This is a genomic window from Calothrix sp. FACHB-168 (genome assembly GCF_963889195.1).
GTDB lineage: Bacteria > Cyanobacteriota > Cyanobacteriia > Cyanobacteriales > Nostocaceae > Aulosira > Aulosira anomala_A.
Genome location: NZ_CAWPNJ010000029.1, coordinates 1 through 57,671, shown reverse-complemented (window position 1 = coordinate 57,671; position 57,671 = coordinate 1). Strand labels below are relative to the sequence as shown.

General features: G+C 41.2%; 41 protein-coding genes (1 of these 41 running past the window's edge). 21 read left to right on the top strand and 20 right to left on the bottom strand.

Annotated elements, in window-relative coordinates; all coding sequences use genetic code 11:
- The 5 genes from AACW45_RS18005 to AACW45_RS17985 form a co-directional block, all read right to left on the bottom strand.
- Positions 1-1,969, bottom strand: the 5' portion of a protein-coding gene (locus tag AACW45_RS18005) for a heavy metal translocating P-type ATPase (RefSeq protein ID WP_190633938.1). The gene continues 296 nt to the left of window position 1, outside the view; 1,969 of the gene's 2,265 nt are visible here — the first part of the coding sequence; its start codon is at positions 1,967-1,969; its stop codon lies off the left edge, out of view.
- A gap of 554 nt (positions 1,970-2,523) precedes the next feature.
- Positions 2,524-3,213, bottom strand: a complete 690-nt coding sequence (locus AACW45_RS18000) for a hypothetical protein (protein WP_242045716.1) — start codon at positions 3,211-3,213, stop codon at positions 2,524-2,526.
- 75 nt (positions 3,214-3,288) lie between these two features.
- Complete coding sequence (locus AACW45_RS17995) at positions 3,289-4,356, bottom strand: glycosyl hydrolase (RefSeq protein ID WP_190633936.1); 1,068 nt, start codon at positions 4,354-4,356, stop codon at positions 3,289-3,291.
- A 354-nt stretch (positions 4,357-4,710) separates the two neighbouring features.
- Positions 4,711-7,449: a CHAT domain-containing protein gene (locus AACW45_RS17990; RefSeq protein ID WP_190633933.1), complete on the bottom strand. Its 2,739-nt coding sequence runs from the start codon at positions 7,447-7,449 to the stop codon at positions 4,711-4,713.
- A gap of 353 nt (positions 7,450-7,802) precedes the next feature.
- On the bottom strand, positions 7,803-8,309 hold the full coding sequence (locus tag AACW45_RS17985; protein WP_190633931.1) for a tetratricopeptide repeat protein: 507 nt from the start codon (positions 8,307-8,309) through the stop codon (positions 7,803-7,805).
- 807 nt (positions 8,310-9,116) lie between these two features.
- On the opposite strand from AACW45_RS17985, the gene AACW45_RS17980 reads away from it, so the two are divergent.
- From AACW45_RS17980 to AACW45_RS17970, 3 genes are all read left to right on the top strand, one after another.
- The gene (locus AACW45_RS17980; RefSeq protein WP_190633930.1) at positions 9,117-10,163 is read left to right on the top strand and encodes a 1-acyl-sn-glycerol-3-phosphate acyltransferase; all 1,047 of its coding nucleotides are present in this window, start codon (positions 9,117-9,119) and stop codon (positions 10,161-10,163) included.
- Between the two features lie 331 nt (positions 10,164-10,494).
- Complete coding sequence (locus AACW45_RS17975; RefSeq protein ID WP_190633927.1) at positions 10,495-15,876, top strand: response regulator; 5,382 nt, start codon at positions 10,495-10,497, stop codon at positions 15,874-15,876.
- Positions 15,848-16,222 (top strand): response regulator, encoded by a 375-nt coding sequence (locus AACW45_RS17970; protein WP_190633926.1) that lies wholly within the window; start codon positions 15,848-15,850, stop codon positions 16,220-16,222. Before AACW45_RS17975 ends, AACW45_RS17970 begins: the two co-directional genes overlap by 29 nt.
- 51 nt (positions 16,223-16,273) lie before the next feature.
- On the opposite strand, the gene AACW45_RS17965 is transcribed toward AACW45_RS17970, so the two are convergent.
- The gene (locus AACW45_RS17965; RefSeq protein ID WP_190633924.1) at positions 16,274-16,927 is read right to left on the bottom strand and encodes a response regulator transcription factor; all 654 of its coding nucleotides are present in this window, start codon (positions 16,925-16,927) and stop codon (positions 16,274-16,276) included.
- 96 nt (positions 16,928-17,023) lie between these two features.
- A complete protein-coding gene (locus AACW45_RS17960; RefSeq protein WP_190633922.1) occupies positions 17,024-18,106 on the bottom strand; it encodes a sensor histidine kinase in 1,083 nt (360 codons plus the stop codon).
- Positions 18,107-18,447: 341 nt separating this feature from the next.
- Between AACW45_RS17960 and kdpA the strand changes: the two genes are divergently transcribed.
- Positions 18,448-20,211 carry a potassium-transporting ATPase subunit KdpA gene (gene kdpA / locus AACW45_RS17955; protein ID WP_190633920.1) on the top strand — a complete coding sequence of 588 codons (1,764 nt, stop codon included), beginning with the start codon at positions 18,448-18,450 and terminating at the stop codon, positions 20,209-20,211.
- On the opposite strand, the gene AACW45_RS17950 is transcribed toward kdpA, so the two are convergent.
- Entirely contained in the window at positions 20,140-20,583 is a 444-nt protein-coding gene (locus AACW45_RS17950; RefSeq protein WP_190633917.1) for a hypothetical protein, read from the bottom strand. The two genes, kdpA and AACW45_RS17950, sit on opposite strands and share 72 nt — an antisense overlap.
- A gap of 87 nt (positions 20,584-20,670) precedes the next feature.
- Between AACW45_RS17950 and kdpB the strand changes: the two genes are divergently transcribed.
- The 5 genes from kdpB to AACW45_RS17925 all read left to right on the top strand — a co-directional run bounded on the left by kdpB (position 20,671) and on the right by AACW45_RS17925 (position 29,566).
- Entirely contained in the window at positions 20,671-22,818 is a 2,148-nt protein-coding gene (gene kdpB, locus AACW45_RS17945) for a potassium-transporting ATPase subunit KdpB (RefSeq protein ID WP_190633915.1), read from the top strand.
- Positions 22,819-23,092: 274 nt separating this feature from the next.
- Positions 23,093-23,347, top strand: a complete 255-nt coding sequence (locus AACW45_RS17940; protein ID WP_190633913.1) for a potassium-transporting ATPase subunit F — start codon at positions 23,093-23,095, stop codon at positions 23,345-23,347.
- Entirely contained in the window at positions 23,347-23,964 is a 618-nt protein-coding gene (gene kdpC / locus AACW45_RS17935) for a K(+)-transporting ATPase subunit C (protein WP_190633910.1), read from the top strand. The genes AACW45_RS17940 and kdpC overlap by 1 nt, the downstream gene beginning before the upstream one ends.
- A gap of 18 nt (positions 23,965-23,982) precedes the next feature.
- Entirely contained in the window at positions 23,983-25,104 is a 1,122-nt protein-coding gene (locus AACW45_RS17930; RefSeq protein ID WP_190633908.1) for a sensor protein KdpD, read from the top strand.
- 484 nt (positions 25,105-25,588) lie between these two features.
- Positions 25,589-29,566: a DUF2157 domain-containing protein gene (locus AACW45_RS17925; protein ID WP_190633906.1), complete on the top strand. Its 3,978-nt coding sequence runs from the start codon at positions 25,589-25,591 to the stop codon at positions 29,564-29,566.
- 545 nt (positions 29,567-30,111) lie between these two features.
- Here AACW45_RS17925 and AACW45_RS17920 read toward each other — a convergent pair.
- Complete coding sequence (locus AACW45_RS17920) at positions 30,112-30,702, bottom strand: DUF1802 family protein (protein ID WP_190633903.1); 591 nt, start codon at positions 30,700-30,702, stop codon at positions 30,112-30,114.
- A gap of 489 nt (positions 30,703-31,191) precedes the next feature.
- Between AACW45_RS17920 and AACW45_RS17915 the strand changes: the two genes are divergently transcribed.
- Together AACW45_RS17915 and AACW45_RS17910 are read left to right on the top strand one after the other, a co-directional pair.
- The gene (locus AACW45_RS17915) at positions 31,192-32,151 is read left to right on the top strand and encodes an aldo/keto reductase (protein ID WP_190633901.1); all 960 of its coding nucleotides are present in this window, start codon (positions 31,192-31,194) and stop codon (positions 32,149-32,151) included.
- Positions 32,152-32,691: 540 nt separating this feature from the next.
- Complete coding sequence (locus tag AACW45_RS17910) at positions 32,692-33,411, top strand: hypothetical protein (protein WP_242045715.1); 720 nt, start codon at positions 32,692-32,694, stop codon at positions 33,409-33,411.
- Between the two features lie 84 nt (positions 33,412-33,495).
- Here the strand turns inward: AACW45_RS17910 and AACW45_RS17905 are convergent, their stop codons facing one another.
- Complete coding sequence (locus AACW45_RS17905) at positions 33,496-34,425, bottom strand: alpha/beta fold hydrolase (RefSeq protein WP_190634018.1); 930 nt, start codon at positions 34,423-34,425, stop codon at positions 33,496-33,498.
- Positions 34,426-35,109: 684 nt separating this feature from the next.
- Between AACW45_RS17905 and ppk1 the strand changes: the two genes are divergently transcribed.
- Positions 35,110-37,263: a polyphosphate kinase 1 gene (ppk1, locus tag AACW45_RS17900; RefSeq protein ID WP_190633898.1), complete on the top strand. Its 2,154-nt coding sequence runs from the start codon at positions 35,110-35,112 to the stop codon at positions 37,261-37,263.
- Between the two features lie 166 nt (positions 37,264-37,429).
- A complete protein-coding gene (locus AACW45_RS17895; protein ID WP_190633896.1) occupies positions 37,430-38,302 on the top strand; it encodes a shikimate dehydrogenase in 873 nt (290 codons plus the stop codon).
- 174 nt (positions 38,303-38,476) lie between these two features.
- Here the strand turns inward: AACW45_RS17895 and infC are convergent, their stop codons facing one another.
- On the bottom strand, positions 38,477-38,944 hold the full coding sequence (gene infC / locus AACW45_RS17890) for a translation initiation factor IF-3 (RefSeq protein ID WP_313933787.1): 468 nt from the start codon (positions 38,942-38,944) through the stop codon (positions 38,477-38,479).
- Between the two features lie 306 nt (positions 38,945-39,250).
- Here infC and AACW45_RS17885 point away from each other — a divergent pair, with 306 nt between their 5' ends.
- Positions 39,251-39,553, top strand: a complete 303-nt coding sequence (locus tag AACW45_RS17885) for an RNA recognition motif domain-containing protein (RefSeq protein ID WP_190550908.1) — start codon at positions 39,251-39,253, stop codon at positions 39,551-39,553.
- 97 nt (positions 39,554-39,650) lie between these two features.
- Here AACW45_RS17885 and AACW45_RS17880 read toward each other — a convergent pair whose 3' ends face one another.
- The 3 genes from AACW45_RS17880 to AACW45_RS17870 all read right to left on the bottom strand — a co-directional run bounded on the left by AACW45_RS17880 (position 39,651) and on the right by AACW45_RS17870 (position 44,246).
- On the bottom strand, positions 39,651-41,186 hold the full coding sequence (locus AACW45_RS17880; RefSeq protein ID WP_190633894.1) for an iron uptake porin: 1,536 nt from the start codon (positions 41,184-41,186) through the stop codon (positions 39,651-39,653).
- Between the two features lie 190 nt (positions 41,187-41,376).
- Entirely contained in the window at positions 41,377-42,414 is a 1,038-nt protein-coding gene (locus tag AACW45_RS17875; protein ID WP_190633891.1) for a phosphotransferase, read from the bottom strand.
- A gap of 2 nt (positions 42,415-42,416) precedes the next feature.
- Positions 42,417-44,246: an ABC transporter transmembrane domain-containing protein gene (locus AACW45_RS17870; RefSeq protein WP_190633889.1), complete on the bottom strand. Its 1,830-nt coding sequence runs from the start codon at positions 44,244-44,246 to the stop codon at positions 42,417-42,419.
- Between AACW45_RS17870 and AACW45_RS17865 the strand changes: the two genes are divergently transcribed.
- Positions 44,240-44,404, top strand: coding sequence for a hypothetical protein (locus tag AACW45_RS17865; RefSeq protein ID WP_242045714.1), 165 nt, complete (start codon positions 44,240-44,242; stop codon positions 44,402-44,404). The two genes, AACW45_RS17870 and AACW45_RS17865, sit on opposite strands and share 7 nt — an antisense overlap.
- Here AACW45_RS17865 and AACW45_RS17860 read toward each other — a convergent pair.
- The 3 genes from AACW45_RS17860 to AACW45_RS17850 form a co-directional block, all read right to left on the bottom strand.
- Positions 44,379-45,560, bottom strand: a complete 1,182-nt coding sequence (locus tag AACW45_RS17860) for a glycosyltransferase family 4 protein (protein WP_190633887.1) — start codon at positions 45,558-45,560, stop codon at positions 44,379-44,381. The two genes, AACW45_RS17865 and AACW45_RS17860, sit on opposite strands and share 26 nt — an antisense overlap.
- Before the next feature lie 3 nt (positions 45,561-45,563).
- The gene (locus tag AACW45_RS17855; RefSeq protein WP_190634014.1) at positions 45,564-46,811 is read right to left on the bottom strand and encodes a glycosyltransferase; all 1,248 of its coding nucleotides are present in this window, start codon (positions 46,809-46,811) and stop codon (positions 45,564-45,566) included.
- Between the two features lie 125 nt (positions 46,812-46,936).
- Positions 46,937-48,142: a glycosyltransferase family protein gene (locus AACW45_RS17850; RefSeq protein ID WP_190633885.1), complete on the bottom strand. Its 1,206-nt coding sequence runs from the start codon at positions 48,140-48,142 to the stop codon at positions 46,937-46,939.
- Positions 48,143-49,366: 1,224 nt separating this feature from the next.
- Here AACW45_RS17850 and AACW45_RS17845 point away from each other — a divergent pair.
- Positions 49,367-49,876: a putative signal transducing protein gene (locus tag AACW45_RS17845; protein WP_190633882.1), complete on the top strand. Its 510-nt coding sequence runs from the start codon at positions 49,367-49,369 to the stop codon at positions 49,874-49,876.
- Between the two features lie 46 nt (positions 49,877-49,922).
- On the opposite strand, the gene crtH is transcribed toward AACW45_RS17845, so the two are convergent.
- Positions 49,923-51,425: a carotenoid isomerase gene (crtH, locus tag AACW45_RS17840; protein ID WP_190633880.1), complete on the bottom strand. Its 1,503-nt coding sequence runs from the start codon at positions 51,423-51,425 to the stop codon at positions 49,923-49,925.
- A 555-nt stretch (positions 51,426-51,980) separates the two neighbouring features.
- On the opposite strand from crtH, the gene upp reads away from it, so the two are divergent.
- The 3 genes from upp (at position 51,981) to AACW45_RS17825 (ending at position 53,482) form a co-directional block, all read left to right on the top strand.
- Complete coding sequence (upp, locus tag AACW45_RS17835) at positions 51,981-52,631, top strand: uracil phosphoribosyltransferase (RefSeq protein ID WP_190633878.1); 651 nt, start codon at positions 51,981-51,983, stop codon at positions 52,629-52,631.
- 86 nt (positions 52,632-52,717) lie between these two features.
- Positions 52,718-53,071 (top strand): hypothetical protein, encoded by a 354-nt coding sequence (locus tag AACW45_RS17830; protein ID WP_190633876.1) that lies wholly within the window; start codon positions 52,718-52,720, stop codon positions 53,069-53,071.
- A 132-nt stretch (positions 53,072-53,203) separates the two neighbouring features.
- Entirely contained in the window at positions 53,204-53,482 is a 279-nt protein-coding gene (locus AACW45_RS17825; protein WP_190546175.1) for a YggT family protein, read from the top strand.
- A gap of 258 nt (positions 53,483-53,740) precedes the next feature.
- Here the strand turns inward: AACW45_RS17825 and AACW45_RS17820 are convergent, their stop codons facing one another.
- Both AACW45_RS17820 and AACW45_RS17815 read right to left on the bottom strand, forming a co-directional pair.
- The gene (locus AACW45_RS17820) at positions 53,741-54,229 is read right to left on the bottom strand and encodes a biotin carboxylase (RefSeq protein WP_190633873.1); all 489 of its coding nucleotides are present in this window, start codon (positions 54,227-54,229) and stop codon (positions 53,741-53,743) included.
- 69 nt (positions 54,230-54,298) lie between these two features.
- Positions 54,299-55,534 carry an RNA-guided endonuclease InsQ/TnpB family protein gene (locus AACW45_RS17815; RefSeq protein WP_190633871.1) on the bottom strand — a complete coding sequence of 412 codons (1,236 nt, stop codon included), beginning with the start codon at positions 55,532-55,534 and terminating at the stop codon, positions 54,299-54,301.
- A gap of 362 nt (positions 55,535-55,896) precedes the next feature.
- Between AACW45_RS17815 and AACW45_RS17810 the strand changes: the two genes are divergently transcribed.
- Positions 55,897-56,508: a hypothetical protein gene (locus AACW45_RS17810; RefSeq protein WP_190633870.1), complete on the top strand. Its 612-nt coding sequence runs from the start codon at positions 55,897-55,899 to the stop codon at positions 56,506-56,508.
- Between the two features lie 20 nt (positions 56,509-56,528).
- Complete coding sequence (locus AACW45_RS17805) at positions 56,529-57,503, top strand: alpha/beta hydrolase (protein ID WP_190633868.1); 975 nt, start codon at positions 56,529-56,531, stop codon at positions 57,501-57,503.
- The last annotated feature ends 168 nt before the right edge of the window (positions 57,504-57,671 follow it).

The following is a 57,671-nucleotide window of genomic DNA, read 5'->3' as shown; positions in this document are numbered from 1 at the left end:
CTGTACCAATGGCTATACCCACATCGGCTTGGGCTAAAGCTGGTGCATCGTTAATTCCATCACCAACCATTGCTACAATTTTACCATCTGCTTGGATTGCTTGGACTGTAGCCGCTTTTTGATCGGGACGCACTTCGGCTAATACCCTTTTAATCCCGACTTCCCGCGCGATACTTTCGGCGGTGCGGCGGTTGTCACCAGTTAACATAACAACTTCTAAACCGAGTTTTTGTAATGCTTTTATCGCTTGGGTGGAAGTGGGTTTAATTGCATCTGCAATTCCCATTAATCCTTGAATTTCGCCGTCAATTGCTAACCATACGGCGGTTTTACCCAAATATTCTAAGCGTTCTTTATCTGGTTGCAAAGCTTGGGTGTGAATCTGCAATTCTTCCATCCAGCGTTGGGTACCAATTTGCACTAGTTGGTGAGAAACAATACCTTGTACACCACTCCCAGAAATTGCTTCAAAATCTCTCGCCTCTGTTAATGTTACTTCTTGAGATTGAGCATATCTGACAACTGCTTCGGCTAAAGGATGTTCAGAATTGCGTTCTAAGGATGCAGCTAATTGAATTAACTGAATTTCGTTGCCGTTAGCTGTACCATTAACTGTGAGAAAATCTGTAACTGTTGGTTTACCTTGGGTAATAGTGCCGGTTTTATCTAAAACAATGGTTTTAATTTGATGTGCTAATTCTAAGCTTTCTGCACCTTTAATTAAAATCCCGTTTTCTGCACCTTTACCCGTTCCCACCATTACCGAGGTGGGTGTAGCTAAACCTAAAGCACAAGGACAAGCGATAATTAACACCCCAACTGTAGTCATCAACGCCAGGGTGATATTACCCATGATGTTGTACCAAATTATAAAGGTAAAAAGCGCGATCGCAATTACTGCCGGCACAAACCATCCGGTAACTTGGTCTGCTAATCTTTGAATAGGTGCTTTTGAACCTTGGGCTTGCTGTACTAACTGCACAATCTGCGCCAAGACAGTATCTTTCCCTACCCTGGTAGCGCGAAATTGAAAACTTCCGGTTTTGTTGATAGTTGCACCAATAACTTCATCCCCCGGTTGCTTTTTCACTGCTATGCTTTCCCCGGTTACCATCGCTTCATCAACTGTGGATGTCCCCGCTACTACTTCGCCATCCACAGGAATTTTCTCACCAGGGCGCACCAATATTACATCACCAATTGCGACTTGCTCAATGGGTACATCGATTTCTTCACCGTTGCGAATCAACCGCGCAGTTTTCGCCTGTAAGCCGATTAGCTGGCGAATTGCTGCGGAAGTTTGTCCTTTGGCGCGATTTTCAAACAATCGCCCTAATAAAATTAAGGTAATCACAATCGCTGCCGTTTCATAATATACATCTGGCATTAATCCCTGAGATATGAAAAAGCCGGGAAGCAATGTGGCGAATAGAGAATAGAAATATGCGGCACTTGTACCCAAAACAATTAAAGTATCCATCGTTGCCGCATGACGCTTTAACGCTTTCCAGGTGTTAATGTAAAACGAGTAACCACACCAAAACTGTACGGGAGTTGTCAGGATTAATTGCAACCAAGGGTTATGCAACCATGTAGGGATAAAAGGCAGATTTAAGCCTGTCATCATCGGGAGGGAACCAATTAGCAATACAGTGCTAATAACGCCGCCTAGCGTCACCTTGCGCTGTAATTCGCGGGATTCTTGCTGACGATGTCGTTTTTCTTCATCATCTTCCCCCGCCAGCAAGTTTTGTGGTTGTAGGGGATAAGCTGCATAACCGGCGGCATCCACCGCATCTTGAATAGCTTGTAAATCCGTCTTTTTGGGATTGTAATCTACAGTTGCTTGTTCTGCTCCAAAATTGACAATACATTCATTCACACCAGGGACAGAACGAATAGCATCTTCTATACTTTTAGCACAGGCTGCGCAACCCATCCCCCGTAGCTTTAATGTGGCATTTTCCATATGCAAGCTCCAATTATGAAATTGTGTTCAAGATTAATTTCATCTTGAATCCTCCAGTGAACTGGAGTGTCAAGGGGGGTAAAGAAGAAAATTGGAACTAATACTAATTTGCAAAAATCATGCGACAGATTGTAGGGGCACTGGCACTGCCATGCCCTCTAGAATATTTTGATGTGTCGCCAAGATTATTTGAATTGGTATAAGCAGAAATTCCTATGTTTAGTCTAGAGTAACTGAACTCAGGAAAAATTTCCGTTAAAGTTCCTGGAGTTGGTAATAACAATTTGCAAAAATAATGGGACAGATGCTATGGCTACGGCAATGCCATGTCCTTTAGAATATATTGATGTAGCGCAAACAGTATTTAAATTTGGATAAAAAGCGCGATCGCTAAAATTTTGTGAAGAAACTTACAGCATATTTCAGGTAAATGAGGTATGCGCTTCGGGGCATGGCAGTGCCAGTGCCCCTACAATCAACGATAATTTGTACCTCACAAACTGGCAATCTGCTGTATATAAAAAAATATTTTATTTTAATTTCATTTATAAATGTCAATCTGAAAATTTAGGATTATTTCTTGATTTTTGAAATATAAGGGCAATGATATTTACCCGAAAGAGTTTATCTAATTCTTCCATATTGGCATCGCTGGAAGTTGCGGGTGATATTTCGCCTGCTGTTTTTTTAGACAAGATGAAAACCAAGATGCAAAATACAATTAAGGCGGTAATACTTGCCAAAAGATTCACAGGTAACACCCGCGCCACAATTGTTGTGTTTGATTGTTTTGTCAAATCCGCCAGCTTGATGATTTCTACTGCGCCTGAGTTGAATAACTCGCCACCCATTGAGGAACCTAGCAATAACAGCGAACCGCCGATAACTGGGGCGATTCCTGCTGCTTGTAGCAAAGGTAATAATACGGTTCCCACAATTGCGGCGGTGCTTGACTGACTAATGAGTGCCATATTCACAATGTAAGCCGCAATAATTCCCCCAGGAATTAACAACCATTTTCCCTGACGCAAAGGTGCTAGTAATAAGTGCGTCAAGTGGCGATCGCATTCTGTTAATTTTAAAACATAGGCAAACCCCATCGCTGTACAGATGGGAACTACCGTCTTTTCATTTGTCATTTGTTGACTAATTGTGACGAAAAGTTGCGGTAATTTACCTGCGATTAAAAACAAACCTGCTGCACATAATCCTAAACTTAACCGCACATCAATGCGCTTAAACATAAAGATTATGGCGATCGCAATAATTGCCAATGTTGCAATAATTTATGAGTAGGGGCATGGCAATGTTCATTGGTGTCAACTTAACGTGAAACCCCAACGATGCCACTGGCTAAAATCTGTTCCGGCACTCACAGCTAAACCAATTTGGTGTTGTGAAGATAGTTCATCGTGACCACCTTCATTTGCGCCAATGTAGTACATACGGAAACTGCCATCATCCATTGCTACTACACAAGGTGTGCCTACTGCCCGTGCATCCCAACGACCAGAACCCTTTTGAGCATGGGAAAAGATCGAACCTCCAACTTGCTGCCCTTGATGTTTTTGCCAATGAATCCCATCGTCAGAGACAGCTAGACCGATGGAGTGATAACCATTGCTGTTAACACCTTCGTAGAACATGACGTACTGTCCGTTTATTTTCAGAACATGGCGCGTACCAATGCCTCTCTCATCAAAACTTCCAGATTCACCAGGCCCTAAAATTTGACCGACTTTTTCCCAATGAAAACCATCATTAGACACAGCTAAACCGACTAAGAATTCTCTTTTTTGATTTAAGGTATGGTAGTACAATTTCCAGGTGCCATCATCATCAGGCAAGACTTGTGGCCAGGCGCAAAATAAGCTATCAAACTCCCCTTCCTGTCCTAAATCGAGAAAAGCTCCTTGATAACTACCTTCCAAACGTACCCAATTTATGCCATCACGAGAGATAGCACAACCAGGGCGCATATTTAACCCTTTAGCTTTAAAGCCTCCCATCTCAACAACTGTGTGGTTACCACCGAAATACCACATCCAATAAAGACCATTGTGAAAATAAACATTGCTTACACCAACATGGGCTGAGTCAAATCGGCTAGGATCTGGGTGAGGCTCAAAGACAGCCCCCATAGTTAATAATCCCTGGACGCGTTGCCAATGAATTCCATCAGCAGAAATCGCTAAACCACAGCGACCAGTGGGTAAATTAATTTGCCGATCAAAGGACGCATCTCGACCGTAGTACCACATCTTCCAAGTTCCATCGGGACATTGTAATACCTGTGGCGACGAAACTCGTTCAGAATCCCACCAGCCTTGCGCTCCAGGCGTTAAAATCAATCCTGGTTGATGATTTGAGGTTTTTGGGTGATTCATATTTAAAATTTCACTTGCAAATTGACACTCTCTTGGGAAGATCCAAAAAATCAAAGCAGATTTAATCAAGCACCATAAACAGCAATATCTCTCAAACTTTCAAATAAAACAACTAGGAAATTTGGCATTGCTGAATAAAGGGATGAAAATTCAAAATTTGATTTTTCAAACTCTTACTCTCTGCGCCTCTGCGCCTCTGCGTGAGACAAAAATCATCCCATCAATCAGCAACGCCCAATAAACGAGTAGCCAAAGCACAATCAATCGCGGCAACAAGACAGGTGAAAAAGCTTGCTACAAAACCCACCTTTGTGGGCTGTGTTCGATTAGCCGCACCCAAAAGTGAGGCGTAGATTAATCTGCTTCACCAATTAGGGTAAATGCAGCCCAATCGAAAGGATGGGAATATTGTTTTTTGGTAGTCAGTATTGCTTGACGTAACGCCACAGCTTTATCGGGATTTTTCTGGAGTTGGCGATAAAATTCGCTCATTAAAAAGGCGGTAGAATCATCATTTACAGCCCACAGGGAGACAATGACACTGGGTACGCCAGCAGTAATTAAAGAACGGGATAAACCGATGACACCATCGCCTGTAATGTTTCCGCCGGCAGTGTTACAAGCGCTGAGAACTACAAGTTCAGCATTGAGTTTCATATCAAGGATTTCGCTACTGGTGAGAAAGCCGTCATCTTGATTGCTGGCTGTGAGAGCGATCGCTCCAGGTACGCCTAATCCTTTAAAATCATCGAGTAAGCCATGAGTCGCAAAATGAATTATCCTAGCTTGCTTCATCTTGCTCACAATGGCTGTTTCTGTGGCTTTATTCCCAATAATCGCTTGGGTTTTCAATAATGCGGCGATTTGCTTTGCTTCTTTTTCTGCACCTGGAAGCGGTATTAATTTTTCATCTGTAATGGGAATTGTTGGCATCATCGGATTCCCAACAACCAGCACATCTTTCAGAGATTTGTTGAGGTTTTGTTTTTGCTTGCGGGTTAATTCTAAAACTTGAATAGCTGGTGCAGTTAAAATAGTGTGTTTATCGATTAAATACTTGCCTTGTTCATCTTGTAGTGCGGCAAAAGGTACTACAAATAGCGATTCTTGAGGAACAAAGATAACGCGGGCGTTAGCATCTGTTGGTAAATCTTGGGCAATTGGTTTAATTAATATTTGGTAGAGTTTTTGTAACTGCTGAGTTGGATTAGGTTGTAGGCTAGATTGGGGTTGAAAAATACCACGCTCTAATACTCCCATAGCTTTACGGCTCATAGTCACAAGTTGTGAGAGAGGAGTATCAGTAGCTTTTGATAAATCAACTGGCTTAAAGGTAATTTCACCTGTAGGTTTGATTAGCCAAATATAAAGTAATTTATCATCGATGATTGAATATTGAACTATAGTTGCATTCTCAACTTTAGCGATATTTTGAATTTGCTGGATTGTTAGGTGTTTGATATCTAACTGCGGGTTTGCTGTCTCTGATTGTTTAGCGGCTAGTAACTCAATAAAGGCTCTAGCTCTAGCGCGATCGCTCACTTCTAAGGCAGAATTAATTTTATTCTGGGCAATTAATGCTTGTTGTAGGAAGCGGTAAGTAAAAGCTTGTTGTTCAAAAAACGATACTTTATCCGCATCAGTTAAACCAGGGCGTAACGACTCTAAAATATCAATTGCAGCGAATAGATTCTTTTCTGCATTGGCATACTCGCCTAATTCGAGGTAAAGTAGGCCAATATTATTCAGACTAATTGCTTGTCCTGGTTTGTCGCCAACTTGTTGACGAATGGCTAAACCTTGCTGCGCAAATTGTAATGCTTGGGGATATTTTGCTAATTTATAGTAAATTGAGCCTATATTGTCAATAGTTGTACCTTCACCTCCTTTATCGCCAAGTTCTTTGGCAATCGCTAGAGATTTTTGATATAAATCCAATGCTTGGGGATATTGTCCCAAATCCTCATACAATAAAGCAGTATTATGCAGAGTTATTCCTTCCCCAGGTTTATCACCGATTTCTCTGCGAATAGCTAAAGCTTGCTCATAGGCTGCTAAAGCTTGAGGATACTGCTGTGAAAGGCGGTAAATCGCCCCCATATTATCAATGGTTCTCGCTTCTCCTGGTTTATCACCAATGTTTTTGGCGATCGCTAAAGATTGCTGATAAAATTTTAAAGCTTTGGCATACTGTCCTAAAAGTCGGTAAACTCCACCAATATTGTTGTAATTTAATGCTTCTCCCGCTTTGTCACCGATTTTTTGGTTAATCGCTAAAGCTTGCTGATAAAATTCTAAGGCTTGGGCATACTTTCCCAAATTGTCATATACCAAACCAAGATTATTCAGAACTGAACTTTCACCAACTTGATTACCAAGCTTTTTGTGAATAGTTAAAGCTTGCTGATAAAATTCCAAGGCTTTAGTATACTGTCCCATACTGTCATAAACTAAGCCAATGTTGTTGAGAGTTGTTCCTATTTCGGCTTGATTATTGATTTTTTGGTAAATAGCTAAAGCTTGCTGATAAAATTCCAGTGCTTGTGCATATTTTCCTAAATTGCGGTAAACAACACCAATATTATTGAGACTGATTCCTTGCCCCACTTGATTATTAAATTGTTTGTGAATTGCTAAAGCTTGCTGATAAAATTCTAAAGCTTTGGTATACTGTCCTTGCTGGCGGTAAATATCTCCAATATTATTAAAAATTGGCGCTTGTGCGGCTGTGTCACCATTTTTTTTAGTAATAGTTAAAGCTTGCTCGTAAGCTGCAATAGCTTGATTATACTGACCCAAATTGCTATACATTAAGCCAATATTATTGAGAATTGTCCCTTGTTCCTTTTCTAAGCCAAGTTCTTTCATCAAAGCTAAAACTTGCTGTAAGGTTTTTAATGCTTCTGTAAATTGTCCTTGTTTATAAAGTTGTGTAGCTTTTTGGTAAAGTTGCAATATTTGCTCGGCGATTTCTTTTTGTGTTGTTTGTGCTTGCGCTAGAAAAACAGAACCAGACAGAGGAAGAAACACAGGTGATGAAACTAGGGAAAAAACTACAGTCGCAACAACAATATATTTCCGGTAGCAATTCATGGGTAATACCAATTCAAAATTCAAAATTCAAAATTCAAAATTAAGAATCCAGACATAACAAGGCGTTGAGGTTGTGTATAGGAATCCGATTTGATTTCTGAAAAAATCTATGTATTTGTAGGGTGTGTTATCGCGTAGCGTAACGCACCAAAGCCTTCGGACGGTGCGTTAGCCTCCGGCATAACGCACCCTACGTATATTTCAAAAATCAAATATGAATCCTATATCTGTTGCATTCTTTTTTCAAATTGGTGTAAGTTTTCCAGTAGCTTTTAAAGCATAAAAGAAACCGGGTTTGTCATCAACTTTGAACAACCCGGTTGTGATTTCAGCCATCAGCATTATGCAATGTCTTAGCTAGCTTCAATTTCTTTAATGGCGTTATCAGCCTTTTGCGCCAAATCTAATTTATTTTCTTGTTTAAATAAAGTAGATGCTTGGCGTAAATCAGCAAGTGCGCCTGCTTTATCTTTTAATGCCAAATTGGTAAAACCGCGAAAATAGTAAGCTAAAGAAATATCAGGCGTAATCTTTAAAGCACTGTCAAAATCAGATTTTGCTAATTGGTATTCGTTGAGATACATCCTCGCCGCACCTCTACCAACATAAGCATAAATATTGTTCGGTTCAATTTTCAAAACATTACTAAATTCCGTTGCAGCACCTTGATAGTCTTCTTTATCTAAACGTTCAATTCCCCGTTTGAGGGAAGCTTCAGCGTTATTTTCTGCTGGTACTTGTGCGATGAATTTTGCTGCTGCTGTTTGGGAATTGTTGAATAAGCTTGTGGCTTCAGCTTTGGGAGCTTGAGTTAATGTTGCTAAGGCAATTACGGCGACGGCAAATTTTAACACTTTCATTGCTATTTCTCCTAAAGTACTAAGTTTTTAACTAGTTCCAAAGTTAATTTGCTTGCTTCACCCCTATATATCTCTGGGTTTCTGGAGGTTATGCAAAAATTTCCCTCGCTTGTAGCTTGCAACTAGCGCTAAATAGACTAACTTATACAAATTAAGTATGTTTACGTAGACTATCAATGATGATTTATCGTGGTATTGAGAAAAATAGCTGTTTAATAAAAATGCAAAAATTCAGTATTAATACTTGGGTAAAAACTTTACAATTAGGTAATTTCATTTTTATTTAAGAATTTTGGGTGATAAATTGCGATATCGCGATCGCACTGCAAATTCAGTTTCGCGACTTGTAAATCAAGTAAATGAATCGTAAATCAAGTTTTCTAATTGCTAAATCAAGTATACGAATCGTAAATCAAGTTTTCTAATTCGTAAATCAAGTAAATGAATCGTAAATCAAGTTTTCTAATTGCTAAATCAAGTATACGAATTGTAAATCAAGTATAGAAATCTTGTACAAGCACCACAATTGATAAACAAGCTAATTGCGATAAATTTGCCTATATATATAATTAATTCCCTTGCTAGCTCATGCCCACGCGCCAATGCTAATTTTATCTCTACACTTTATCATCAAGGGAAATTTGGCTGTAGCCCCGCTTTGGTATCAACAGGCTCCCCCAATGCCCCATGCCCCATGCCCAATGCCCAACATATAAATCTCTAACTTAGTGCTGATATTCTGGTCAAAAAAATTGGTGTTATATAATAGATAAATAAGTAAAGTAATATATAAAATATCCAGTTATTGTGACCAATCAAAGCTCTGAGAATTTACTGAATTTACCGCTAGAAATCGCCACAGATAATGGCTATAAATTTAGCTGGTTTGATTGGTTTTGCCTCTGGTATCCTCCAGGCTGGCTAATATTATTTAACCGTCATTGGCAACATTACCATCAAGACCCAGAAGGCTGGAATTGGCTGGAATATATCTTATTTTTATTACCTGGGGGATTTTATCTAGCGCTGTTAATCCGTTGGCTGCGTTTAGGTTGTCGCGCACCAAAACAAGAAATTGATGAATTTGACCCCCAATATCAAAAAGCCTTTAGTAAAGAAGTGCTGACTCCGATTGTGAAATATTATTTTCAAGGGGAGTTAAAACAACTAGAAAACTTACCGCAAACAGGGCCGTTAATTGTGACGATGAACCATGCAGGAATGAGTTTTCCCTGGGATTTTTTAACCTTAGCAGAATTACTAAGTCAAGAGCGAGGATGGACAGTACAACCCCTAGCAGGAGTATCCTTATTTGAGCATCCTTGGATGGTTTGGTGGTTACCGGCTGGTTGGTCTAATGTATTAGGAGGGGTTCGCGCTGAATTTAAAGCTTTTGAAACAGCGATACAGCAACGAAAAATCCTGCTGTATGCACCAGAAGGGTTACGGGGGCCATTAAAAGGTTGGCGCAGACGCTATCAATTGCAGAAATTTGATGTTAGTTTTATGCAATTGAGCGATCGCTATCAAGTACCCATTCTCCCAGTCTTGTGTGTTGGTAACGAATATTTACATCCTTTCACAATAAATTGGCAAAAATTGCAACGTTTATTTAAATTACCATTTTTACCTTTATCCCCATTGATGCTGCTATTAATTCTTTTTCCTTCAATGGGTGTATGGGCAATGAAAACTCGCTTGCGTTACTTTATTCAACCATTAGAACCGTTAGCAACCACAGATAAATTTGCTAATTCCCATACAAAGCGCACAAACCTATATCAACAAGCGCAAAAACTCCGGGAGAAATTACAAATTCAAATCAATCAGTTGCTAAATCATCAGTCATCTTGATTCTGCTCTAATCTAAAGATTTCCTTAATTATTTTAGAGAACTCAAAAAACTCTGCATACCTATGCGCTAACCTTAGCCTCCCTTTGCCTTCAAGAAAGGTGTGTTGTATGCAGCTTCACAAATAAATAGTCTAAAATTAACCTGTTACTAGTCCTCATATTCCCCAGACTTGTAACAATATTGATATTTGTTAAAATTAAGTCAAAATTTAAAGATTTATAATTTAACATGCATTTAAGTCAAAAATTATTACCAGCAATTTTTATTTTAATTTAAGGTTTTACTGCTCGTTATCTATAAACTTCACTCAATATTAAGCGATTGTTTGATATGAAAATTTTAGTTGTCGAGGATGACGAGTTACTCGCAGCAGTACTCAGAGAAATTCTCAATACCCAAAACTATGCAGTCGAACTAGCAAGTGATGGTATTGCTGGTAAGGATTTAATCGAAACTTACGATTACGATTTAATTTTATTAGATGTCCTGCTGCCGAAACTAGATGGTATAAGTCTTTGCCGCCATATCCGTTCCCGTGGCTTACAAATGCCAGTCTTATTATTGACAGGGTGCGATAGCAGCCATGAAAAAGCAATTGGGCTAGATGCGGGTGCAGATGACTATGTAGTTAAACCATTCGATCAAGAAGAATTAGTCGCGCGGGTTCGTGCTTTATTGCGTCGTGGCGGAAAAACCACTCAACCAGTATTGGAATGGGGGAATTTACACCTAGATCCTAGTAGTTGTGAAGTTAGTTATAATGGCGAGTTGCTGTCATTAACTCCCAAAGAATACGCCCTGTTAGAATTATTCTTGCGCAATAACCGCCGCGTATTTAGTTGTGGGATGATTTTAGAACATCTCTGGTCTTATGAAGATACACCAGGGGAAGAAGCTGTACGTACCCACATTAAAGGTTTGCGGATGAAATTACGCAATGCGGGAGCGCCTAGCGATTTTGTGGAAACAGTGTATGGAATTGGCTATCGTCTCAAACCCCAAGCGGTTGAGGAACCTTATAAAAGCGAATTAGAACGTAGCAAAGCCAACCAACCCAGCCAAAAAACACAGCAACAAACAATCGCCGCCGTCGCCGAAATTTGGCAACGCTTCCAAGAAAGAGTTAGGGAACAGGTGGGAGTAATAGAGCAAGCAGCAGCTGTTAACTACAAATCTTTAAGTCCAGAATTACGTCAGCAAGCTACCCAAGAAGCCCATACTTTAGCAGGTTCCTTAGCTACCTTTGGTTTACCTTTAGGTTCCAAGTTAGCGCGGAAAATTGAACAACTGCTGAAATCTGATAAAACCTTAACTCAATCAGATACAAGTAAATTAAAAACTTGGGTACAGCAATTACGCCAAGAAATTGAGAGTAAACAGCAGGAAACAGAACCCGAAGCAGCAACAACGGCGGATGATAGGGCATTAGTGTTAGTGGTGGATAAAGAACAGTCTTTAGTGGCAAATCTCACAGCAGAATCTGCTAACAGCAATGTGAAATTTACCAACACCACTAATATCGAGAATGCTCAACATATAATTTACCGCGATCGCCCCAGCGTTGTACTACTCGACCCTAGCGTGTCTGCGAATCAAGAAGCAAGTTTGAATTTACTCGCAGAACTTTCTCGCCAGCAGCCGCCCATACCAGTGCTAGTTTTGACCGAGCAGAGCGATTTTAGTAACCGCTTGCAACTAGCACGCAACGGCGGACACACCTTTTTGCAAAAGCCCATGCCGGCGGCGCAGGTGTTAGAAGCAATTACCCAAGTATTGCAACAAGCGCCCCTGACAGAAGCGAAAATTTTAGCCGTAGATGACGATCCCAAAATTTTGGCATTGTTACAAACTTTACTTAGTCCTTGGGGTTTAAAAGTCATCGGTTTGGAAGATCCCCGACAATTTTGGACAACATTACAAACAGTATCCCCCGATTTGCTGATTCTGGATGTACAAATGCCGCACACCAATGGCATTGAAATCTGCAAAGTCGTGCGCAACGATTCCCGATGGAGCGAATTACCGATATTATTCCTGACAGTTCACAGCGATGCGGAAATCGTCAACCAAGTATTTAGTGTTGGGGCTGATGATTTTGTTCGTAAGCCAATTGTAGGGCCAGAATTGGTAACGCGGATTCTCAATCGCCTAGAGCGGATTAAATTGTTGCGTCGGGTAACGAATAGCCGAAGTTTTGATGAAGGCAGAAGGCACACTTCGACTTCGCTCAGTGTGCAGGAGGTAGATGGCAGAAGGGAAGAATTGCGTGAAGGTAGGAGGGAGGTTTTAGGTAAGGGGCACACCCTGAGCGCAGTTGAAGAGAGCCGCAGTCACTCAGAAGTAGAAGAAATTCCTTCTGCCTTATCTCATCCCAAACCAGATAATCGCTGGCAGGCAATTTTTGAAGCGGAGCCAGAATGTGTCAAAATTATTGCGGTTGATGGGACTTTGTTGGAAATCAACCCGGCGGGAATTTTGATGCTGGAGGCGGAAAGCAGTGAAGCGTTGATTGGTAAATCAGTGTATTCGCTGTTAGCTCCAGAATATGCAGTAGCATTTCGCTCATTTCATCACAGTATTTGTCAAGGTAATAAAGGGACTCTGCAATTTGAGATCGTTACTTGTAAAGGTAATCGGCGCTGGATGGAAACTCACGGTGTACCTTTACCTTGCGAAACTGAGGGTAAATGCGAAGTCGCGGGAGAAATGCTAAATCTGGCAATTACCCGCGACATTACAGAATATAGAAAAGCTGAGACAGAAATTCGTCGGGTAAATCGCACGTTACAGGCTTTGACTAATTGCTCGCAAGTGCTGGTACGTGCCAAAGATGAATTAGAACTGCTGCAAAGAATTTGCCAAATGATTGTGGAGGTGGGCGGTTATCGTTTGGCTTGGGTGGGTTTTGCGGAAGATGATGCCCAAAAAACGATTTGCCCTGTCGCTCAAGCTGGTTATGAAGCTGGATATTTGCAATCGCTCAATCTAACTTGGGCGGATACAGTTGAAGGTAGAGTCCCCGCAGGTACAGCGATTCGCACTAGACAGACAACGATTATTCAAAATATATTAACAAACCCCGATTTTGAAGTGTGGCGGTGTCAGGCGACAAAACAAGGTTATGCTTCTGCGATCGCATTACCATTAATTACAGATAATCAAGCATTTGGGGTATTGCTCATTTACGCTGCTGAACCAGATTCCTTTGATAGCGATGAAGTGCAGTTACTCGAAGCACTAGCCACAGACGTAGCTTATGGGATTATGGCATTACGCAACCAACGCGATCGCCAATTGGCGCAAATTGCTTTACAACAAAGTCAGCGCAGCTATCAACAGCTAGTGGAATTGTGCCCGGAAGCGATTTTTATTGAACGGGACGGTTATTTTATCTTTGCCAATAGTGCCGCAGTCAAGATGTTTGGCGCTAAAGCACCGACAGAATTAGTTGGTAAACCAATTCTGGATTTTGTTCACCCCTATTCCCAAGAAGCAATGCGGGAAAGTTTCCATTTGTTGAAAGAATATAAACAGGAAATACCTTTACATGAGGCGCAATTTGTGCAGTTAGATGGAAATGCGATCGCCCTAGAAATCGCCGCCGCTCCATGTACTTACCAAAATCAAGATGCTTCTCAATTCATCGTCCGGGATATTACCAAACACAAACAAACTGAAGAATTCTTACATAAAACTAACAGCGAATTAGAATTGCGCGTCGCCGAACGCACCGCCGAGTTAATTAGCTTAAATCGCAAATTACAGTCAGAATTAGACGAACGCCAAAAAATTCAAGAACAATTGCGCATCTCCCAAGCCAAATTTGCGCGGATTTTAGATATTGCTGACGATGCGATTATTTCCATCGATTCCCAGCAAAAAATCACCTTATTTAACCAAGGAGCCGAGAAAATTTTTGGCTATACAGCCCAAGATGCGATCGGACAACCCCTAGATTTACTCTTACCCTTACGCTTTGCTCAAGCCCATCGTCACCATGTCGCAGACTTTGGTACATCTCCCAACTTAGCGCGGCGAATGGGAGAACGGCGAGAAATCTTTGGTAGGCGGCGGGATGGTACGGAATTTCCGGCGGAAGCTTCCATATCTAAGTTAGCTCATGGAGACGAAGTATATTATACAGTAATTCTCAGGGATATTACAGAGCGCAAGCAAATCGAACGGATGAAGGATGAATTCGTCTCCGTTGTCAGCCACGAACTGCGTACACCCTTAACTTCAATTCACGGTTCCCTGGGAATGCTCACCAGTGGTTTACTCCCACCCACATCTGAGCAAGGAAAACGCCTGCTACAAATTGCTACCGACAGCACGGATCGTTTAGTTCGCTTAATTAACGACATCTTAGATATCGAGCGCATCGAATCTGGGAGAGTGAAAATGGAGCGGGAAGTCTGCAATATTGCAGACTTGATTGAATCAGCAGTAAATATTATGCAACCCTTAGCCGAGCGCGCTGGTGTAAAATTGTCGATTTCCAGTTTATCTCTGGAGTTGTGGATCGATCCCGACAGAATTGTGCAAACCCTCACCAATTTACTCAGTAACGCCATTAAATTTTCCCCCCCAGGCGCAACGGTATGGTTAGTAGCTACCCAAGAAGAAAATGAAGTGATGTTCACCGTCAAAGATACCGGGCGGGGCATACCCGAAGATAAACTAGATAGTATCTTTGAGCGCTTTCAACAAGTTGATTCCTCCGATTCTCGCAACCATGACGGTACAGGCTTAGGTTTAGCCATTTGCCAAAGCATCGTGCAACAGCATGGCGGGAAGATTTGGGTGGAAAGTACCTTAGAGCAAGGTAGTACATTTTACTTTGCCATTCCCATAGAGCGATCGCCCGAAACAAGCGAAACATTCCCCCCACATCAACATTCAGAGGCGATAAATCATTACGCACCATTGGTTTTAGTTTGCGATGACGATCCCTTCATTAGTAAAGAACTGCAAAAATTACTAGAAACAGGCGGTTATCGAGTGGTAACAGTTACTACAGGCGAAGAAGCGATCGCTTTAGCCGCCAGTCAACATCCAGATGTGATTTTACTAGATTTATTAATGCCGGGGATGAATGGATGGGAAACAATGGCAGTATTAAAAGAACGCCCAGACACCAAAGATATTCCGATTGTAATTTGTAGCGTCTACAAACCCAGCGTTAACAGTCAATCTAATGTAGACTTTGCTGATTGGGTAAGTAAACCAGTCCCCGAAAATTACTTATTACAATCACTCAGACAAGTAGTAGCGAAATCTTCCAAACGAGTGCGCATCCTAATTGTCGAAGACGATCGCGATTTAGCACAACTACTAATTACCTTATTGGAGCGACACGACATTGAAACCTTCCTCGCCCAAACCGGTAGAGAAGCCATTCACCTCAGCCAGCAAGTAAATCCCGATTTATTAATTCTTGACCTAATTTTGCCAGAAAGCGATGGATTTGCCGTAGTAGACTGGTTAAAAAAACACAATCAACTCTGTAGCACCCCTGTAGTAGTGTATTCAGCCAAAGATTTAGACGAGTCAGAACGTAATAGACTCAAATTAGGACACACAGAATTTTTAACCAAAGGAAGAGTGACAACCCAAGAATTTGAACACCGCGTAATGGAGCTACTTCAAAGAATGACCAAGAATCAACAAGAAGGTGGTAGCAATGACACAGAAGCGAATTCTCGTGGTTGATAACGAAGAATATATTCAAGAAGTTGCCAAAATTTGCCTAGAAACCGTCGCCGCTTGGGAAGTGATGACAGTCAGTTCAGGTAAAGAAGGCATCATCAAAGCCGAAACTTGGCAACCAGATGTAATTTTACTCGATGTGATGATGCCTGATATGGATGGAATCGCCACCTTTGAAAAATTACAAGCAAATCCCGCCACAAAAAACATCCCCGTAATTTTATTAACCGCCAAAATCCAAGCCGCAGATCGTCGCCGCTACGCACAGATGGGCATGGCAACTGCGATCGCAAAACCATTCAATCCGCTAGAATTAGCAGGGCAAATTTCCACGGCTTTGGGGTGGTGAAGGAGACAACTGACAACTGACAACTGACAACTGACAACTGACAACTGACAACTAACCATTTTTAATTAAACGTTTTTGCAAGGCAACGAGAACGGCTTGAGTGCGATCGCTTACTTCTAATTTCTGTAAAATAGCATGAATATGCACCCGCACTGTTCCCGGTGCAATATATAATTCCTGGGCTATTTCTTGATTGGTTTTACCTGCGGCTAACAGTGTGAGAATTTCTTGTTCGCGTACAGTTAAGGGATTTACAGGCTTTGTTTGTGCTTCTATCTCCGATGGTTCAGAACTTAAAGAAGAACGAATTTCTTGAGTTGCAGTTGCATCCCACCAAGAAGCACCAGCCGCAACAGAACGCAGTGCTAAAACTAATTTTTCCGCCGCAATACCTTTGAGACAGTAGCCTTGCGCGCCGGCTTCTATTAGGCGTGTAATTAAGGGTTTTTGGGAATGGGAAGTCAAGACTAAAATCGGTAACAGAGGATTTTGCTGTTTAATTTGTCTACAAGCTTCAATTCCACCAATTCCCGGTAAACCTACATCTAACAGCACCACATCCACAAGAGTTTGCTTAACTAACTCAATAGCTGTTTCCCCATCTTCAGCTTCCGCGACAATCTCTAACTCAGGTTCTTGTTGCAATCGCACCCGCAAACCTAAGCGAAAAAGTTCGTCATCTTCAACCAGGAGAATTTTGATCATTTGTCAATAGTCAATAGTCAATAGTCAATAGTCAATAGTCAATAGTTCATAATTTATCTCCCCTGCCCCCTGCCCCTTGTTCCTCTTCCCTAGCCCCTAAATTGGGTAAACAGGTAATTTGAAAGCAAACATTGCACCAGTGGGTACTCTGTTTTCTGCCCAAATTATACCGCCGTGAGCTGTAATAATTTGGCGAGATAAATAAAGTCCTAAGCCTGAACCTTTGGCTTGACGGTTGCTATGTCCTTGATAAAATCTTTCAAAGATATGAGGTAACTCTGCTGTTTCAATTCCCGCGCCTGTATCTAAAATTTTCACAACTTGGTAATTAGTTTGCGGTTCTAAAACTACTTCTACTCTTCCCCCGCGCCGGGAATGGTTAATTGCATTGACTAATAAATTATTAAATACTCGCTGTAGTTGCAAAGCATCACCTTGAACCCATAAGGCGCTTCGCCAATCGGAATCGCCATAACTCACCGCTAAATGAACGCGACGATTGGCGGCTAATTCAATTAAACTGCTAGCGGCATCTTCTGCTAAGTTGGTTAAATCTACAGGGGCTAAGTTGAGTTTTAAACCTTCCGTATCGTTGCGATAGATATCTAATAAAGTTTCTAACAGTTGTAGGGAAGTTTGATGGCTGCGCGCCATTGTCGCTAAAACTTGTTGCTGGGTGGATGATACAGAGCCAAATTTTTCTTGTTGAAAGGCTTTGATGGTTTCAATTGCACCTAGCAAAGGGGTTTTTAAATCATGGGTGATTGTCGAAGCAAAATCTTCGCGGACTTTGACTAATTCCGCTTGCGATTCTAGTTTAGCACGGGCGATCGCGATCGCTTCTTGAGAACGACGCAGGCGATCGCTTAATATACCTGTAACAATCAAAGCCATAACTGCGATCGCGCGACTAGCAATAGTCGATGCTTTTATTGTTTCATGTTCTGGCAAAAAAATATTTAAAATCGTGAAGCCGACTGCAATTAATGTGGTGTAAAAGGTAGCCATCCTGCCATACCAGGAATTAGCTAATAATATGGGCCCTGTATATAGATATCCAAATACATATTCAGTTGGTGTAGAAAACTCCATCAATATGACAGTCAAAAATAGCCCCAAGATGACTGTAAACCTACTAGCTTGATAGTTATTGGGCATGGGGTATTGGGCATGGGGCATGGGGCATTGGGGATTGGCACATCAATATATTCTAGAGGGCATGGCAGTGCCATGCCCCTACCATTTGTCACATTCTTGTTTCAAATTGGGAAATCATTGTTAATCTTGGTGTTTAGGTAACTATCTAAACGCTCTAAACGCTAGATATAGAAATAATAAACGCTTGACTATATCTAAAATAAACCTGTTTTTATATCTTAAGTATATTGAATATGTGACTCAATTAATTGATGATGAAATTAAATAAATACAGCAGATTGTAGGGGCAAGGCACTGCCTTGTCCTAGAGATATATCTCGTTTGTCAGATAAATTCAGCATCACCAATTGAGATAACTCATCATGTTACAAGGATGGATACAAATAGGATTAACGCTACTCATTGTCGCGGCGATAACTCCTATTTTTGGTAGATATATAGCGCGGGTTTTCTTAGAACAGCGAACTTGGCTCGATTCAATTCTCAATCCAGTTGAAGGATTGCTTTATTCTTTAGTTGGCGTTCCCACTAAAGAAAATATGACAGGTTGGCAGTACGCCAGAGCTATTTTGTATAGCAATATAGTGATGGGGTTGCTAATATTTTTCATTCTGATTAATCAAGGATGGCTACCCCTGAACCCAACTAAGATTGGTGCGCCAACTTGGGACACAGCATTACACACAACTATATCTTTTATTACTAATACCAACCAGCAACATTATTCCGGGGAAACTTACCTCAGCTATGGTAGCCAAATTTGGGGACTGGGTTATCACATGTTCACCTCGGCGGCGACTGGGTTGGCGGTGGGGATTGCTTTTATTCGTGGGTTGACTGGTAGACCTTTAGGTAATTTCTATGTAGATTTAATTCGGGCAATTACGCGGATTTTATTACCTATTTGTATTGTCGGCGCTATTGTTTTGATGGCAGCTGGCGTACCGGAAACTTTAGCGGGGCCTGTTGTTTTCCCTACTTTAGAAGATTCTAATATAAGTCAGGCGATCGCGCGCGGCCCGGTTGCCCATTTTGAAATCATCAAACAATTAGGAGAAAACGGCGGCGGCTTTTTCGCTATCAACTCAGCCCATCCTTTTGAAAATCCCAACCCATTGACAAACTTAATTGAGATTGTGGCGATGCTATCTATCCCCACATCGCTGATTTATACATACGGTTTGTTTGCCAATAACCGCAAACAAGCTTGGTTAGTCTACGGGATGGTAAGCGTACTTTTCCTCATATTCGTGATTGTTAACGCCGTTGGGGAATATAACGGAAATTCCGCAGTCAATGGGATTTTAGGCAGTACACAACCGAATTTAGAAGGCAAGGAAGTACGATTTGGTTGGGCGCAGTCGGCATTATTTGCCACAGCCACCACAGGAACCATGACTGGTGCAGTTAATAGTATGCATGATTCCTTTATGCCTAACGGCGGTTTTGTCACCCTGTCGAATATGTTCTTGCAAATTATATGGGGTGGACAAGGTACGGGAACAGCTTATTTATTTGCCTACTTAATTTTGGCAGTATTTGTCACAGGTTTAATGGTAGGGCGCACGCCAGAATTTCTCGGACGCAAAATCGAAAAGCGCGAGGTGGTGCTGGCAAGTTTTCTGATTTTGTTAGTTCATCCCATCGCCATCATGATTCCTGCGGGTATCACCTTAGCCTTCCCCGAACAACTGACAGGAATTAGTAACCCCGGCTTTCACGGTTTTGCCCAAGTCATTTATGAATACGCTTCGGCGGCGGCTAATAATGGTTCGGGATTGGAAGGTTTAGGCGATTCCCAACCATCACCCATAGCTATTGCTTCAGGTGCAAAAACCACCGTCACCGCTTTGTGGTGGAACCTCAGTACTTGTTTCAGTTTACTTGCTGGGCGCTACATCCCCGTTATTGGTTTGCTGTTGCTTGCAGATAGTTTATCTCGTAAACAACAAGTTCCTTTCAACGTCGGTACATTGCGCACCGACACCGGATTATTTACAGGTGTCACCGCCGGCGTAATTTTAATTCTCGGCGCGCTGACATTCTTCCCCGTTCTAGCATTCGGCCCCATTGGTGAAGCATTTTATATGGGCATGGGGCATGGGGCATTGGGCATTGGGCATTAAGTGTTGGGCATGGGGCATGGGGCATTGGGCATTGGGTATTGAAGGTGCAACATTCAAGCTCAAAGCTGCAAGTTTCGGCATCAAAGCTGCAATGTTCGTGTTCAAAACCTCAACGTTCGTGTTCAAAACCTCAACGTTCGTGTTCAAAACCTCAACGTTCGTGTTCAAAACCTCAACGTTCGTGTTCAAAACTGCAACGTTCGTGTTCAAAACCTCAACGTTCATGTTCAAAACCTCAACGTTCGTGTTCAAAACTGCAACGTTCATGTTCAAAACCTCAACGTTCATGTTCAAAACCTCAACGTTCATGTTCAAAACCTCAACGTTCATGTTCAAAACCTCAACCGTCACCCTAAAAGCCTCAACAAACATTATAAATTCACCACGCCTTATGCCCCAATCACCGCTTCCTTGTCTCCCTTGTCCCCCTTGTCCCCCCTGTCCCCCACACTCCCCCCTATGAACCCCAACACCCACCCATCCCCCCGCCCGCCGCGCGTTCCCCAGGGGACTCGTGACTCCCGCAGACACACGCCGAAAGCAGATATGCGGGGACTTTATCAAAGATCAATTAAAGAGTCATTTGTCAAGCTCCATCCCCGGATTGCTGTCAAGAATCCCGTGATGTTTGTCGTCTGGGTAGGGACAATTGTGACATTTCTCGTCACTCTCAACCCCAATTTATTCGGTACATTACAGGCAGATGTCAACCAGCAACGGTTGTTAAATGGATTAATTACCTTAATTCTCTTTTTCACAGTTGTCTTTGCTAACTTTGCCGAAGCAGTCGCCGAAGGCAGAGGAAAAGCCCAAGCAGATTCTTTAAGGTCAACACGTTCCGATGCGATCGCGCGGAAAATTCTTCCCGATGGTACAATCATCCAAGTTAATTCCACAGAATTGCGCCGTAACGATTTAGTCAAAGTCATCGCCAATGACATGATTCCGGCGGATGGCGAAGTTATTCAAGGTATCGGTTCGGTAGATGAATCGGCAATTACAGGAGAATCTGCCCCTGTACTCAAGCAACCAGGTACAGATATCGCTAGTTCTGTCACGGGAGGAACGCGCTTACTCTCCGATGAATTAACAATACGCATTACTGCCGACCCCGGTCAAGGCTTTATCGACCGGATGATTTCTTTAGTCGAAGGTGCAGAAAGAACCAAAACACCAAACGAAATCGCCCTCACCGTATTATTAGCCGTTCTCACCCAAGTCTTTTTAATTGTCGTGGCAACCATGCCACCCTTTGTCAATTACATCGCCAACTTTATCACGATTGTCTTTGGCGCAGAAGCCGGCATCAGTTTACGTGCAGGTGCTAGCGTTGCTATCTTAATTTCCCTGTTGGTAGCTTTAATACCCACAACTATCGGTGGTTTACTCAGTGCAATTGGCATTGCTGGCATGGATAGAGTCGCCCAATTTAACGTCATTGCCACATCTGGCAGAGCAGTAGAAGCTTGCGGTGACATCAACGCCTTAGTGCTAGATAAAACAGGTACAATTACCTTGGGAAATCGCATGGCTGATGAATTTATCCCAGTGAATAGTTACACCGTTGCAGATGTCGCCAGAGTTGCCCTAGCAGCTAGTATATTTGATGAAACACCAGAAGGCAGGTCAATTGTCAAACTAGCCGAAAATGCTGGAATAGTAGTAGATTTTGATAGTAAACAAGCCGAAGGTGTAGAATTTTCCGCCAAAACCCGCATGAGTGGCACGAATTTACCCAATGGTAAACAAGTGCGTAAAGGTGCAGTCGATGCCATTAAAGGCTTTGTGCGTTCTCGTGGTGGTAGAATTCCCGATGATGTCGATGCAGCTTATGAGCGAGTTTCCCGATTAGGCGGTACACCCTTAGCCGTGTGTCAAGATGACCAAATTTTCGGCGTTATCTATCTCAAAGATATTGTAAAACCAGGTTTACGGGAAAGATTCGACCAACTACGCCGCATGGGTGTACGCACCATCATGTTAACCGGAGATAATCGCATCACCGCAAGTGTGATTGCCCAAGAAGCCGGCGTTGATGACTTCATCGCCGAAGCTACACCAGAAGACAAAATCAGCGTCATTCGTAGCGAACAATCCCAAGGTAAACTAGTCGCCATGACAGGCGATGGCACTAATGATGCACCCGCATTAGCTCAAGCCAACGTCGGTGTAGCTATGAACTCCGGGACTCAAGCCGCCAAAGAAGCTGCTAACATGGTGGACTTAGATTCAGATCCCACTAAGTTAATTGATTTAGTGACTATTGGCAAACAATTGTTGATTACTCGTGGCGCATTAACCACCTTTTCGATTGCGAATGATATCGCCAAATACTTTGCTATTATCCCCACAATCTTTGCCGCCGCAGGAATTGGTGCATTAAATATTATGGGATTGAAAAGTGCGCAATCAGCAATTATTTCGGCGTTGATTTATAACGCTTTGATTATTCCTGTATTGATTCCCTTAGCACTTAAAGGGGTGAAGTTTCGTCCTTTAACGGCGGATCAATTATTGAAACGCAACATATTTATCTATGGTGTAGGTGGTATTATTGCACCTTTTATTGCCATCAAATTTATCGATGTAATTCTCCCCTTCTCTTAACCTCTCTTCTCTTGGCGCTCTTGGCGTCTTGGCGGTTCATTAAAAAAAAGAATCTCACGCAGAGGCGCAGAGGCGCAGAGAGAATCAAAAATTATCATACCAATTATCTCAACTTCGGCAACAAATTAAAATCCTCATTTCTCTGTGTTCTCTGTGTCTCTGCGGTTCATTTCTTACAAATACCGATGCGGTGCAATTTAATGAATGTGACATATCAATTGTCGCACAGGGCGGGGAGACCCCGCCCCTACGATGACGTTCTTTTTATTGATTTATGAAAACTCAAAACTCTTATACCCACATAATTGAAGATGTCGCTGCAATATTCGCGGATTTGCGTCAACAAAAACTGCCTTTATCCCTATTCTTAGGAATGTGCTTTAACCTAATAATTGCGCCTGTCGTATATGCAGCCACAGGCGAACAATTTGATCGCACCCAAGCCTGGGCTTTAGGATTATTAGGATTAGCAACCTTAAGCCTTTCCATCTATTTATTTTTTGTCATGTTTGTACCGGAGAAATTCTAATGAGTTTAGCAACAGAAGCTAGCAGAGCAATTCGTTCTACCCTTGTATTGTGGATTATTAGCGCCATTATCTACCCATTTTTCACGATCGCAATTGGGCAGATTGTCTTTCCATCCCAAGCTAATGGTAGTTTAATTACAAATAGCCAAGGTCAGGTTATCGGTTCTAGTTTAATAGGTCAACCCTTTAAGAGCGATCGCTATTTTAACTCTCGCCCTAGCACCACCAGCTACAGCACCGCCAATCCTCAACAAGATGACGCGAAAATTCTCCAAACTGGGGTTTCTGGCGCTAGTAATCTCGCTCCCAGCAATTCAGCCTTACTAGAACGCATCAAAGGTAAAGATGGCGATTTCACTCGACTCAAAACCGCAGGGATACAACCCACCGCAGATTTAGTTTACACCTCTGGTTCTAGCCTTGACCCCCACATTACCCCAGCAGCCGCTAAAGCGCAAATTACCCGCATCGCCAAAGCGCGAGGAATTTCACCCCAACAGTTAGAAACTTTGATTAATCAAAATACTGACAGTCGCTTTTTGGGTATATTTGGCGAACCTGGGGTGAATGTCTTGCAATTAAATCTCGCTTTAGATGCATTAAAATCTGCCAGTTAAATGCGGAATAATTAATGAATGTTTCATAACTCGACAATTTCACCTGACAGCGCTTATATTCGTCCTCACCGACGCGGGAAACATAAAATTTTCATCGGGATGGCTCCTGGCGTCGGTAAAACCTACAAAATGTTAGAAGAAGCCCATCAGCTTAAGCAAGATGGGATTGATGTTGTTATCGGTGTTTTAGAAACTCATGGACGCAAAGAAACAGCAGAGAAAGCGCTAGGTTTAGAAATAATTCCCAAAACAGTCACTATCCAAGAAAAGGTGACTTTAGAGGAAATGGATACAGATGCCATTGTAAAGCGATCGCCTCAACTTGTGTTAGTCGATGAACTCGCACACACAAATGTACCCGGTTCTCTCAGAGAAAAACGCTACCAAGATGTAGAAGAAATTTTAAATGCTGGTATTGATGTTTACTCCACCGTCAACATTCAGCATTTAGAAAGTTTAAATGATTTAGTCGCGAGAATTACAGGCGTTGTTGTGCGCGAACGCATTCCCGACAGAATATTAGATGAAGCTGACGCCGTTGTCGTCATTGATGTCACCCCCGAAACCTTAGAAGAACGTTTGCGTGAAGGGAAAATTTATGGCTCCGAAAAAATTCAGCAATCCCTAGAAAACTTCTTTCAGCGTCGTAATTTAATAGCTTTGCGCGAACTCGCCTTAAGAGAAGTTGCAGATACAGTTGAAGATGACGCCAACACTTCTCATTTAGAAGGACAAAGTTGTAATATTCACGAACGAGTTTTAGTATGTGTCTCTACTTATCCTAATTCCGTGCAATTATTGCGTCGAGGTGCGCGGATTGCGAATTACATGAATGGACGACTTTATGCTATTTTCATCGCCAATCCAGAGCGCTTCCTCAGCAAAAAAGAAAGTTTACATATTGATACTTGTGAAAAGTTATGTAAAGAATTTGGCGGCGAATTTTTACATGTTAAAAGTTACAATGTAGCTCCAGAAATTGCCCAAGTCGCAGCCAAGTATCACATCACCCAAATTGTCATTGGCGAAACTCAACAACCGCGTTGGAAAAGATGGTTAAAAGGTTCTTTTACTCAGCGATTGATGGAGTTAATTAGAAAACAAAATATAGATTTGCATATTATTGCAACAGAGAAGTAACTTTAATTCGTAATTTGTAATTAATTAAAGTCAGGACTTACGCAAAATTTTCCAAAAAGCTTAATTTATGGAACCGCCAAGACGCCAAGAACGCCAAGAGTTCAGAGAGTGTGGGTAAGTCCTAAAAGTATTAAATGTAGTGGCGTGTCTAGCTTAAAATGTGGCAAGATAATTTTCCTGTGGGGTGGACATCTTGTCCGCCCAGGACGGGCGAGACGCCCATCCCACAAGAGTTTTATTAATGCACTATTTTAGCCTTGTCGCGCTAGTAGGGTGTGTTGTCGCGTAGCGCAACGCACCAATAATCAATACAGTCAACCGTCAACCGTCAACTGTTAACAAATAATAAATTTATTGATTACTTGCCCTTAGCGTAGCGTAGGCTTACTGAGTATTGGTTAGGTAAATTAAGTGGCACACAAGCAACCACAAGATATTTGCTGACAAGATTTGATAAACGTATATCCTTATACAGATGCGGTTTATGTTACCAGATATCCCGCTCAGATTTGAAATTAAGCTGCCATCTTACCATCCTCAATTATTGGAAGGACTGGACTTATGGTTGCGTTTTGGTTTGATATCGGATAGCCAAGTTAGACAGATTTGTCGCGAATATCTTGTGTGTCCGAGAATAGTGCCGGTTGCTGTGACTACGGGAACCGTCGATCCGGTGAAACCATTACCTGTAAATATGTTACAGGCAATTTCTATACCGTCGGCTAGCCGCGATGCAGAACCAGCAGCCAAGCCAGCAAAACCCAATTTTCTCACGACTATGTTGCAGTCTTTGGGTGAGGAATTGAGCGTTCGTTGGTTGCTGTTTTTAGGTGTATTTTTAGTAGTGGTATCCTCTGGGGTACTAGCTGCGAGTCAATGGGAAAAATTCCCCGCTTCGGGACAATATGGGGTTTTATTTGCTTATACTTTAAGCTTTTGGGGCTTCGGTTTTTGGGCGGCGAAACAAAATAATTTGCGATTGACGGCGCAAACATTACTTTTGGTGAGTTTATTGTTAGTACCTGTCAATTTTTGGGCAATGGACAGTTTTAAACTGTGGCACAATCCTTTAGATTGGATCACAGTGGCGATCGCAGCTCCAACTCTGACAGTGATGACGGCTTTACTGTTCAGTAATCGTCTATTTTCAATTAATTTACGTACTGATAAGTTACTTTTAGTTAATATTCTGGGCTTATCTTTCTTACATTGGGGTTGGAAATTACCCAATTTTCCCCTAATTGCCGTTTATTTGGCAATGATTGGCACAACTATTATTACTATTTATCATAATCGCTACCGCAGGCAGAAAACTCCAGATGCTACACCGACTGAAGGTAGCAGCCGGATTAGTTTAGGAATTCGCTTACCAGCTGCGATCATTGTATATGCCCTGATAGTTTTATTAATGCGGGCAATTTTTATTGTCCAAGTAGATGTTACTCAACTGGGGTTAGCCATTGGTATTTGCGGTTGGTTAATGACTTGGTTGGCGCAACGGGAGATAGCAGAGCAGGGGAGCAGAGGAAGCAGGGGAGCAGAGGAAGCAGAGGGAGCAGAGGAAGCAGAGGAAGTAATTTCTTCCTTGTCCCCCTTGTCCCCCTTGTCTTCCTTTATTATCTGGGAAAGACTCGGCAGCATTGTACTATTCTTGGGTTGGTGTGTTGCAGTTTTCAACTATCCGGGGCAAGCTATTGCTGTAAGTGGCTTGGCTTTGCAGTTTTATGGAAGTCGCTTGCAAAGATATAGTTTACAGACTGATTTCGTTGCAGTATTTGTCATTGGTTTACAGGCGATTTGGTTAGGTTGGCGGTTAGTACCTGCAAATATCCAAACACAAGCGATCGCATTTGGTACACAATTAACTCATTCTCAAAATGTACCTTGGGCTTTGTTAAGTATTGCTTTGTTTCCTTACCTAATATTAATGGTGGGATTAACAGATTTGTTTTATCGTCAGCACAAGCGCCAATTGGTAATCTGTGGTGATGGATTGACGCTGATTTTAGGGACTGTGTTAACGACAATCGCTTTGGTAAATCCCACATTGCGATCGCTCAATTTATTATTATCTACCATCACTTTAGTTAGCATTACCAAACGCCGCTTACCCAGACAAAGCCAATCTTCTCCCTTGGTATATCTCACCCACATCATGGGAGTTTTGACGCTTTGCTCGACTGTGGATTGGTTATTCCCAACTTTGGGGAGGGAATTCTGGGCGAGTATTTTGTTAGTGTTGATGGTGGTGGAGTTAGGATTAAGTCTGACTCAGGGAATTTGGCGAGAAAGTGCATTGCTGATTGGTTTAGGATTAGCCGCCGCCAGTTATATTTTACTTTGGGCAAATGGCGAATCAGCTTGGTATGGTGAGGTGCGCAGTCAGCACCAGTGGGGAATTATCTGGTTAGTTACGCCGTTAACTCTTACAGCTATCGCCAGCCGTAACAATACCCAGGAACGCACAGTTAATACTACCTTGAGTATTGTCTCGTTAGGATTGGTGCAGTTACTAACTATACCTTTACCAGGGACAAGATTAATCGCTTTAGCAATAGCTACGGCGGTGATGTATTTCAATACAAGTTATTTACGCTACGAACTGACAGCCGCAATTACTCTAGGCTTTGGACTGAGTTTTATCGGTACGCTGTTGTGGGAAGGAATTCCCGGATTACCCCATTTAAGTGTTGCAGGTTGGTTTTTAGTAGGCGCGATCGCTACTTTTAGTTTATGGTATGGGCGAGCATTTTTAATCCGGCAAAACAAGCCACTCGCAACCATATATGCAAAAGCTAGCGATAAATGGGCGATCGCATTTTGTAGTCTAGAGTTATTCTTGCTCACAGTCCATTCCCTCGCTGTTTACGAAAAATTCCAGACATCAGGAGTTTTATATTTAACTAGTATCGGCATTACTTTAGCAGCTATTGTCTATCGCAGTTGGCGCGAACCAAATAACTGGGCGTTTTACGGTATTGGCTGGGGGTTGGAATTACTGGTAGCAGAAATCCTCGGCTTTTGGGGACGTTCGACAGTAAATATGGCGATCGCGAATATTGCTTTGGGTTTAAGCGCCGAAGTTGTGGGAGAATGGTGGCGACGACGCTATCAAGTACGCCTCAACAGCTTGCATATTCTGCCATTGGTGTACGCTGTTTTAAGTGTGATATTACGCCTAGATACCTTTGAAAGTTGGACAGGCTTATGTTCTCTCGGCGTAGCTTTAATTTTCATTGGTGTAGGGCGCAGAACCGAGAAATTCCAACCCCTGCTGTACTTGGGAATTATTGGTGTTTCTCTTTCTGCTTATGAACTGCTGTTTTACCAAATGTCCCAAGCCAAAGGTGGCGCTTATGGCGATGCCTTAATTGCAATGGCAACTTTGGGTACAGGTATTATGTACGCCTACCGGATTTTATCACCTTGGCTGGGCGATTATTTACGTTTAACTCCCAGACAATTAAAAGCCATCACTCATTTGCACTGGGCTTGGAGTAGTTTTTTATTATTAGCGGGAATTGTTGCACCCATCGAAGTGAATCGCCTGTTAGGTTTGGGTACGGGGATTGTCTTGGTTCAGTATGCAATATTTGCAGGGAGGAATATCACCGCATCTACTCAAATCCTGGGTGAAATTACCATCGCCGAGATTTGGGTATACATCGGTTTATTACAAGTAGCCGCCCTGAGAATATATTGGCGTCAGACAATTATCGAGCATCTTTTCGGTAATATTTTATTACCTTGGAATGGTGCGATCGCTTGTGTGTTTGCTTATTTCCTCTACATTTTACCTTGGGAGGATTGGGGCTGGTCAAGACGACCTTGGCGCAACGCAGCATATATTATCCCACTAATAATTTTAGCGGAAACCAGCCTGAAAGTTTACCCGATAACTTTAGCGATCGCTGCTTGTTACTATATCTTCCTCGCCAAAATAGAAAACAACATTCGCTTTACCTATATCAGCATCGCCTTAATTGATTGGGCGTTATGTCGCTGGTTCGTTGACTTACAGCTCAATGATAGTTTGTGGTATGTCACAGTCATTGGTTTATCTTTACTGTATATTGCCCAAATAGATCCTTGGCTCAGGCTACCAGAAGGTAAAGAAACTCGCCACAGTTTAAGGATGGTGGGGAGTGGCTTAATTTGCGGTTGGGCTATGTTCTTTAATCAAGATACCGCCCTTATACCGGGAATTTTCAGCTTAATTGCCATTTTCGCCGGCTTAGGCTTGCGAATCCGCGCCTTTCTTTATGTGGGTACGGCGGCGTTTTTATTTACTAGTATTTACCAGCTAGTAATTTTCAGTTTGCGTTATCCTTTTTTAAAGTGGGTAGTTGGCTTGTTTGTGGGGATAGTCTTAATTTCTATCGCTGCTAACTTTGAAACCCGACGGGCGCAGATTAGTTCTTTACTGCGTAATACTAATGATGAATTTCATCATTGGCAATAGGGTAATTCTGAATTTTTGCCTTAATTCCCGTGGAACGGTTTACTAGAAAAAGCGTCGATTATTTCAATGTTCAAGATTCTATGAGGAGAACTTTGACATGATATCTAAGGATAATAGTCCTAAAGACCGTAGCTCAACTGATATAATTAAGCAATTTCTACTAGGCATCGCATTTGGATTAGTGCTGGCGCTTATCCCTCTGCAATACATCTCGCTATCAGTTATAGAGTTGAAATTGTTACATATCATTGTTTTAGCTGCACTAGTTTTATCTTGTGGAGTAATAGCGGCTATTTTCGGAAACAAATTTTCGGGTTGGTTGATGACATTTCTAGACTCTATTCCTCCTTTGAGTTGAGTCTTTACAAGTATTGGAGCAGAAAGCCCACACTTTATGCTTGCATCAGTGTGGGTATTTTACGGTTAGGATGAATGCTTTTGCAGAGCGTCTCGAAGAGAAGCACCGACGGTTTCCCTGTGGTGGAGTCTCGTTTTTTAGCGATTGCGATATAGTCAACAGTCAACAGCCCTTATTAGTTTTTATATCATCCATTGCAAGTTTTGCGATCGCCTATAATATCGCGAATTTCCCCGACTAATTGCTGATAGCGCGAGTCAGACAATACTGGTTGTGCATTCTGTACGTCAATCCCTTGCGCTAAATCAATCCAAGATTTGCAACCACCATATTGCGTTAGGTAAGGAATTTCCGTGACTTGGGCTAATTTATAAGTCCGCAGCAGGAGGATATATAATGGTTGGCGAGGTTTCCATTTTAAGCGATCGCTAATAAAATGCTCATTCCAAATGTGGAAAGGAAGCAAGCTGTTAACTATTGACTCGTCACTCACTGGTAAAATATCGGTAATTTCTGCCCAACTACCGATGCGCACCGTCTCTGGATGCCAACCTGATGTTACAGGAAATACACCATCAGCATAATCAGGTTTGAGTAAAAAAGGTTGTTGATGCTCAAATGTCGGGTAAAGTAAAACTTGGTCATGAGCAACTTGAAACCGACCATTTTGTTCCTTAATACCGCCTTTACGCAGTAACATAATAGTCTTACCAGTTTCTAAAGCCTCAATAGCGATCGCCCATTCCTTAAGTGCATGAAAATTTTTGCTTAAATTCATTGAAATCTACTTTAACTGCTATACAAAACTTGGCTAAACTTATCTAAGCTTCGCCATTCAACTAAAGTTTTCTTTAGAGGGTCTGCTTCCTGCTTCCACCAAGGGAGTCGGCTCCTTCTTGTCCACAGGCGTAAATTCGGCTCTAGCCGAGCCTATTTTGCGGTCTGTCCAATTTTTTTCTGAAGCTTTTAGCCATTGTTCAAAATTATTTTCCACCTATTTAAAGAATCTTGGTATCACCTTCGACCTTTTTAAAGGCTGGCTACTAATGAACGCGACTTTGGTTTACAAACCAGATATGAAGTTGGCCTTGGTTTTCGGCACTGATTCTAAACTATCAGACAGTGAAAACGCTGTCAAGTTGCTCATGGTGACTAATTATAAGTAACTTTAGGAAAGTATTTGCCTATTTAGTCAAGCTCTGATTTATTTTCTCTCTAAGACCGCTACAGTAGAAAACTATCCAGGGAGATGAAAGAGGAAATAACTATGTCTAAGCGAACACTAGGAAAATCATCTGTGCAAATCACACCTATTTTAATGGGGACTTGGCAAGCTGGTAAAAAAATGTGGGTAGGAATTGAAGATGCAGACTCAATTCAAACAATTCGCGCTGCATTTGAGGCGGGAATTACCACCATTGATACAGCTGAAGTCTATGGTGATGGACATTCTGAGCAGATTGTCGCTGAAGCTTTAGCCGATGTCAGAGAACAGGTAGAATATGCCACAAAAGTATTTGTTAACCATCTCAAGTATCAGCAAGTCATAGAAGCTTGTGAGCGTTCGTTAAAAAATCTCAAAACTGATTATATCGACCTTTATCAAATTCATTGGCCATCCGGTTCTTTTAATAATGAAATTGTCCCCATTGAGGAAACAATGAGCGCTTTAAATTTGCTGAAAGAGCAAGGTAAAATTCGCGCCATTGGAGTTTCTAATTTTTCTCGCGATCAACTAGCCGAAGCATCACAGTATGGCAGAATTGATAGCGTACAACCGCCCTATTCCCTATTTTGGCGACAAATAGAAAAAGATTTAACGCCTTATTGTGTAGAAAATCAAATTTCTATTTTGGCTTATTCACCCTTAGCCCAAGGATTATTAACAGGTAAATTTCCTCGCGGTACTAAATTTGAGCAGGGAGATAATCGCGCAGATAATAAGTTATTTCAAGGAGAAAACTTTGAACGCGCTCAACAAGCTTTAGATAAATTACGCCCCATCGCCGAGAAACACAACGCCAGTTTAGCGCAGTTAGCCCTAGCCTGGTTAATAGCCCAACCCCAAGCAAATGCGATCGCCGGTGCGCGTTATCCCCAACAAGCCAAAGACAACGCCCTAGCCGCACAAGTCCAACTTTCGCCAGCAGAACTTGCAGAGATTGATGCTATTGGACGCATTGTAAGCGATCGCTTAGACGACAGCCCAGTTATGTGGAATTGGTAAGTCACTTCCCAGTCAAAATACCGTTGACGGTTAACTGTTAACAGTCAACCGTCAACATATCTTGAGAGACTATTACGCAATTAAACAAAATATCAACTTTGGTAAACAAAGTGTTTTGCTTAATTATCCCAGTGCTAAATTAATATTCATAGGACACCAAGAAAAAACCAAAGGGCAAATGACCAGGTGTCTCCCGTCAGTAAGCCCAGCAAGTTTCAGCATATTAATGATTAAGTGGCATAAGTCTTGGAGATCAAGGCAAGCCAAATCCCAAAGCGGAAAAACAAAAAATGCTGAAGTTGTTAGTTGTTATGTCCACCCTAGTTTTTGATTGCTTCAATTACTTAACAAGTTTAACGATTTGAAAACTGTGAATTCGAGAAAACCTGGTCACCCTTGACCAGGTTTTTGAATTTGATAAAGGCATTTTTCATCAGCAATAATGTTAAAGTTACTGCTAGTGTTGACTGTTGACTGTTGTGACGAATTTCGCAACCAGCCATAAAATAAGACAACATAATATAGGGCTGGTAGATTGAGATGATGATTAATTGTTTTTGGCAAAAAATTACTCTGGCTATTTTTATCGCTACAACTGCTTTTAGTTGTGAATCAACTGAAACCAAAAAGATAGAACAGACACAAGCAAATAATACTATTCAGCCCACACCACAACCAAATGTTAATTACGGTGAATTAATTATTAAAGAGCAATCAGAATATTTGATGATTCCAGTTATTTCTACAGAACAGAAATCAGATAAAAATACTAACTATAGTTTGTCCCGTAATTATGAAAAATATAACTTAATCTATAACTTTATTTTTTATCACAAACAAGAACAGTCAACTCATATTTTATTCAATAAAAAAGTAATTATTAACGCTTATGACTTTCTAGAAACCAAAGCTGTTGGGAAACCTCCTACAAAACTGTGGTTATATCGAGTCATTGAACAAGATACAAACGGCGATAAAAAGCTTAACTATGAAGATGCAATAGTGGGTTATATATCTGATTTGTCAGGTAAAAACCTGACTCAAGTTACTCCTAATAATCATCAAATTCAAAATTGGGTAATTATTCCCAGCCAAAATGCCTTATTTCTAAAAATAATTAAAGACTCTGATAACGACAAAAAATTTACAGCCAAAGACAAAACAAATTTCCTGAGAGTGAGTCTTGATAAACCTGATATGGGAACTGAAATTATTAGCGAAAAAATAGAGGAAGAAAGTAAATCTTATATCTCTAAATAAATTTAAAATAACTACAGCAGATTGCGTTGATTGTAGGGGCACTGGCACTGCCATGCCCCGAAGCTTGTCCACCCCACAAGCAAATTATTGTTCTAATACCCAATCGCGTAACAGCGAATTGACGCGAGAGGGTATTTCATCATGAGGACAATGCCCTGCTGAAAGAAAATGTTCTTGCAATTGTGGATAATATTGGCGAAACTTGCGAGAACGTTCTTTAGCATTCATCCAAGGATCGGCTTCTCCCCATAACAATAATAAAGGACAAGTTAATTGCTTGAGCAGTACATCAACTTTTTCACCTTGAGGAGTACTAAACACTGAGACAAATACATCAAATGCACCAGCATCATAAGCCGGACGATAAATTTCTTCAACTAATTGATCTGTGATTGCACTTTTATCTAAATAAACTTTTTCTAGAGTTCGGCGAATTACCCAACGTTGACGCACATATTGAAATAATAAAAACTGGGATAAACGTTGCTTAAACATCCACTTCACCCCACCACCTAGCATCTTTTGTAATCCCGATTTTTGTTTGGGTGGCTGAATTTGTGTTTGTAAAGCTTCTGGTTCTGCTGTTGGTTGTTCGTTAAAAGGGCCTGCACTATTTAATAAAACTACACCAGCTGCACTCTCAGGGTATTGTGCAGCAACAGATAAGCAAGCATAACCACCAAGGGAATTACCTACTAAAACTGCTTTTTCACCAATGATTTCCTGAATAAAATCGTGGAGTTGATCCCGCCACAAGTCGCCGCTATAGTCTAATTTAGGTTTGGCTGAACGTCCAAATCCCAATAAATCAATGGCAAATACTTGAAAATCTTGGCACAGTTCGGAGATATTCTTGCGCCAATGATCTGTAGAAGCACCAAACCCATGCACGAACAGCAAAGACGGACGTTGCAGTTGTTGTTCTCCGGCTTTAACATAGTAAACTTTATGCCCTCGCCATTGCCAGTACTGTCCGGGTATGGGGGTTGTAGAGGGGGCTGTAATTGCCTGCATGATTATAACGAAATGTAAAGTATCTTTAATAATTGTACATTGTATATTGGGCATGGGGCATGGGGCATTGGGGAGCCAGTGCGTTGCGGCGGTTCCCCCCGTTGTAGCAACTGGCGTCATTGGGCATGGGTAGCTTTTGCGATCGCATTTATCGCCAACGGGTTCACCCACCGTCAGGGTATCACCCCTTGATTAATTACTTAGTAAATCATGCTATATATTTAGCTTATTAATATTAGTTATTCCGCATTTTTTCTGATTTGTTAAAAACATCACATAAATGTTTTAAATATAAGATTAAGGCTATTTTAACCAAATTTTAATAACTAATTAACCTAAAAACGAGATTGTATTCAATACCAATAAACAGCAATTTGAAGATCTTAAAAAGCAACTTTAATGTCAATTTAATACCAATGTAAATATAATCAAAATAGTAACCATTCTTTGGCAATTGTCTTAGTCAATACCAATTCAATATTGAAAATGCAATTAATTCTTGCCAAACACATGAAAAACTCTGCGTATCTACCCTGCGGGAAGGCGAAGCGCCTATGCATTAACATTAGCGTACCTTTGCGTTAAAAAAGTCTAATCCTGTCCAGCTTCGCAAATCAGAAAAAATATTTAAACCCAACGTCTCTATTTTTCTCCAAATAAAATTTATCTGAGATTCAATCTAATATGGTCAAATCTGAAGAGAGAACCAAAACCATTAACCTAGATGACTCGCAGTATTACTTTAATCGAGAGTTAAGTTGGCTAGAATTCAATCGGCGAGTTTTGCATGAAGCGTTGGATCTGCGTACACCGTTATTAGAAAAGCTGAAATTTACAGCTATCTTCAGTGCCAATTTAGATGAATATTTTATGGTGCGGGTAGCATTTCTCAAAGAGCAAGTGCAAGCGCGATTAAATAAACTTACTCCAGATGGGCTGACTCCACAACAGCAATTAAAAGCGATCGCCCAAATTTTACATCCGATGGTAAATCAGCAGCAGCAAAATTTTGAGCAGGTGCTGCGACAAGAAATGTCCTTGAATGGGATTCATCTTTTTAATTACACTGACCTAAGTTTACAACAGCGCGATTACCTCCAAAATATATTTATTGAGCAGATTTTTCCCGTTCTCACACCCATAGTTATCGATCCCAGCCATCCCTTTCCCCGTATGGCTAATCTTAGTTTAAACTTGGCAGTCATTGTCAGAGATCCAGTGACAGAAAAAGCAAAATTTGCCAAAGTTAAAGTACCAAATATTTTACCCAGATTTATTGAGATACCTGAAGATTTACAACCAGAATCTCAGTCAGAAATTCACTGGATGGGCGTACCAATTGAACAAGTAATAGCTCACAACTTAGAAGCTTTATTTCCAGAGATGACGGTTCAGGAATATCATTTATTTCGCCTGACTCGAAAAGCAGATTTAGCAGCAGCCAAAGAAGCAGCCGATGATTTATTATTAGCAATTCAGCAAGAGTTACGCGGCAGAACTTATCGCGGTTCTGTAGTCAGGCTAGAAATTCAACCATCTATGCCAGCAGATGTCAGAGAAATATTATTATCAGAAATGGAAATAGATGATAATGATATTTATGAAATAGATGGAATATTAAATTTAAAAGATTTAATTTGGTTTAAAGATTTAGCCTTACCAGAACTGCAAGATTCTCCTTGGACGCCAATCATTTCCCCTCGGCTGCATAATTGCTATCAAGCCAGCCAAAAAACAAAAGCTAATAAACCAGAAAAACTCGCGAATATTTTTACAATTATTCAGCAAAATGATTTATTAGTACATCATCCCTATGAATCTTTTAGCGCTTCAGTAGAAGAATTTATTGCCCAAGCTGCTAGCGATCCCCACGTATTAGCAATTAAAATGACCGTTTATCGCTCCTGTGATGATGCGGAAATTTTTCAATCTTTAATAACTGCGGCTGAAAGTGGTAAACAAGTTGCTGTGGTTGTGGAATTAAAAGCCCGATTTGATGAAGAGAATAATATTAATTGGGCGCAAAAATTAGAAAAGTCTGGTATTCATGTAGTCTATGGCTTATTAGGATTAAAAACCCATGCCAAAATTGCTTTAGTGGTAAGGCGAGAAGGGGCAAAGATTCGGCGTTACGTGCATATTGGTACTGGTAACTACAATCCGCAAACAGCAAAGTTATACACCGATTTGGGCTTGTTTAGTTGTCGAGAAGATTTAGGCGCAGATTTAACAGAATTATTTAATTATTTAACAGGCTATGCTTATCAGCCTTGTTATCGGCAGCTTTTAGTATCACCTGTAAATATGCGCGATCGCATTATCGCCTTAATTCGCCGGGAAATCGAACATTGTCACAACGGTAAAACAGGGCGAATTATTGCCAAAATGAATTCTTTGGTAGATCCGCAAATTATTACCAGCCTCTACGCCGCATCCCAAGCAGGGGTAAAAATCGACCTGATTATTCGCGGTATCTGCTGTTTGCGTCCAGGATTGGCAGGAATTAGCGAAAATATCCGCGTAATTAGTATTATTGGCAGATTCTTAGAACATTCGCGCCTCTTTCACTTTCATAATCATGGACAAGATGAAGTTTACATTGGCAGTGCCGATTGGACACCCAGTAACTTAAATCGCCGTGTGGAAGTTGTGACACCAGTTGTCGATTCCAAAATTTCCCAAACTTTACAAGATATTCTGGAAATTATGCTCGCAGATAATCGCCAAGCTTGGGATTTGCAAGCCGATGGTAGTTATATCCAACGCCGTCCCCGCAAGCATGAACCAGAACGCAGCAGTCAACAGATATTAATGGAGATATGGCAATCATTTAGGTAATTGGGCATGGGGCATCCCTTCGGCTCCGCTCAGGGCGAGTGGGCATTGGGCATTGGGCAGAGACGCGATGAATCGCGTCTCTACAATTGTCCCCCTGCCTTTTTGTATTTCGATGTCAAAGTTATGGTAAATTGCCGAGTGGGAATCATTGACTGATAAATCAAGCATGTTGCAGATTACAGGCAAAACAAAACTATTAGGGGTGATTGGGTATCCGGTGGAACATTCGCTGTCACCAGTGATGCACAATGCAGCGATCGCGCAATTGGGATTAGATTATGTTTATCTACCTTTTCCTATAGCACCAGAAAATTTAAAAAGTGCGATCGCAGGTTTTGCGGCTGTTGGGGTGGTTGGGTTTAGCGTCACAATTCCCCACAAACAAGCAATTATGCCTTTATTATCCGAAATTACTCCCATTGCTCAAGCAATCGGTGCAGTCAATACTGTCACTCGCCAAAATAATACTTGGGTAGGAACAAACACAGATATCGAAGGTTTTATTGCACCTTTGCAAACTACATATAAACAAGATTGGAGTCAGAAAGCGGCGGTAATTTTAGGTAATGGTGGCGCAGCTAGAGCAGTGGTTGCAGGTTGTCATCAGCTAGGATTTGCAGAAATTCATGTAGTTGGGCGCAGTCAACAAAAATTAGAGGAATTTTACGCCAGTTGGCATGATTCCTCATTAGCGATAAACTTACAAGTGCATACATGGGATAAATTAGCCAAACTCATCCCCCAAGCCAATTTATTGGTAAATACCACACCAATCGGCATGTATCCCAAAGTTGATGCATCGCCTGTGAGTGTAGAGGAAATGGCAGATTTACCAACAGATGCTATCGCCTACGATTTGATATATATACCGAAACCCACGCAATTTTTGCAACTAGCCCAACAACAAGGTGCGATCGCGATCGATGGTTTAGAAATGCTCGTTCAACAAGGTGCAGCCGCATTAAAAATATGGTTACAGCAAGAAACTGTACCAGTAGAAGTCATGCGCCAAGCGCTGCAAAATCACCTTGGTTTATAGTCAGCTACTCTGCTTTTAAGTTGCACAATCCATCGTGAGGGCTGTTGACTGTTGACTGTTGACTGTTGACTGTTGACTGTTGACAGCCCTGATTAGTAGAGTTATGCAATTTAGACTAAAAAATCAACCTACACCACCTATGTACACCTAGATACAGGTGGTGTAGTAGTTAGTTTAAGCAGGAATAACTTGAGCAATCAGCGATCGCTTATCAAGGGATTGTACTTTACCTGCTTCACTCAGATCGTTCACAATCCGGTCTAGCAATTCTATAGCTTTTTCACGATATTGATGTTCTCGACCTCGTAACCGAATGGCAAACTTCACTGAATCGCCTTTTTTCAGCCACCCCTGCGCTTGCTCGATACGTAAGTTGTAATCAGCTGCACCTACGTTCGGACGAAACCGAACTTCTTTGACTGTAGGTCTAGCACTTTGGCCTTGACGCTTTTTCTTTTGATACTGAAGCTTGCCAAAATTTAGAATTTTAGCAACCGGAGCGTCTTTACCTTCCGAGACTAAAACCAAGTCAAGCTCTAGGCTCTCAGCTAATTGTAGAGCTTCTTTGGTATCTGTCAAACCACGATTATTATTTTCATGGTCAATCAAGAAGACTTGAGGTGACTTGATTTGCGAGTTAATTAGTTGCTTTTGGACTACGATAATGGTTTCCTCTCAATTTTCAACACTTTGCGATCGCAAGTAATGCCAATCTAACACAATCTTTAGCTAAGTAACCAATACTGAGGTTTTAATTGTTTATATGAAGTTATATCAAGTTTTCGCAACTTCTCTACAAAAGCCCAAGAGCTACTGCCATAGTGGTAAGTGAGAGTTAATTCGGTGACCTCGTTTGTTTTTAGTATTTACAGGTTTTTTGTTCTTGGTATTTACAAACTTTTCTCCGAAACTTAAATCTCTACATACTTTTGATTTCGGAGACGATTTATGTCAGTTTACGTAGGCAATCTTTCTTATGATGTTACAGAAGAAAGCTTAAATGCCGTGTTTGCAGAATATGGTTCTGTTAAGCGCGTTCAGCTACCTACAGATAGAGAAACAGGCCGTGTACGCGGCTTTGGTTTTGTAGAAATGAGTTCAGAAGCAGAAGAAGCTGCTGCTATTGAAGCTCTCGATGGCGCAGAGTGGATGGGACGCGATCTCAAAGTCAATAAAGCAAAACCTAAAGAAGATAGAGGTTCCTTTGGTGGAAACCGTGGTAATTACGGTGGCTCACGTAACCGTTATTAAGCTTTTGCTTGATAGATTTAACTCTTTGAGTTAATCTTTTATACCAGCAAATTCATATATTCATGGCTCAGGCGTAATTGCTTGAGCCTTTTTCAACTCAAAAGCTAAATGTAGTCCGAACTGTACCCACAAAAATGTCGTCATTACCATTACTATGTTCCGGATTGGTAATCACAAATAATCCTGGAGTAATTGAGACATTATCTGAGATTTTAAACTTGTAAAAAGCTTCTAAATGTAAAGATGTATCTTTGTCTTCAAAGGCATTACCGAAGCTATTATAAGTTACCTTTGGCGGTTGACCGACTATAAATCCGGCAAAGCTACCTTTTGTGCCAATATCTCTGAGAGCTAACATTAATGCCCATGTAGAGATGATAGCATTTGGGGTTGCTGGTAAATCTTCGGCTTGGGCATGAATAAAACCTACTCGTCCGCCTAAGGTAATAGTAGAATTAAGTTGCCAAGCAGCTTCTGCACCAAAGGAATTAGCCGTAATTGCATCTGCTTTGTCGCTAAATGGATCGCTGGTTAATTCGCTACCTGTTCCCGTACCCACATTATTATAAGAGTGGGTATAGGTAAGGCTAATTGCAGTTGTTTTGCTAGGTTCAAGGGTAATTTGCGCGATCGCTCCATAAGGGCTAGCAAACAGTCCCCTTTCTGGATCGGCCGCATCGTTGCTGATATATCCTAATGATAAATTCAGCGAATCATGAAAATTATGGGAAATACCAATACCAGCACCACCACTTTGACGACGGATAGGATTTTCTTTACCAAATGTCGAAATCGAACCTTCTCCACTACTGCTAAATAGACTGTTAACACTAGGGACAAAATCGCCTAATCCCCCTCCTGTAGCGTACAAGGTGACGCGAGTTTCTTTACCAAGGGCGAATTTATAATCTAATTCATCTATTTCTATCTCATTATCGTCATCACCATCAAATCCCAAATTAGCCATTTGAGTATTGGTAACATCTGCTAATTCTGGTGTATTTCGTCCTTGTAAGCGTAGTTGTAGGCGATCCTTTCCTGTAAAACTGGTTTCTAAGCTCAGACGAAAGCGATCGCTCAATACTAAATTCTCATTGATTTCCTTGGTGTTACTATTGGCTTTTTTCCCCCCAGCAACTCCAGTCACAGCAAATATTACCTCTCCTTCTAACTTAATGTTGGGTGAAAACTGCTGTGCTTCCAATCCAGTTACTTTATTGTCTAATAAATCGAGTTTTTGCTTGAAGGTTACTAATTCAGCCGCAAACTTAGCTTGTAATTTTTGGATAATAGCTAAGTCTTCTCGATTCATTTTATCGAGTTTACCACTAGCTGACATCTCGTTGATTTGGAGAATGCAAGCATTTAATTTAGCTGCAAATTCGTAACGGCTTAGGGTTTGATTGTTAGCAAAATTCTCGAACCCAGGACAATTATACTTTTGACTCAAGTTTGCTAGTGTTTGCCATGCCCAACTATTAGCTTTAACATTCGATAATTGAGAAACTGAAGTGATTTTACTTAATTGATGATGCTCCCCTTCTGCATAAATATCTGTGGCTTTCGCTTGATTAATACCGCTAAAAATCAAGGCGATAATTAAACTGATCGAGTGAACTTTTTGTAAAATCATTGAACCTTACGAATATATTATGAAAAAGTCACAAAGCTGGTATTGGAGTAATTAAAGATGATTATTAGGGGCTGTCATTTGTCATTTGTCATTTGTTATTGGTGTAGGTTGGGTTGAGGAACGTAGACGCAGAGCGGCTTCCCGCAGGGTAACCCAACACATAATTTATCTATTTCGAGCTATTTCTAGCTTAAATTGATAACAATCCTGACAATCTGTTGTCATTACGAACTTGTACTGAGCTTGTCGAAGTATTACAAATCATCTTCAATCTTTGTTCACATAAATTTATTAACGCTTCTGTAAAAGGACGACGTTCACTAAATTGGGTACTGATATAAATATGTCTGACTAAAGTGAGAGTAGTATAAGCTTGAATTGCCTTCAAGAATTCATCGCCTGTTAGTTGCATAAATCTGGCAATCAAGACATCTTCATAATCTTGTAATACTTGGGCATCGCCAAAAGTCCTCAGGCTATATTCTTGAATATGGGCAATAAAATTACCAATATCAAGGGCTGGATTCCCTTGACAATATAAATCTAAGTCAAGCAGATACAACCGAGAATCATTAATAATCACTTGATCGGGATAAAAATCACGATGAATACCACAGGTTTTTGGTTCTGGTGTATTTTGTCCTAAATCATTACTGGCTGCTAAGATTCTCTCTAACCTATCTTGCCATTTTGGATATTGTTGAATAACTAAAGAAATCCGCTCATGCAGAATTCTTAGTTCATCAGCCATCGTATGATAACGACGAGGAATAATATTAGCTTGATGTAATTTATGGGCTGCTTCAGCAATTAATTTGGCTTGTACAAGTCTGTCGGTAGCTGATAGTAAATTAGTAGCAACTTCCCCTTTAACTTTGCGCTGTAACCACATTTGCCATTGGGGAATTATTCCTACAGGTTCCGGTACAGAAATTCCATCAGCACTATCATCAGCGAATCCCCCTTCCCAGAGAGATTTTTGTAATTCATAACTGTGAAAATCTGTCCCCTTCGCCCTGACTTTACCAATTAATGTAATTACTTCTCCTCCATGATTAATTAACTCATATTCAATCAAACAACGCCGCCCCAATTTATGACGAATAACCCGGACTTTTTGCAAGCGACAATTTTGGGCGATCGCTAAACATTCCCGAAAACATGCTTCCACCTGTACCGGAGCGATCGCTGTTGATAAAAACGGCATTTTATCATCAATCAATCCCATCCTTAACCCCTCTCTAAACCTGCAAAATCTTCATCTCTGATTGCGCTTTGCATCTGATACAAAGCCGCATAACGCCCATTTTGTTGCAGCAATTGCAAATGAGAACCTTGTTCTACTACTCGCCCATTTTCCAAATAAACAATTGTATCGGCGCGAGTCGCTAAATACAGATCGTGGGTAATTAAAAAAGTCGTGCGATTTTGCGCTAATCTTTGTAATGCATCAATCACAGCTTTTTCGTTACCTTTATCTAACCCGGTAGTCGGTTCATCTAAAATCAAGATAGGTGCTTGACGAATAGCCGCACGGGCGATCGCAATTCTTTGTCTTTGTCCCCCCGAAAGAGTTGCGCCTCGCTCCCCAACTAAAGTATCGTATCCTTGGGGTAAAGCTTGGATAAAATCATGAGCATTAGCTAAACGCGCTGCGTCTTCAATTTCTGCATCCGATACCCCAGCAATCCCATAGGCGATATTTTCGCGAATAGTTGCAGCAAATAACAGACTATCTTGCAAAACTACGCTAATTTGCGGACGTAATGATGCTAATGTATATTCTCTGATATCCCGCCCTTCAATCATCACTCGCCCGGAAGTTGGATCGTAAAGTCGCAATAGTAAACTGACTAATGTGGATTTACCGCTACCAGAAGTTCCCACAATCGCCACTTGCTGTCCTGGTTGAATCTTTAAGTTGATATCTTGTAGTAATATCTGTCCTGAATCATAAGCAAAGTCAACGCGATCGAAACGCACAGCACCTCGGAAAATCGGTGCGGGAACTGCATCTGACGCATCAGCAATATCTGGTTTTTGTTTTAAGATATCGATAATGCGATCGCCTGAAGCCGCAGCTTTAGCTAATCGTCCGGTGTATTTAGCAAAGTTCTGCACTGGCTTAAAGGCGTTCTTGAGGTAGGTAATGAATACCAGCACATCCCCAGGAGTTAAAGCACCGTGCAACGCCAGCCAAGAGCCATACCATAAAACAATTGCTGTTCCCAATGCAATCACAGCATCAACGGTGCGTTCTAAGTGTGCTGCTAATCGTTGGGTGTTGACGCTTTCTTTGAGACTCTGGTGATTTTGCTGTGCAAATATTTTGGCAAAAGCATCTTGCAAAGATAGGGCTTTAACTAGTTTAATGGCTGCAATTGACTCAGAAGCAGTTGCCGCTACCGCCCCTTCTTGTTGGCGTTGCTGAGATGAGGAATCCTTAATTCGTTGGCTGAGTCGATGAGTCACCAACCAAAATAACGGTAAAGTCAGCAGTGACAATAGAGTGAGGCTGTGATTCATCCATAACATTACCCCAATCATGCCAAATAAAGAGAGAATACTGACTAATAGGGGTAATGCTGCCGTAATCATCACTTCTTGTAAACGGCTAGCATCGCTACTCACACGGATAATTAAATCACCACTCCGGGCTTTGGTGTGATAATTCAAAGATAAATCTTGTAAATGGCGATACAAATGATTGCGGACTTTCCCCATCACCCGACTACCGACTGTAGCTAAACTCACAGTACTCCAATAGCCAGCTAGGGCGCGTAAACTGGTAATGATTAAGACTGCAACGGCGGCGACAGTCAGTAATGTTATCGGGTTTAAATCAGCGATAATGGGGATATCATTTAACCTATCACGCCGTAAGAGAACGTAATCAAACACAAACTTCAAAGGCCAAGGTTCTAACACCCGCAATCCGACATCTGCAATTAAAGCGATCGCAGAAATGAAAATTAGTCCATACTGGGGACGAATGTAAGGCCAGAAATAACCCAGTACACCCCACAAACCAGGAATCGCTGATTTTTGAGCTTTTGACACTTATTGTATTACCTCCAGAAAAATCTTATAGAAACTCAAAATGCAAAAATCTTGTCAACACTTCGACAGTCAACAGTCAACAGTCAACAATCAACAGTCAACAGTCAACAATCAACAGTCAACAGTCAACCGTCAACCGTCAACCGTCAACGATCTAAACCTGTTATTTATCGTTTGAAGTTCCGCTATTTGAAGAATTTGTTGCGCGATCGCATCCCAAGTATGATTGGCTATAACTGTTTTTCGCGCTGCTTGTCCTAAACTTTGACGCAGATGAGGCGATCGCCATAATGTTTCTAAAGTGTCTGCTAAAGCGATCGCATCACCAGGAGGACAAAGCATACCATTTACCCCATGCTCAATTAAATCTGTCAATTGTCCAATTTGACTGACAACTACAGGTAAACCCATAGCCATATATTCATATACTTTCAATGGCGAGAAGTAAAAATTAGATTGGGGGGCGTAAGGTGCTACAGCCACATCCATCGCGGCTAAAAATTGGGGAACTTCATCGGGATTCACCGCACCTGTAAATTGTGTATAAATATCTAACCCCCGTCTAGCTAATTCTCTTTGCAGATTTTCCCGTTCCGGGCCATCCCCCACAATTAACAGTTTGGCATGGGGAACACGTTGATGCAGTAAACTAAAAGCTTCCGTGAGCATTGACAATCCATGCCAAGGTTTTAAACTCCCGACAAACCCGACTGTAAAATCTTCTGCGTGATTTCTCGCAGTTATAGTAGCAAAGCGGTCAGGATTGACACCATTAGGGATGACATAAATCTTGCTAGCATCAACATAATTCAGCAAATAACTTTTCACCGCATCAGAAACCGCAATGATAGCTGTAGCGGCGGAAAACACCCGTCTTGCTACCGATTCTGCAGTTGCATCATCAATTAAACCGCGATGCTGGGATTGTTCGCTAATTAAAGGCGAATTCACCTCCAATAAACCAGGAATTCCCCTAGATTGGGCAAATTCCATAGCGCTATAACTCCACAGCGAATAACGCTCATAAACCAAGTCAAAAGGGCTACATTTCTCCAAATTTAACCGCAAATGAGGATTCATCCCTAAAGCAAGTTGCTCTCGCTGCGATCGCTCTATTTTGGGAATAGCTGGTAATTGATGCACCCAAATATTCCTTAAATCTGCGGGTAAATCGCCCCCCAACCGAGTAGCAAATAATCCCACTTCCTGACCTTTTTCTAAAAATGCTCGTATTACCTCCTGCACATGAATCGAGCATCCCTTTTGCCCAAAAACAGGTATACCCGGATCGGCACAAATATATGCAATTCTCATCTTTTATACCTCCTCTGCGCCTCTGCGCCTCCGCGTGAGAAATAATTCTCGTAATACCTCCGTATTCCGATAAATATCAAACTCAGACTCAATTAATTGCCTAGCCTGCATTGACAACTTCACCCGCAAAACTGGATCTGTGAGGAACTGCCCTAGAGCGATCGCTAATTTTTCTGCATCATGTTGGGGTACAATTAATCCAGTCTGGCCATCCCCTACCAATTCCGGAATTCCCGTCACATTAGTACTCACACAAGGCGTTCCCAAAGCCATCGCTTCTAGTAAAACAGTTGGTAAGCCATCCCGATTCCCATCTTTACCAATTACATAAGGCGCTGCAAACACCGCAGCTTGCTGCACTAATTGAAACACATCATTTTGCGGACGAGGGCCGATAATTTCTACCACAGATTCCAGCCCTAAATCTTTAATTTGCCGCTTTAAGGTCAATTCTAACGACCCAGTACCAACAATTTGACATCGAAACTCATAATTTTTCTGCTTGAGAATCTCACAAGCAGCAATCAACACAGATAAGCCTTTCTTTTCAATCAACCGCCCGACGGAAATAATTACAGGAGGACGATCCACAGGACTAGAATATTCTAATTGTCGCAAATCTAAACCATTGTAAATGCGCTTAACTTTATTAGCCGCGATACCGTAGGTTGCTTGTAAATAATTGAGATTATAGTCACTAATAGTGACAACAGTAGCCGCATCCTCAAGTTTGCGTTCCATATCTGCAAATTCCACGCTTTCATGAAAGATATCTTTCGCATGGGCAGTAAAGGTGTAGGGAATGCCTGTAAAGTGAGATGCCAGGCGAGTTACACTTGTGGCAACAGTACCAAAGTGCGCGTGTAAATGGGTAATTCCTTTGAGTCGCGCTTCCCTTGCTAACCACGCAGCTTGATAGACGGTGCTGGCTGGTTCCCCTAGTCCAAAAGCCAATTTTGTCCAAAAATCGGGGATAACTTGACTCACTTCTTGTAATTCTGCCCAAAAATAGCTAGCGGCTGTAGGTGCAAGACTATTCAAGAAATTGCTCATCCTTCCTTGCATTGGCTTGCGAATATAATTTACAGGCGCACGCACCTGAGAAATGATATTTTGAAAGTGAGTATCACAGGGTGGCCTGAGAGCAAAAATTTCAATATCTAACCCGACTGCTTCATGAGCCAAAATTTCATTGACTACGAAGGTTTCAGAATATCGAGGATAACGTTTAACAACGTAACCAACACGCATGATAAAATTTTGACGGTTGACTGTTGACGGTTGACTGTTGACGGTTGACTGTTGACTGTTGACTGTTGACTGGGAATCAAGTTGTTTTATTCGTTCTGCTGTACGCAGTTTATGGTTTCTTGTATTCAAGAAGCTTGTTGTGATGAATGATGATTTGAAATGAGGATTTCATCAACAAATTGGAGAATCCGAGTTAGTCCATTGAGATCGACAAGGTTACGGGTTTGGGGTGGTTCGCTTTCACTCATTAACCAGTCTGTCAATGCTTGAGATGTTAAATGCTGCGGATGCAACATATCAATTAAACCAAGTTCTTGTAAGCGTTCAGTACGAATTAATTGCTCTTTTCGGGGTTTAATTCGGGGTACAATCAGCGATCGCTTTTGAAATGACAACAATTCACAAGTGGTATTGTAACCACCCATCGAAATTACCCGTTCAGCACGATTTAACAGTAGGGTTGGTTCGGTTAGATATTCCAAAACCCGCAAATTATCGCGTTTTGCTGCGTAATTTTGGAGTTTTTGCCGGAATTCTCGCGGCATAAACGGCCCTGTTAAGATAATACCATTCATTCCCCGTGGCAATTCGGCATGGGCAAAGGTTTCTGCTAACAGCGCTCCATCCTGTCCCCCACCTGCCAAGCATAATGCTATTCTTTCTAAGGGGAGATTGAGAGATTTAAATGCTTGAACCCCTTCAATATCCATGAATTTTAGCCGACTACGTTGGTCTAGGTAGCCTGTATAGCGGATTTTCGCCAGAGTTTTTGGCTGGAATTTATACTCTTGTGCTAAATCATAAATTGCGCGATCGCCATATACCCAAACGCGATCGTAATATGTTTGAATCACCTCTTCATTACCAGCACGCTTCCAATCTCGACGCACACAAGCCGGTTCATCTAAAATATCCCGTAAACCTAATATGCAGTGTGTTTTTCCTTGGGTGCGTAAATATGCAAGTGTGGGATCTAACTCACCCACTGCACCGCGCGGAACGTTATCTACAATGAAAATATCCGGTTGAAAAGCTTTAATCGTAGTTAAAATAACTTGCGATCGCAATGTAATAATCTCTTGCAAAGATAGATCCAATCTGCGTGCTTGATATTGTCCATCAATATTTTTATGCAAAGCAGGTAGAGTCAAACAATCTACACCAGGAGGTGTGGGTACATTGCTAGCATCTTGAATCCCACTAATCATTAAAACATCAATATCTAGGTGAGAACAGCCTAAAGTTTGCGCAATCAAAAAATTTCGGCGTTTGTGTCCTAGCCCCATTGTGTCGTGAGAATATAAAGCAATCCGCAACTTACATTTTTTCATAGTGCATTCCTGACCCAAATCTGTCGTAATTTTGTAAAGAATTTGCCGTCTTGATGCTTTGTGTTCTTAAGCATATAACAGAGCAAAATATATCTTCCTAAGGAAGGATGATTGGCTATTAATTTTGGTTCCGTAGTCGTAGCCAAACTTAGGAAATTTATCATCTATCAGCACTTTTGCATCACGTTTTTAATTTATTGTGCGAGTCTCAATTGGAAATTCTCATGAGATTCTACATACATCTGTGATGCATAAATGTCAGGTTTTACCAAATGATTTCTCAATTCAGGAACAATTTTAAATTAATTCTGTCTATATCATTTTTGGCTCAACATTTGACATAATTACCATGAATGAATAACATTAAAAATATTACTGTAAAAGCGAGTCTAATGTTGTAATTCATTTCTTTTTTGGTTAATTGACGCTATTTTCTGCATTTTTCGGCGTTTAACTCGCAAAATTAGATTAACAAAACCTTATTGAATCTTTAATGCAAGTTTAAAACTATTTTTTAGCCTAACAATTGTTAATCCAAATTTCATGAGAATTAGATGAAAAAATTCTCATGTTTACTGCATCAATGAACTAGCGAAAATTAACCTAAATAGCAATGTATAATACTCATATTTAATTTCTAAAAAAAAACAGTACACTTTGATTCCTTCTTCCCTGTTCCCTTCCCACCCCAATGATTTCACCGAATCAAAGCAGATTCCTATAGTTAAAGGAATGATTGCACCCAATTCTGTTAAAATAAACTAAAAATATATATTTCATAATTAGAAAATTGTAGGTTGGGTTGAGGCTCTGCGAAACCCAACAGAGCTACCCAAATGTTGGGTTACCCTGCGGGAAGCCGCTCCGCGTCTACGTTCCTCAAACGCCACTTGCTACCCTGCGGGAACGCCTCCGGCGAACAAGCCGGGAAACCCGTCCAACGCAGTGGCTCCCCAACCTACGGGGGTTAAGGTTTTTGAGCTTAACCGAGCAGTATTGGCACCCAATTGTGTTAAACTCAACTAAAAATATATATTTCATAATTAGCTAGAAAAATACAGCAATCAAAATTGATTGACAAGCAACCTGTTTGCAACTTGTACGCAGATTGCTATAATTCCTATGCGGACGCTACTGTATATGTAATTCAGCACAAGAAGCGACTATCCACCCAGGTATTTGCAAATGGCGATCGCAATTGTTGGAAAAATTTAGCTACAACCTATGGCTAATAATTTTGTCACAGTAGCCACCTATAACAACTCTTTAGAAGCCAACCTCGCAAAACAACTTCTAGAAGCTGAAGGTATTAGCTGTTATTTAGCAAACGAGTCTACCGTAGACTTAGCATGGCATTTAACTGTTGCTGTCGGCTGGATTAAACTGCAAGTCCATGAACAAGACGCAGCACAAGCTAAGTTTATTTTAGGGTCAAGCAACTTAGAAGTTGAATCTGCTGCTGAAGGTGAGGAAACGACAGCAGAAGATGTAGATGATGATGATATTATCCAAGTTTCCTGGGCAGACCAAACAGCAGACAGAGCCTTTAAAGTCGCTGTGATTGGTTTAATTCTGATTTTTTTACCCTTTCAACTATATTCCCTGTGGCTATTACTGCAATTGCTACTGTCTCGTACTCGCGATCGCATCAGTCAAAATAGACTATGGAAAGTCATCACAGCCTTACTCATCAACCTACTAAATCTCATGATCCTCTGGACAATCTTCTCTTAATAAACCTAAATCCAATGACCAATGACAAATGACCAATGACAAATGACTACAACCCCAAATCTACAGCAATTCTATGGGCACAAGCAAAGCCAGAAAAAGCGACAGCATTTAATCCTTGACCAGGAAACGTACTATCCCCTACACAGTACAATCCTGGAATCGCTGTGCGGTTAAATCGCATCCCCAATAACCCCCATAACTTGCGTCGGGGAATAGGGCCATAAGTACCGTCTTGTCGTCCCAAAAAGCGGCGATGAGTGCGGGGTGTTCCTACTTCTAAATAATCCAATCCCGCAGTTAAACCAGGGAAAATCTGCTCTAATCGCTCAATAATTCCCCATGCTGCGGCTTCTTTCTTAGTCTCATACTCACTTTCACTTAATCCTTGCCAATTATCTAGCCAATCAGGGGTAAAAGCATGAATGATGTGATAACCCTCTGGCGCTAAATCTGGGTCAAGCAAAGTTGGAATTGACACAAAAATTGTGCCTTGGGAGACAGTCATTTTCTGCCAATCTTCTAACAATATATGATGACATTCGCTTCCTGGTGGTAGAACCGACTGCTCAACCCCCATGTGCAAACTCAAAAAGCTGGGTGATTTCTGATAAGTTTGTTGCCACTTTTTCTCATTATGGGGTATGGCATCTACAGGTAATAATTTTTCAAAAGTATCCCAGCGTGTAGCATTAGAAACTATGCGTTTACCCCGATAGATTTCACCATTAGCCAGTTTAACACCTATAGCTTGGCCTTTTTCGGTGATAATCTGCTTTACTCTTGCTTGATACTTAATTGTTCCCCCAGCTTTTTCTAAACCGCTAACTAATGCTTGAGCAATTGTTCCTACTCCACCTTTGGGATAATTCACTCCACCATAATGTCTATCAGAAAATACCATTCCCGCATTAATCATGGGTGTCATATTGGCTGGAACTACCGACCAGCAATAACATTCCATATCAATAAATTTCAACAATAACGGGTTTTTGATGTAGCGTCGCGCCACATCTCCTGCATTTTGTGGCAAATATTTAGCTAATCCCAAACAAGCTAAAGGATGTTGTAAAAATACCCGCAGCAAATACCGAGGTTCTTCTAATGACAGTAACTCTATACTGTTTAAGCAATGAAAAACTTGCCAACATTCGTCATAAAACCTACGAATCCCATATCTTTCTTGCGGAAAATATTCACCAAGATTTTGCAAAAATTTTTCATAAATGCGGTCAACTTTCAAATCTAAACCATCAGGTAGATGGTAGTGAATCTGTACGGGGTCGGCTATTGTTTCGATGCTAACGTTCACAGCATCAAGGGCGCGGGTGAGTAAATTTGTCGTTCCCTTGTCACCCATACCAAAAATCATTGATGCTCCTACATCAAAACGATAACCTTGGCGTTCAAAATAGCCCGCACTACCACCAGGTATGATATAGCTTTCTAAAACCAGTACTTTAGCTCCCTTTGCGGCTAGCTGGCTTGCGGTGACTAATCCCCCAATCCCAGAGCCAATGACAATTACATCAAATAAGGAACTAGAAGTCATAATAATTTAAAATTCAAAATTCAAAATTCAAAAACAGAATAGTTAGCCTTGAGCAGTATACTGACAAATTAATTTTGATGCAAATTCCAAAATTAGCAAGCAGTCTTCAGGTATTACATAAAACTTTTCTCAAAATTGTAGCCCATATTACTTTTAACAGCAAATCTCCTAGTTAACCAATTTAATCTGATGGGCTTGTATAGATTAAATCGCTCAATTGTCGCTCAAAATTTCATTGATGAGGGAATTTTTATTTAATTTTCCAAAAAAGTCTATCTATTTTCCTGGGCTTGTTCTTTTTAAATGTCAAATATGTCGATTTCTCTGACAAAAAAAGAGGGACGAGCCTGCTACTGCTGGCTAATCCCGTCTGCCGATCCTTAAAGAGAGGAGAACACTGATTAATAATATAACCTTGATTGAGAATGGCTGTCAACTGTTAATGCAAAAGATTATCAATAATTTTGAGGTTGTGGATTTTAGCTGCCAGTCAGAGGCAGGACAGAGTATCATGATGTTTCAGTTCATATATATTAAAAACGCCGATTTTTGGCTATGACGCTACAACTGCGTGTTTATGTTCCACCCCATCCTCTAATTAAGCACTGGTTAGCAGTTGCTCGTGATGCTGCCACACCCTCGGTATTATTCCGCAGTGCGATGGTAGAGTTAGGAAGATGGTTAACCTATGAAGCTGCAAGAGAGTGGTTACCGACGCAAGAAACGACGGTAGAAACTCCTTTAGATTCTACGCCAGCGACTTTAATCGATCCACAAGTACCTGTGGCGGTAGTACCAATTTTGCGGGCTGGATTAGTGCTATTAGAAGGGGCGCAGACTTTGTTACCCCTAGCTTCGATTTATCATTTGGGCTTAGTCCGCGACGAGGAAACACTACAACCTATGTGTTACCTCAACAAATTACCAGAAAAATTCGATCCGCAAACAAGGGTATTAATTACCGATCCGATGTTGGCTACAGGCGGTTCAATGATGGCAGCAATGGCAGAATTGACACAACGTGGCATAGATCCATCATTAACCAGAATTGTTTGCGTAGTAGCGGCTCCACCAGCTTTGCAAAAACTCAGCGCTGCTTATCCAGGTTTAATTATTTACACGGCTACCATTGATGAAACAGTCAATGACCGAGGATTTATTGTACCGGGATTAGGAGATGCAGGCGATCGCACCTACGGGACTTAAGCTACTATGCAGCTAGGGTAGGAAAATAACTTTAACTAGGATTACTAGTATAAAAGTCCCAAAGTTTCGTCAAGGCGGTTAAGGATATGAGTCAGCGTGATGGTTTTTTCAGTGGATTTTTGGCCGGAGCAATTTTCGGTAGTGTTGTTGGTGGCGTTGTCGGCTCTTTGATTGCTAATCGTCAAGATTTAGAATTAACAGGAGAAGAAGAACCAGAACTGACACCCAACGCCGAAGAAAACCGAAAAATAGCTGGAAAAAGGCGTCAAATGTCACCTTCTCAAACAGAAGGATTAGAAATGGAAACAGCAAGGCGATCGCTAGAAGATAAAATTGCCCAGCTAAATGCCACAATAGATGAGGTACGTAAGCAACTCGGCAATGTCAATGGCACTGCACCCCAAGCAGTAAACGAGCGTTCTTTGACAAAGGATTCTTAGATAATTACGACTTGGTGCAGCGCTTAAGTGTGGTGCTATGTGCCAACACTAATAGCAGACGCCATGACCGAGACTAAATTAAAATCTATGATAAGACCTTGTTTGTCAACTTAGCCCAAAACCAAGCTATCCATGAATCTACTGATTACCACACTGGCTACTTTCATCCAGATTTATACTGTTTTACTGATTATTCGGGTTCTTTTGACCTGGTTCCCCAATATTGACTTTTACAGTCAACCATTTGCGGCTTTAGCCCAGATCACTGACCCTTATCTCAATCTTTTCCGCTCCATTATTCCCCCACTGGGCGGTATAGATTTTTCTCCCATCATCGCCTTCTTGCTACTGCAATTCATTGGCGACTGGCTGCTACCGATTTTGCAAAAGTTAACTTATAGCCCTTTCTAGTCTACTGAGCGATGAATTCATCTGTGTTCATCTGTGGTAAATAAATTTTTCCTCTACTTCATTGGATTGGAAACCGCTATATTATCTAATCACTATTGTGCAGCTGATGGAAAATAGGGTGGATAATACCCACCCTATTTGATGATTAAGAATTTATTTTTACAGTTGATTGATGTTGGTTTAAATCAAGGTCAATCAATTTTAGATTTTGGATTTAATCTAAAATCTAAAATCTAAAATCCAAAATTGTCTCGGTCATTACTTGCGCACTTGACCACTAAACCCAGCAGCTTTAAACTGCTTCAGCTTCAACGGGGTTGGCTGGTTTGCAGGTACAGAAATCCGCAATTCAAAATCACTAATACCTGGTGGTATCTCCGCAATTGAACCTAAACGAGTGCGGTTTTGGAGTATAGGATCGTTGTTAGCATCATAAATCCGTCCGAAAATATCTGCATCGTAGACGGTTTTATATGTCGCATTTTCAGCTTTACCTGTAACAATAAAACAGTTAGCCGCTCCAGAACCGCTACTAATGACAGCACCTTCCGCCAGTTCTGGGGGACAGTCTTTATAAGAAATATCAAAGAGTTTAATTTGTGTCAGCGCTACAGCCGGGGGAGTAAATATCCAGAGAAAAACACTGATGAGACAAGACACAAAAATTACCTTAATTTCTCTGGGATAAAGTGACTTAGCTAAGTCTAGTAAATTTAACCAAGATTTGCTGCTACTTTTGTTTTTCATATCTAAAAACTAATCTTACCAAGGTTTCTACGGGTTGACACTCCCCTGGCTGATTAAGTATCGCTTTGCTCACTTAATCGGAAAGCCAGGGGATTCTACATTCACAGACTCACCGTTAGACGACAGGCTTGAGCCAATCGCCCAAGAGGGCAAATCTCCTGTAGCGTAAGTTCCCGTGTGCCCCACGGTACTGAGTCCTAATCTCAAAATGTTGATTGCTGCATTAATGTCTCTGTCTTCTACATATCCGCAATGAGGGCAAATATGAGTCCTGGTAGACAGAGATTTTTTCACCTTCTCGCCACAGTTAGAGCAATTCTGGCTTGTGTTGTGAGGGGGAACTGCAACAGTCACCTTCCCATACTTGTGACCAAAATACTCTAACCAACTGCGGAAAGTGTACCAACCAGCATCACTAATTGATTTAGCTAGATGTCGATTCCGAACCAAACCCTTCACATTTAAATCTTCATAGGCTACCAAATCGTTAGATTGGATGACGGAGTATGCCAGTCTCTTGCAATACTCTTTTCGTTGCCTACTTACTTTTAAATGTTTCCGAGCATATCTATTTCTAGCTTTGTGGTAATTGTTTGATTGCCGTTGTTTGGCTTTTTTTCTCTGTTGACTGAACTTTTTAGACTTCTTGCGGTTGGCGCGGTTTAACTGTTTTTCTGACTTACGGTAGAACTGGGGTGATGATTCTACATTACCTTTGTTGTCGGCAATGAAGTATTTCAAACCCAAGTCAAGACCCACTACTTGATTTGTGGGTTGAGTTTCTATTCGCCCATCAACATCAACTGCAAACTGAGCATAATACCCATCAGCACGGCGCAATAAACGCACTCGCTTAATTTGCTTGATGTCATAGTAATTAAGATCATAAGTTCCCTTTAATTTCAGGGTTCCAATACCTTTTTTGTCTGAAAAGGTTATAGCTTTTCGATTTGTTGAAAGCTTCCACCCAGATGATTTATATTCAACTGAACGGCAGTTTTTCTTAAACTTCGGAAAACCCTTTTTACCTTTAATCTTCCGCTTGCAGTTATCGTAAAACCGAGCTATCGCACTCCAACAACGTTCAGCCGCAGATTGTCTAGCCATTGAGTTTAATTCATCAGCAAAGGGAAATTCAGCCGCTAATACCGCACAGTATTTATTGAGGTCATACCTACCAACATCTTTGTTATCCATCCAGTAGCGTAAGCACTTGTTTTGAATGAATTGGCTAGTACGAATTGCTTCATCTATTGCTTGATATTGCTTTTCTTTTCCCTTGACTTTGAACTCGTAGACAATCATGGGTATCGACCAATTAACCACATATTTATGTTATCATAACCGACATAAATACATCAAGAAAAAGAAAGCATCACAGAAAAGTAAACTTTTTAAACCGTTTTCATCCTTGGGCTGAAGCCACAAGGTTTTCAACGAGTGTCCTTATAATTTATTGTTTGCTGTTTTCTTAGATATATCACTAACACAGCCATCGGTATACCTGTCTCAATCCGTATGAAGTGAAGTGACTATTGACCATTGACCATTGTACAGACAAGGGTTATCGCGTCTCTAACAACTGACAACTAACCAAAAGATATTGGAGACTTTGATTAAACTTTTGTAATAATTAGGGAAAACAACCCTTAACTTGCTATTAACTTATGACTCCGGATGAGATTAAAGCAGCTTTGCAAGCAGCCTTTAAGTGTTGTGATGTAGCCAGCTGTCCTCTCACTGAGACACAGAAACAGATACTACTGCAAGTAATTGAGCAAATTCCCGAAAATTCTCATTGTGGGGTGCTAGAAATTGCTAATCCCTTAGATGAACTGACCTCAGAAGAGTTAGCAGCATTTTTGCAATTCGTGAAAACACACGAACAAGACAATGGTAACTGGAAAGCGCAATTCTTGAATGATTGGCTGAATGCGTCAGATTCTGGAGAAGTACAATTTATTCGGGAACGTTACGGTTTGCAATGGCTCAATCGCCTTCAGGCATATCATTTTGATAAATATGTATATTTTGAGGATGCGCTCAAATTAAAAGCGGGCGATCGCATTGAAATTTCCAATGCGATGTGGGAATGGGTGCAAGATGATGGCCCCTGTAAGCGAGAATGGTTCGCTTGTGTGGTGCTACAAGTTGCGGAAATTCAGAATGGCGATGCTTCCTGTAGCAATTGTATTGTCCGCTTCAATAATGGTGCTGAATATGAAATTCAAGGAATTTACGAATGGAACCGTTATAATTGGCGCTGGTGTAAAAACTAGTAATCAAACATATTTACAATATGTTGCCATCTATCAACAGTATGATACTGTTGGCTACAACTTGCTATCAGGCGATCGCTTGCTTGCTCGAAGATCGTCACCCCCCACCAGGAAAGCTCATTGATGTAGGTGGTTATAACCTACACCTTTACACAGCCGGCGAATCCGGGCCGACAGTGGTAATCGACCACAGTTTAGGCGGAATTGAAGGTTATTTACTGCTTCCAGAGATAGCCAAGCTGACAAAAGTTTGTATTTACGATCGCGCTGGCTATGGTTGGAGCGACCATAGTCCTTATCCCCGAACCAGTCAGCAAATCGTCACAGAACTCGATTGTCTCTTAACCCAAGCCGGAATTGAACCCCCTTATATTCTCGTGGGTAATTCCTTCGGTAGCTATAACGTGCGCTTGTATGCAAAGCGATTTCCCCACAAAGTTATCGGCATGGTACTTACCGATGGACTCCATGAAACAGGTATGTTGAAAATGCCTATCAATTTACAATGTCTGAAATACTTTTTTCTTTCCGGCTTTGTGATGTCCTTTTTAGGCTCAGTTCTCGGTATTGTCAGATTACTGAAATTGATTGGCACATTTGAACTCATCAAGCGTGAATTAGCGAAATTTCCCAAAAAAACTCTCAAATCAGTTAAGCGTTCTTTTTGTCGTCCTAAACACTGGATTACCATGAGCCGGGAAATCTTAAATTTAGATAATAGTAGTCGCCAAGTTCAGCCAGCTAAAGATTTTGGGGAATTACCTATAATTAATATTAAAGCTAATACTTTTTTTCATCCTTCTTTTTGGACGCTACTTTTACCAGGTAAAGCCGCTAACGATTTACGCGACAAAATGCACGATGAATTAATGAATTTATCTACAAATTCTATACAAATTCAAACTGATAGAAGTAGTCATTTTGTTTGGATCGATCAACCAGAGTTGATTGTCAAAGCAATTTTGCATATTGTCAAAAGTTGCGATCGCAATTAAATCAAGAGAATCTTATCCCTCTATAGTAAGACATTGCAGTTCTGATTCAGAATTGACTAACTCATTAATACCAATTAAATATGAAGCTGCATATAATGAGGAGAGTGCAAACCCAATAATTTTAGATGCCCATGAGCCGTCCGTTCAAGATTGAAATCGCAGAAAGCG

Bases quoted from the DNA above. Each gene is read 5' to 3' on its own strand.
- kdpA (WP_190633920.1), top strand. From the start codon at position 18,448: ATGTTACAAGGATGGATACAAATAGGATTAACGCTACTCATTGTCGCG.
- AACW45_RS17860 (WP_190633887.1), bottom strand. From the start codon at position 45,560: ATGAGAATTGCATATATTTGTGCCGATCCGGGTATACCTGTTTTTGGG.
- AACW45_RS17895 (WP_190633896.1), top strand. From the start codon at position 37,430: ATGTTGCAGATTACAGGCAAAACAAAACTATTAGGGGTGATTGGGTAT.
- crtH (WP_190633880.1), bottom strand. From the start codon at position 51,425: ATGACTTCTAGTTCCTTATTTGATGTAATTGTCATTGGCTCTGGGATT.
- AACW45_RS17875 (WP_190633891.1), bottom strand. From the start codon at position 42,414: ATGGGATTGATTGATGATAAAATGCCGTTTTTATCAACAGCGATCGCT.
- AACW45_RS17975 (WP_190633927.1), top strand. From the start codon at position 10,495: ATGAAAATTTTAGTTGTCGAGGATGACGAGTTACTCGCAGCAGTACTC.
- ppk1 (WP_190633898.1), top strand. From the start codon at position 35,110: ATGGTCAAATCTGAAGAGAGAACCAAAACCATTAACCTAGATGACTCG.
- upp (WP_190633878.1), top strand. From the start codon at position 51,981: ATGACGCTACAACTGCGTGTTTATGTTCCACCCCATCCTCTAATTAAG.
- AACW45_RS17990 (WP_190633933.1), bottom strand. From the start codon at position 7,449: ATGAATTGCTACCGGAAATATATTGTTGTTGCGACTGTAGTTTTTTCC.
- AACW45_RS17925 (WP_190633906.1), top strand. From the start codon at position 25,589: ATGTTACCAGATATCCCGCTCAGATTTGAAATTAAGCTGCCATCTTAC.
- AACW45_RS17920 (WP_190633903.1), bottom strand. From the start codon at position 30,702: ATGAATTTAAGCAAAAATTTTCATGCACTTAAGGAATGGGCGATCGCT.
- AACW45_RS17810 (WP_190633870.1), top strand. From the start codon at position 55,897: ATGACTCCGGATGAGATTAAAGCAGCTTTGCAAGCAGCCTTTAAGTGT.
- AACW45_RS17965 (WP_190633924.1), bottom strand. From the start codon at position 16,927: ATGATCAAAATTCTCCTGGTTGAAGATGACGAACTTTTTCGCTTAGGT.
- kdpB (WP_190633915.1), top strand. From the start codon at position 20,671: ATGAACCCCAACACCCACCCATCCCCCCGCCCGCCGCGCGTTCCCCAG.
- AACW45_RS17825 (WP_190546175.1), top strand. From the start codon at position 53,204: ATGAATCTACTGATTACCACACTGGCTACTTTCATCCAGATTTATACT.
- AACW45_RS17850 (WP_190633885.1), bottom strand. From the start codon at position 48,142: ATGAAAAAATGTAAGTTGCGGATTGCTTTATATTCTCACGACACAATG.
- AACW45_RS17905 (WP_190634018.1), bottom strand. From the start codon at position 34,425: ATGCAGGCAATTACAGCCCCCTCTACAACCCCCATACCCGGACAGTAC.
- AACW45_RS17855 (WP_190634014.1), bottom strand. From the start codon at position 46,811: ATGCGTGTTGGTTACGTTGTTAAACGTTATCCTCGATATTCTGAAACC.
- AACW45_RS17940 (WP_190633913.1), top strand. From the start codon at position 23,093: ATGAAAACTCAAAACTCTTATACCCACATAATTGAAGATGTCGCTGCA.
- AACW45_RS17930 (WP_190633908.1), top strand. From the start codon at position 23,983: ATGTTTCATAACTCGACAATTTCACCTGACAGCGCTTATATTCGTCCT.
- AACW45_RS17880 (WP_190633894.1), bottom strand. From the start codon at position 41,186: ATGATTTTACAAAAAGTTCACTCGATCAGTTTAATTATCGCCTTGATT.
- AACW45_RS17845 (WP_190633882.1), top strand. From the start codon at position 49,367: ATGGCTAATAATTTTGTCACAGTAGCCACCTATAACAACTCTTTAGAA.
- AACW45_RS17950 (WP_190633917.1), bottom strand. From the start codon at position 20,583: ATGTTTGTTGAGGCTTTTAGGGTGACGGTTGAGGTTTTGAACATGAAC.
- AACW45_RS17885 (WP_190550908.1), top strand. From the start codon at position 39,251: ATGTCAGTTTACGTAGGCAATCTTTCTTATGATGTTACAGAAGAAAGC.
- AACW45_RS17820 (WP_190633873.1), bottom strand. From the start codon at position 54,229: ATGAAAAACAAAAGTAGCAGCAAATCTTGGTTAAATTTACTAGACTTA.
- AACW45_RS17985 (WP_190633931.1), bottom strand. From the start codon at position 8,309: ATGAAAGTGTTAAAATTTGCCGTCGCCGTAATTGCCTTAGCAACATTA.
- AACW45_RS17970 (WP_190633926.1), top strand. From the start codon at position 15,848: ATGACACAGAAGCGAATTCTCGTGGTTGATAACGAAGAATATATTCAA.
- AACW45_RS17960 (WP_190633922.1), bottom strand. From the start codon at position 18,106: ATGCCCCATGCCCAATACCCCATGCCCAATAACTATCAAGCTAGTAGG.
- AACW45_RS18000 (WP_242045716.1), bottom strand. From the start codon at position 3,213: ATGTTTAAGCGCATTGATGTGCGGTTAAGTTTAGGATTATGTGCAGCA.
- AACW45_RS17910 (WP_242045715.1), top strand. From the start codon at position 32,692: ATGATGATTAATTGTTTTTGGCAAAAAATTACTCTGGCTATTTTTATC.
- AACW45_RS17995 (WP_190633936.1), bottom strand. From the start codon at position 4,356: ATGAATCACCCAAAAACCTCAAATCATCAACCAGGATTGATTTTAACG.
- AACW45_RS17815 (WP_190633871.1), bottom strand. From the start codon at position 55,534: ATGATTGTCTACGAGTTCAAAGTCAAGGGAAAAGAAAAGCAATATCAA.
- kdpC (WP_190633910.1), top strand. From the start codon at position 23,347: ATGAGTTTAGCAACAGAAGCTAGCAGAGCAATTCGTTCTACCCTTGTA.
- AACW45_RS17830 (WP_190633876.1), top strand. From the start codon at position 52,718: ATGAGTCAGCGTGATGGTTTTTTCAGTGGATTTTTGGCCGGAGCAATT.
- AACW45_RS17915 (WP_190633901.1), top strand. From the start codon at position 31,192: ATGTCTAAGCGAACACTAGGAAAATCATCTGTGCAAATCACACCTATT.
- AACW45_RS17805 (WP_190633868.1), top strand. From the start codon at position 56,529: ATGTTGCCATCTATCAACAGTATGATACTGTTGGCTACAACTTGCTAT.